54 protein-coding genes and 4 pseudogenes (1 of these 58 running past the window's edge) are annotated in these 56,387 nt (G+C 69.4%); 29 read left to right on the plus strand and 29 right to left on the minus strand.

Annotated features, from left to right (window positions below):
- The 4 genes from ACZ5K7_RS45230 to glgB all read left to right on the plus strand — a co-directional run.
- Positions 1-455: alpha-glucosidase C-terminal domain-containing protein (locus ACZ5K7_RS45230; RefSeq protein ID WP_468923850.1), on the plus strand; the 455-nt coding region annotated here is incomplete at its 5' end.
- Entirely contained in the window at positions 452-2,149 is a 1,698-nt protein-coding gene (gene treS, locus ACZ5K7_RS45235) for a maltose alpha-D-glucosyltransferase (protein ID WP_453382468.1), read from the plus strand. The genes ACZ5K7_RS45230 and treS, both read left to right, overlap by 4 nt.
- A 104-nt stretch (positions 2,150-2,253) precedes the next feature.
- Complete coding sequence (locus ACZ5K7_RS45240; RefSeq protein ID WP_468923854.1) at positions 2,254-3,624, plus strand: maltokinase N-terminal cap-like domain-containing protein; 1,371 nt, start codon at positions 2,254-2,256, stop codon at positions 3,622-3,624.
- An 18-nt stretch (positions 3,625-3,642) separates the two neighbouring features.
- The gene (gene glgB / locus ACZ5K7_RS45245) at positions 3,643-5,829 is read left to right on the plus strand and encodes a 1,4-alpha-glucan branching enzyme (RefSeq protein WP_468923857.1); all 2,187 of its coding nucleotides are present in this window, start codon (positions 3,643-3,645) and stop codon (positions 5,827-5,829) included.
- On the opposite strand, the gene ACZ5K7_RS45250 is transcribed toward glgB, so the two are convergent.
- The 4 genes from ACZ5K7_RS45250 to ACZ5K7_RS45265 form a co-directional block, all read right to left on the minus strand.
- Positions 5,804-8,074: a HelD family protein gene (locus ACZ5K7_RS45250; RefSeq protein WP_468923860.1), complete on the minus strand. Its 2,271-nt coding sequence runs from the start codon at positions 8,072-8,074 to the stop codon at positions 5,804-5,806. The genes glgB and ACZ5K7_RS45250 overlap by 26 nt on opposite strands.
- 150 nt (positions 8,075-8,224) lie before the next feature.
- Positions 8,225-8,560 (minus strand): thioredoxin family protein, encoded by a 336-nt coding sequence (locus ACZ5K7_RS45255; protein WP_468923863.1) that lies wholly within the window; start codon positions 8,558-8,560, stop codon positions 8,225-8,227.
- On the minus strand, positions 8,557-8,985 hold the full coding sequence (locus tag ACZ5K7_RS45260; RefSeq protein ID WP_351710623.1) for a MerR family transcriptional regulator: 429 nt from the start codon (positions 8,983-8,985) through the stop codon (positions 8,557-8,559). Before ACZ5K7_RS45260 ends, ACZ5K7_RS45255 begins: the two co-directional genes overlap by 4 nt.
- 29 nt (positions 8,986-9,014) lie before the next feature.
- Complete coding sequence (locus ACZ5K7_RS45265; RefSeq protein WP_351710621.1) at positions 9,015-9,788, minus strand: DUF2127 domain-containing protein; 774 nt, start codon at positions 9,786-9,788, stop codon at positions 9,015-9,017.
- 499 nt (positions 9,789-10,287) lie between these two features.
- Between ACZ5K7_RS45265 and ACZ5K7_RS45270 the strand changes: the two genes are divergently transcribed.
- Positions 10,288-11,124 (plus strand): helix-turn-helix domain-containing protein, encoded by an 837-nt coding sequence (locus ACZ5K7_RS45270; RefSeq protein WP_351710619.1) that lies wholly within the window; start codon positions 10,288-10,290, stop codon positions 11,122-11,124.
- Positions 11,125-11,141: 17 nt separating this feature from the next.
- Here ACZ5K7_RS45270 and ACZ5K7_RS45275 read toward each other — a convergent pair whose 3' ends face one another.
- Complete coding sequence (locus tag ACZ5K7_RS45275) at positions 11,142-11,345, minus strand: DUF397 domain-containing protein (RefSeq protein WP_468923868.1); 204 nt, start codon at positions 11,343-11,345, stop codon at positions 11,142-11,144.
- Between the two features lie 238 nt (positions 11,346-11,583).
- Here ACZ5K7_RS45275 and ACZ5K7_RS45280 point away from each other — a divergent pair, with 238 nt between their 5' ends.
- The gene (locus ACZ5K7_RS45280) at positions 11,584-11,733 is read left to right on the plus strand and encodes a hypothetical protein (RefSeq protein WP_450973605.1); all 150 of its coding nucleotides are present in this window, start codon (positions 11,584-11,586) and stop codon (positions 11,731-11,733) included.
- 20 nt (positions 11,734-11,753) lie between these two features.
- Here the strand turns inward: ACZ5K7_RS45280 and ACZ5K7_RS45285 are convergent, their stop codons facing one another.
- Complete coding sequence (locus ACZ5K7_RS45285) at positions 11,754-13,448, minus strand: MFS transporter (RefSeq protein WP_468923872.1); 1,695 nt, start codon at positions 13,446-13,448, stop codon at positions 11,754-11,756.
- A 174-nt stretch (positions 13,449-13,622) separates the two neighbouring features.
- Here ACZ5K7_RS45285 and ACZ5K7_RS45290 point away from each other — a divergent pair, with 174 nt between their 5' ends.
- Positions 13,623-14,240 (plus strand): TetR/AcrR family transcriptional regulator, encoded by a 618-nt coding sequence (locus ACZ5K7_RS45290; RefSeq protein ID WP_351710615.1) that lies wholly within the window; start codon positions 13,623-13,625, stop codon positions 14,238-14,240.
- Between the two features lie 212 nt (positions 14,241-14,452).
- On the opposite strand, the gene ACZ5K7_RS45295 is transcribed toward ACZ5K7_RS45290, so the two are convergent.
- Positions 14,453-15,832, minus strand: a complete 1,380-nt coding sequence (locus ACZ5K7_RS45295; RefSeq protein ID WP_351710613.1) for a cation:dicarboxylate symporter family transporter — start codon at positions 15,830-15,832, stop codon at positions 14,453-14,455.
- 151 nt (positions 15,833-15,983) lie between these two features.
- Between ACZ5K7_RS45295 and ACZ5K7_RS45300 the strand changes: the two genes are divergently transcribed.
- Together ACZ5K7_RS45300 and ACZ5K7_RS45305 are read left to right on the plus strand one after the other, a co-directional pair.
- Positions 15,984-17,609 (plus strand): sensor histidine kinase, encoded by a 1,626-nt coding sequence (locus ACZ5K7_RS45300; protein ID WP_468923876.1) that lies wholly within the window; start codon positions 15,984-15,986, stop codon positions 17,607-17,609.
- Positions 17,606-18,286 (plus strand): response regulator, encoded by a 681-nt coding sequence (locus ACZ5K7_RS45305; RefSeq protein WP_468923879.1) that lies wholly within the window; start codon positions 17,606-17,608, stop codon positions 18,284-18,286. The genes ACZ5K7_RS45300 and ACZ5K7_RS45305 overlap by 4 nt, the downstream gene beginning before the upstream one ends.
- Here the strand turns inward: ACZ5K7_RS45305 and ACZ5K7_RS45310 are convergent.
- A complete protein-coding gene (locus ACZ5K7_RS45310; protein ID WP_468923882.1) occupies positions 18,174-20,453 on the minus strand; it encodes a tetratricopeptide repeat protein in 2,280 nt (759 codons plus the stop codon). The two genes, ACZ5K7_RS45305 and ACZ5K7_RS45310, sit on opposite strands and share 113 nt — an antisense overlap.
- A 53-nt stretch (positions 20,454-20,506) precedes the next feature.
- On the minus strand, positions 20,507-21,067 hold the full coding sequence (locus tag ACZ5K7_RS45315) for a hypothetical protein (protein ID WP_468923885.1): 561 nt from the start codon (positions 21,065-21,067) through the stop codon (positions 20,507-20,509).
- 121 nt (positions 21,068-21,188) lie between these two features.
- Between ACZ5K7_RS45315 and ACZ5K7_RS45320 the strand changes: the two genes are divergently transcribed.
- The 4 genes from ACZ5K7_RS45320 to ACZ5K7_RS45335 all read left to right on the plus strand — a co-directional run bounded on the left by ACZ5K7_RS45320 (position 21,189) and on the right by ACZ5K7_RS45335 (position 25,621).
- The gene (locus tag ACZ5K7_RS45320; RefSeq protein WP_468923888.1) at positions 21,189-22,037 is read left to right on the plus strand and encodes a 5'-methylthioadenosine/S-adenosylhomocysteine nucleosidase; all 849 of its coding nucleotides are present in this window, start codon (positions 21,189-21,191) and stop codon (positions 22,035-22,037) included.
- A 109-nt stretch (positions 22,038-22,146) separates the two neighbouring features.
- Positions 22,147-24,117 (plus strand): tetratricopeptide repeat protein, encoded by a 1,971-nt coding sequence (locus ACZ5K7_RS45325; protein WP_468923979.1) that lies wholly within the window; start codon positions 22,147-22,149, stop codon positions 24,115-24,117.
- A gap of 510 nt (positions 24,118-24,627) precedes the next feature.
- Entirely contained in the window at positions 24,628-25,419 is a 792-nt protein-coding gene (locus ACZ5K7_RS45330; protein WP_468923891.1) for a DUF5753 domain-containing protein, read from the plus strand.
- 10 nt (positions 25,420-25,429) lie between these two features.
- Positions 25,430-25,621, plus strand: coding sequence for a hypothetical protein (locus ACZ5K7_RS45335; RefSeq protein ID WP_217554459.1), 192 nt, complete (start codon positions 25,430-25,432; stop codon positions 25,619-25,621).
- On the opposite strand, the gene ACZ5K7_RS45340 is transcribed toward ACZ5K7_RS45335, so the two are convergent.
- Positions 25,618-26,079 carry a PPOX class F420-dependent oxidoreductase gene (locus tag ACZ5K7_RS45340; RefSeq protein WP_351710597.1) on the minus strand — a complete coding sequence of 154 codons (462 nt, stop codon included), beginning with the start codon at positions 26,077-26,079 and terminating at the stop codon, positions 25,618-25,620. The genes ACZ5K7_RS45335 and ACZ5K7_RS45340 overlap by 4 nt on opposite strands.
- A 142-nt stretch (positions 26,080-26,221) precedes the next feature.
- On the opposite strand from ACZ5K7_RS45340, the gene ACZ5K7_RS45345 reads away from it, so the two are divergent.
- From ACZ5K7_RS45345 to ACZ5K7_RS45360, 4 genes are all read left to right on the plus strand, one after another.
- Entirely contained in the window at positions 26,222-27,595 is a 1,374-nt protein-coding gene (locus ACZ5K7_RS45345) for an extracellular solute-binding protein (protein WP_450973600.1), read from the plus strand.
- Complete coding sequence (locus tag ACZ5K7_RS45350; protein WP_351710593.1) at positions 27,592-28,452, plus strand: carbohydrate ABC transporter permease; 861 nt, start codon at positions 27,592-27,594, stop codon at positions 28,450-28,452. Before ACZ5K7_RS45345 ends, ACZ5K7_RS45350 begins: the two co-directional genes overlap by 4 nt.
- An 8-nt stretch (positions 28,453-28,460) precedes the next feature.
- Complete coding sequence (locus tag ACZ5K7_RS45355) at positions 28,461-29,291, plus strand: carbohydrate ABC transporter permease (protein ID WP_468923897.1); 831 nt, start codon at positions 28,461-28,463, stop codon at positions 29,289-29,291.
- A 91-nt stretch (positions 29,292-29,382) separates the two neighbouring features.
- Complete coding sequence (locus ACZ5K7_RS45360; RefSeq protein WP_468923900.1) at positions 29,383-30,108, plus strand: XRE family transcriptional regulator; 726 nt, start codon at positions 29,383-29,385, stop codon at positions 30,106-30,108.
- Between the two features lie 86 nt (positions 30,109-30,194).
- Here ACZ5K7_RS45360 and ACZ5K7_RS45365 read toward each other — a convergent pair whose 3' ends face one another.
- Positions 30,195-31,220, minus strand: coding sequence for an ATP-dependent 6-phosphofructokinase (locus ACZ5K7_RS45365; RefSeq protein ID WP_351710587.1), 1,026 nt, complete (start codon positions 31,218-31,220; stop codon positions 30,195-30,197).
- A gap of 175 nt (positions 31,221-31,395) precedes the next feature.
- Here ACZ5K7_RS45365 and pta point away from each other — a divergent pair, with 175 nt between their 5' ends.
- The 3 genes from pta (at position 31,396) to pyk (ending at position 36,201) form a co-directional block, all read left to right on the plus strand.
- Positions 31,396-33,486 carry a phosphate acetyltransferase gene (gene pta / locus ACZ5K7_RS45370; RefSeq protein ID WP_468923903.1) on the plus strand — a complete coding sequence of 697 codons (2,091 nt, stop codon included), beginning with the start codon at positions 31,396-31,398 and terminating at the stop codon, positions 33,484-33,486.
- Positions 33,483-34,700 carry an acetate kinase gene (locus ACZ5K7_RS45375; RefSeq protein WP_468923906.1) on the plus strand — a complete coding sequence of 406 codons (1,218 nt, stop codon included), beginning with the start codon at positions 33,483-33,485 and terminating at the stop codon, positions 34,698-34,700. Before pta ends, ACZ5K7_RS45375 begins: the two co-directional genes overlap by 4 nt.
- 73 nt (positions 34,701-34,773) lie before the next feature.
- Positions 34,774-36,201: a pyruvate kinase gene (pyk, locus tag ACZ5K7_RS45380; RefSeq protein WP_351710581.1), complete on the plus strand. Its 1,428-nt coding sequence runs from the start codon at positions 34,774-34,776 to the stop codon at positions 36,199-36,201.
- Positions 36,202-36,392: 191 nt separating this feature from the next.
- Here the strand turns inward: pyk and ACZ5K7_RS45385 are convergent, their stop codons facing one another.
- The 4 genes from ACZ5K7_RS45385 to ACZ5K7_RS45400 form a co-directional block, all read right to left on the minus strand.
- Positions 36,393-37,757, minus strand: a complete 1,365-nt coding sequence (locus ACZ5K7_RS45385; RefSeq protein WP_468923910.1) for a hypothetical protein — start codon at positions 37,755-37,757, stop codon at positions 36,393-36,395.
- Complete coding sequence (locus tag ACZ5K7_RS45390) at positions 37,747-38,325, minus strand: DUF6114 domain-containing protein (RefSeq protein WP_351710578.1); 579 nt, start codon at positions 38,323-38,325, stop codon at positions 37,747-37,749. Before ACZ5K7_RS45390 ends, ACZ5K7_RS45385 begins: the two co-directional genes overlap by 11 nt.
- Positions 38,326-38,468: 143 nt before the next feature.
- Positions 38,469-39,110 carry a DUF6230 family protein gene (locus ACZ5K7_RS45395; RefSeq protein ID WP_468923914.1) on the minus strand — a complete coding sequence of 214 codons (642 nt, stop codon included), beginning with the start codon at positions 39,108-39,110 and terminating at the stop codon, positions 38,469-38,471.
- 646 nt (positions 39,111-39,756) lie between these two features.
- The gene (locus ACZ5K7_RS45400) at positions 39,757-40,737 is read right to left on the minus strand and encodes a tetratricopeptide repeat protein (RefSeq protein WP_468923917.1); all 981 of its coding nucleotides are present in this window, start codon (positions 40,735-40,737) and stop codon (positions 39,757-39,759) included.
- 232 nt (positions 40,738-40,969) lie between these two features.
- On the opposite strand from ACZ5K7_RS45400, the gene ACZ5K7_RS45405 reads away from it, so the two are divergent.
- Positions 40,970-41,602 (plus strand): TetR/AcrR family transcriptional regulator, encoded by a 633-nt coding sequence (locus ACZ5K7_RS45405; protein ID WP_468923920.1) that lies wholly within the window; start codon positions 40,970-40,972, stop codon positions 41,600-41,602.
- Positions 41,603-41,636: 34 nt separating this feature from the next.
- Here the strand turns inward: ACZ5K7_RS45405 and ACZ5K7_RS45410 are convergent, their stop codons facing one another.
- The 9 genes from ACZ5K7_RS45410 to ACZ5K7_RS45450 all read right to left on the minus strand — a co-directional run bounded on the left by ACZ5K7_RS45410 (position 41,637) and on the right by ACZ5K7_RS45450 (position 47,936).
- Complete coding sequence (locus ACZ5K7_RS45410; protein ID WP_468923923.1) at positions 41,637-42,044, minus strand: DUF6086 family protein; 408 nt, start codon at positions 42,042-42,044, stop codon at positions 41,637-41,639.
- A gap of 67 nt (positions 42,045-42,111) precedes the next feature.
- Entirely contained in the window at positions 42,112-43,812 is a 1,701-nt protein-coding gene (locus ACZ5K7_RS45415; RefSeq protein WP_351710571.1) for an acyl-CoA mutase large subunit family protein, read from the minus strand.
- 75 nt (positions 43,813-43,887) lie between these two features.
- Positions 43,888-44,226 (minus strand): DUF3817 domain-containing protein, encoded by a 339-nt coding sequence (locus ACZ5K7_RS45420; protein ID WP_351710569.1) that lies wholly within the window; start codon positions 44,224-44,226, stop codon positions 43,888-43,890.
- A gap of 76 nt (positions 44,227-44,302) precedes the next feature.
- A complete protein-coding gene (locus ACZ5K7_RS45425) occupies positions 44,303-44,812 on the minus strand; it encodes a MarR family winged helix-turn-helix transcriptional regulator (protein ID WP_351710567.1) in 510 nt (169 codons plus the stop codon).
- Positions 44,813-45,077: 265 nt separating this feature from the next.
- On the minus strand, positions 45,078-45,725 hold the full coding sequence (locus tag ACZ5K7_RS45430) for a TetR/AcrR family transcriptional regulator (RefSeq protein WP_468923929.1): 648 nt from the start codon (positions 45,723-45,725) through the stop codon (positions 45,078-45,080).
- Entirely contained in the window at positions 45,722-46,402 is a 681-nt protein-coding gene (locus ACZ5K7_RS45435) for a DUF4166 domain-containing protein (protein WP_468923932.1), read from the minus strand. The genes ACZ5K7_RS45430 and ACZ5K7_RS45435 overlap by 4 nt, the downstream gene beginning before the upstream one ends.
- A complete protein-coding gene (locus ACZ5K7_RS45440; protein WP_351710561.1) occupies positions 46,399-47,142 on the minus strand; it encodes a hypothetical protein in 744 nt (247 codons plus the stop codon). The genes ACZ5K7_RS45435 and ACZ5K7_RS45440 overlap by 4 nt, the downstream gene beginning before the upstream one ends.
- Before the next feature lie 159 nt (positions 47,143-47,301).
- A complete protein-coding gene (locus ACZ5K7_RS45445) occupies positions 47,302-47,595 on the minus strand; it encodes an MTH1187 family thiamine-binding protein (RefSeq protein WP_351710559.1) in 294 nt (97 codons plus the stop codon).
- Complete coding sequence (locus ACZ5K7_RS45450; protein ID WP_351710557.1) at positions 47,592-47,936, minus strand: DUF3817 domain-containing protein; 345 nt, start codon at positions 47,934-47,936, stop codon at positions 47,592-47,594. The genes ACZ5K7_RS45445 and ACZ5K7_RS45450 overlap by 4 nt, the downstream gene beginning before the upstream one ends.
- Before the next feature lie 407 nt (positions 47,937-48,343).
- Here ACZ5K7_RS45450 and ACZ5K7_RS45455 point away from each other — a divergent pair, with 407 nt between their 5' ends.
- From ACZ5K7_RS45455 to ACZ5K7_RS45480, 6 genes and pseudogenes are all read left to right on the plus strand, one after another.
- A complete protein-coding gene (locus ACZ5K7_RS45455; protein WP_351710635.1) occupies positions 48,344-48,976 on the plus strand; it encodes an AIM24 family protein in 633 nt (210 codons plus the stop codon).
- 1 nt (position 48,977) lies between these two features.
- On the plus strand, positions 48,978-49,628 hold the full coding sequence (locus tag ACZ5K7_RS45460) for an AIM24 family protein (RefSeq protein WP_351710633.1): 651 nt from the start codon (positions 48,978-48,980) through the stop codon (positions 49,626-49,628).
- Positions 49,625-50,422 (plus strand): AIM24 family protein, encoded by a 798-nt coding sequence (locus ACZ5K7_RS45465; protein WP_468923938.1) that lies wholly within the window; start codon positions 49,625-49,627, stop codon positions 50,420-50,422. The genes ACZ5K7_RS45460 and ACZ5K7_RS45465 overlap by 4 nt, the downstream gene beginning before the upstream one ends.
- A gap of 92 nt (positions 50,423-50,514) precedes the next feature.
- Positions 50,515-50,991, plus strand: coding sequence for a MarR family winged helix-turn-helix transcriptional regulator (locus ACZ5K7_RS45470; protein ID WP_351710553.1), 477 nt, complete (start codon positions 50,515-50,517; stop codon positions 50,989-50,991).
- A gap of 289 nt (positions 50,992-51,280) precedes the next feature.
- A pseudogene (locus ACZ5K7_RS45475) lies at positions 51,281-51,547 on the plus strand (MerR family transcriptional regulator); the annotation flags it as partial.
- A gap of 5 nt (positions 51,548-51,552) precedes the next feature.
- Positions 51,553-52,152, plus strand: a pseudogene (locus tag ACZ5K7_RS45480) (hypothetical protein); the annotation flags it as partial.
- 16 nt (positions 52,153-52,168) lie between these two features.
- Here the strand turns inward: ACZ5K7_RS45480 and ACZ5K7_RS45485 are convergent.
- The 3 genes and pseudogenes from ACZ5K7_RS45485 to ACZ5K7_RS45495 all read right to left on the minus strand — a co-directional run.
- On the minus strand, positions 52,169-52,864 hold the full coding sequence (locus tag ACZ5K7_RS45485) for a hypothetical protein (protein WP_468923941.1): 696 nt from the start codon (positions 52,862-52,864) through the stop codon (positions 52,169-52,171).
- Positions 52,865-53,490: 626 nt separating this feature from the next.
- Positions 53,491-53,757 carry a hypothetical protein gene (locus tag ACZ5K7_RS45490; RefSeq protein WP_468923944.1) on the minus strand — a complete coding sequence of 89 codons (267 nt, stop codon included), beginning with the start codon at positions 53,755-53,757 and terminating at the stop codon, positions 53,491-53,493.
- A 166-nt stretch (positions 53,758-53,923) separates the two neighbouring features.
- Positions 53,924-54,202, minus strand: a pseudogene (locus tag ACZ5K7_RS45495) (transposase); the annotation flags it as partial.
- A 134-nt stretch (positions 54,203-54,336) separates the two neighbouring features.
- Here ACZ5K7_RS45495 and ACZ5K7_RS45500 point away from each other — a divergent pair.
- Together ACZ5K7_RS45500 and ACZ5K7_RS45505 are read left to right on the plus strand one after the other, a co-directional pair.
- Positions 54,337-54,750 carry a hypothetical protein gene (locus ACZ5K7_RS45500; protein ID WP_468923947.1) on the plus strand — a complete coding sequence of 138 codons (414 nt, stop codon included), beginning with the start codon at positions 54,337-54,339 and terminating at the stop codon, positions 54,748-54,750.
- A 21-nt stretch (positions 54,751-54,771) separates the two neighbouring features.
- On the plus strand, positions 54,772-55,266 hold the full coding sequence (locus ACZ5K7_RS45505) for a hypothetical protein (RefSeq protein WP_468923987.1): 495 nt from the start codon (positions 54,772-54,774) through the stop codon (positions 55,264-55,266).
- Between the two features lie 121 nt (positions 55,267-55,387).
- Here the strand turns inward: ACZ5K7_RS45505 and ACZ5K7_RS45510 are convergent.
- Positions 55,388-55,498: pseudogene (locus tag ACZ5K7_RS45510) on the minus strand (IS5-like element IS4811 family transposase); the annotation flags it as partial.
- Between the two features lie 146 nt (positions 55,499-55,644).
- Positions 55,645-56,387 carry the 3' portion of a methylmalonyl Co-A mutase-associated GTPase MeaB gene (gene meaB, locus ACZ5K7_RS45515; RefSeq protein ID WP_351710543.1) on the minus strand. It continues 214 nt past the right edge of the window, so 743 of the gene's 957 nt are visible here — the last part of the coding sequence; its start codon lies beyond the right edge, outside the window; the stop codon is at positions 55,645-55,647.

The raw sequence follows: 56,387 nt of genomic DNA on the forward strand, positions 1-56,387 counted from the left end.
TCAAAGAGGGCGGCGAGGAATACCTCGACTCCGAGAAGTACCAGCTCAAACCCCGCGACTGGACCCGCGCCGACACCGAGGGCATCGCCCCCCTCGTCACCCGCCTCAACACCGTCCGGCGCAGCAGTCCGGCCCTGCGGCAGCTGCGCGATCTCCACTTCCACCACGCCGACCAGGAAGCGGTGATCGTCTACAGCAAGCGGAGCGGATCGAACACGGTTCTGGTGGTCGCCAACCTCGACCCCCACCACACCCAGGAGGCCACGGTCTCGTTGGACATGCCGCAACTCGGCCTGAACTGGCACGAGTCGGTGCCGGTGCGCGACGAGCTCACCGGTGAAACCTTCAACTGGGGCAGGGCCAACTATGTGCGCCTGGAACCGGGTCGACGACCCGCGCATATCTTCACGGTTCTGCGACCGTCCCCGCGGATCGGAGGGTCACCCACAACATGATCGTCAACGAACCCGTCCAGGACACCTTCGAGGACACGCCGGCCAAGGACCGCGACCCCGACTGGTTCAAACGGGCCGTCTTCTACGAGGTCCTCGTCCGTTCCTTCCAGGACAGCAACGGTGACGGCATCGGCGACCTCAAGGGTCTGACCGCGAAGCTCGACTATCTGCAGTGGCTCGGCGTCGACTGCCTCTGGCTGCCGCCCTTCTTCAAGTCCCCGCTGCGGGACGGCGGTTACGACGTCTCCGACTACACCGCGGTACTCCCCGAGTTCGGTGACCTCGCCGACTTCGTGGACTTCGTCGACGCCGCCCACCAGCGCGGCATGCGCGTGATCATCGACTTCGTCATGAACCACACCAGCGACCAGCACCCGTGGTTCCAGGAGTCGCGCAAGGACCCGGACGGGCCGTACGGCGACTACTACGTCTGGGCGGACGACGACAAGCAGTACCAGGACGCGCGGATCATCTTCGTCGACACCGAGGCGTCCAACTGGACCTACGACCCGGTCCGCAAGCAGTACTTCTGGCACCGCTTCTTCTCCCACCAGCCGGACCTCAACTACGAGAACCCGGCCGTCCAGGAGGAGATCCTCTCCGCGCTGAAGTTCTGGCTGGATCTGGGCATCGACGGCTTCCGGCTGGACGCGGTGCCGTATCTCTACCAGCGCGAGGGCACCAACTGCGAGAACCTGCCCGCCACCCACGACTTCCTGAAGCGGGTGCGCAAGGAGATCGACACCCAGTACCCGGACACCGTGCTGCTGGCGGAGGCCAACCAGTGGCCGGAGGACGTCGTCGACTACTTCGGCGACTACCGCAGCGGCGGCGACGAATGCCACATGGCGTTCCACTTCCCGGTGATGCCCCGCATCTTCATGGCGGTCCGCCGGGAATCCCGCTACCCCGTCTCGGAGATCCTCGCCAAGACCCCCGCCATCCCCTCCGGCTGCCAGTGGGGCATCTTCCTGCGCAACCACGACGAGCTGACCCTCGAAATGGTCACCGACGAGGAACGCGACTACATGTGGGCCGAGTACGCGAAGGACCCGCGGATGCGCGCCAACATCGGCATCCGCAGGCGGCTCGCCACGCTCCTGGACAACGACCGCAACCAGATCGAGCTGTTCACCGCCCTGCTGCTCTCCCTCCCCGGCTCGCCGATCCTCTACTACGGCGACGAGATCGGCATGGGCGACAACATCTGGCTCGGCGACCGGGACGCGGTCCGCACCCCCATGCAGTGGACCCCCGACCGCAACGCCGGCTTCTCCTCCTGCGACCCGGGACGGCTCTACCTGCCGACCATCATGGATCCGGTCTACGGCTACCAGGTCACCAACGTCGAGGCGTCCATGTCCTCGCCCTCCTCGCTGCTGCACTGGACGCGCCGGATGATCGAGATCCGCAAGCAGAATCCTGCCTTCGGACTGGGGTCCTATACCGAACTCCAGTCGTCGAACCCGGCGGTGATCGCCTTCCTGCGCGAGTACGAGGACGACCTGGTCCTGTGCGTCCACAACTTCTCCCGGTTCGCCCAGCCCACCGAGCTGGACCTGCGGCGCTTCAACGGCCGGCATCCGGTGGAGCTGTTCGGCGGAGTGCGGTTCCCGGCCGTCGGCGAGCTGCCGTACCTGCTGACCCTGGCGGGACACGGCTTCTACTGGTTCCGGCTGCGCGCGGACGGGTAACCGGAACCCGGCATAGTCCACCCCGGGCGGCGGCGGTTTCCTCCGGCCCGCCCGGGGCACGCATCACTAACGCCCCCGACGACCGGGGAAAGGACGTACCCGCCATGGCGGAAACGGTCACTCCCTCCACGCCCCCTCTCCTCGCCTCGCTCGATCCCCTCCTGCGCGAATGGCTGCCCCGGCAGCGCTGGTTCGCGGGCAAGGGCAGTCCGGTCACCGGCTTCGCCACGGTGGCCGAGACCGAACTCCTGCCGTCGGACAACAGGCTGGGCCTGCACCATCTGCTGGTCCGCGCCGAACAACCGCCCGCCCCCGCCGAGGCAGGCGACTGCTACCAGCTCCTCATAGGCGTACGCGAGGCGCTGCCGCCCCGGCTGGCGCCCGCGCTGATCGGCCACCTGCCCGACGGCCCGCTGGCCGGACACACGGTGTACGACGCCCTGTACGACCCCCGGCCCGCCGAGGTGCTCCTGGAGGCCCTGCGCACCCGGGCCCGCATCGGCGGGCTGTTCTTCGAACGCGACCCCGGTCCGGAGATACGCGACGGGCTGGTGGCCCGGCTCCTGACCGCCGAGCAGTCCAACTCCTCGGTCGTCTACGGAGATACGTTCATCCTGAAGCTCCTGCGGCGGGTCGTGGCCGGCGTCAACCCCGACCTGGAGATACCCCTGGCCCTGGCCCGCGAGGGCTGCGCCCGGGTGCCCGCCCCGACGGCATGGCTGCGGGCGGAACTGGCCGGGGAGTCGTACGTCCTGGCCGTCCTCCAGCCCTTCATACGCGGCGCGACCGACGGCTGGGAGCTGGCCCTGCGCGAGCTGGCCAAGGGCGAGGACTTCGCGGCGGACGCTCGGGCGCTGGGGCGGGCCACCGCCGAGGTGCACACGGCGCTGGCCCGGGCGCTGCCGACCGTCACCCTCGGCCACAGCCAGCTGGAGTCGATGGTCGCGGGCATGACCGAACGGCTGGCGGCGGCCGCCCAGGCGGTGCCGGCGCTGCGACCGTACGAGGACGGGCTGCACTCGGCCTACGAGGCGCTGGCCGCCCTGGCCGCCGAGGGCCGCACCTGGACCGCCCAGCGGGTGCACGGCGATCTGCACCTGGGGCAGTGTCTGCGCTCGCCGTCCGGGGAGTGGTCCCTGATCGACTTCGAGGGCGAGCCGGCCCGTCCGCTGGCCGAGCGCCGGATGCCGCAGCCGCCGGTGCGCGACATCGCCGGCATGCTGCGCTCCTTCGACTACGCGGCCCACTCGGTGACCCCGCCGGCCCGTGCCTGGGCGCAGCTGTGCCGGGCGGCCTACTGCTCCGGGTACGCCGAGATCACCGGCGTCGACCCCCGCACCGACCCCGTGCTGCTGCGGGCCTACGAGACCGACAAGGCCGTCTACGAGGTCCTCTACGAGGCCCGGCACCGCCCCGACTGGCTTTCCGTGCCCCTGTCGGCCGTCCACCGCCTCGCCACCTCCGACTCGCCCTGATCCCCGGGAGACCCGTCCGTGACCTCCAAGAAGTCCGTATCCGTAGCCGCCGACGATCGCGATCGGCTGCTGCTCGGCACTCACCACGACCCGCACTCCGTCCTGGGCGCCCATCCGGTGCCGGGCGGCGGGATAGCCGTGCGGGTGTTCCGCCCGTACGCCCGCGCGGTGACGGTGGTCGCCGGCCGGGATCTGCGGGCCGACCTGCACGACGACGGCGACGGCTTCTTCTCCGTCCTGCTCCCCCTCCCCGACGTGCCGGTCTACCGGCTGCTGGTGGAGTACGACGGGACGGTCCAGGAGACCGAGGACGCGTACCGCTTCCTACCCACCCTGGGCGAGCTGGACCTGCACCTGCTGGGCGAGGGCCGGCACGAGCGGCTGTGGGAGGTGCTCGGCGCGCACCCCACCACCCACCAGGGCGTCTCCGGCACCCGTTTCTCGGTGTGGGCGCCGAACGCGCAAGGCGTCCGGCTGGCCGGCGGTTTCAACTTCTGGGACGGCACCGGGTATCCGATGCGCTCGCTCGGCTCCTCCGGGATCTGGGAGCTGTTCGTGCCGGGCATCGGCGCGGGCGAGCTGTACAAGTTCGACATCACCCGCCCGGACGGCTCGCACACCCTGCGCGCCGACCCGCTGGCCCGGCGTACCGAGGTGCCGCCCAGCACGTCGTCCATCGTCCACGCGTCCCGGCACGAGTGGACCGACGAGGAGTGGATGAGCCACCGGGCCGACACCCCCGTGCACGAGGCCCCCTTCTCGGTCTACGAGGTGCACCTGCCGTCCTGGCGCCCCGGCCTGACCTACCGCGAACTGGCCGAGCAGCTCCCGCGCTACGTCGGCGACCTGGGCTTCACGCATGTCGAGCTGATGCCGGTCGCCGAGCACCCCTTCGGCGGCTCCTGGGGCTACCAGGTCACCGGCTTCTACGCGCCGACCGCCCGCCTCGGTACCCCCGACGACTTCAAGCACCTGGTCGACGCGCTGCACCGGGCCGGCATCGGGGTGCTGATGGACTGGGTGCCCGCGCACTTCCCGCGGGACGACTGGGCACTGGCGGAGTTCGACGGGCGGCCGCTGTACGAGCACTCCGACCCGCTGCGGGCCGCCCACCCCGACTGGGGCACCCTGGAGTTCGACTTCGGGCGCCGGGAGGTACGCAACTTCCTGGTGGCGAACGCGCTGTACTGGTGCGAGGAGTTCCACATAGACGGGCTGCGAGTGGACGCGGTCGCCTCGATGCTCTACCTGGACTACTCGCGCGAACCGGGCCAGTGGACGCCGAACGAGCACGGCGGCCGGGAGAACCTGGACGCGGTGGCGTTCCTCCAGGAGATGAACGCGACGGTCTACCGGCGGGTGCCGGGCGTGGTGACCATCGCCGAGGAGTCGACGGCCTGGGAGGGCGTGACCCGCCCCACCGACACCGGGGGGCTCGGCTTCGGCCTGAAGTGGAACATGGGCTGGATGCACGACTCGCTGGAGTACATGTCCCACGAGCCGGTCCACCGCAGGTACCACCACCACGAGATGACCTTCTCGATGGTGTACGCGTACAGCGAGAACTACGTGCTGCCCATCTCCCACGACGAAGTCGTGCACGGCAAGCGGTCGCTGGTCTCCAAGATGCCCGGCGACTGGTGGCAGCAGCGCGCCAACCTCCGCGCCTACCTGGCCTTCATGTGGGCCCACCCCGGCAAGCAGCTCCTCTTCATGGGCCAGGAGTTCGCCCAGGGCGCGGAGTGGTCGGAGGCCCACGGCCCCGACTGGTGGCTGCTCGACCCGGCCTACGGCGCCGAGGCCGACCACCGGGGCGTCCGCGACCTGGTCCGCGACCTCAACGCCGTCTACCGCGCCACCCCGGCCCTCTGGCAGCGGGACACCTCCGTCGCCGGCTTCCAGTGGATCGCGGGGGACGCGGCCGAGGACAACGTCTTCGCGTTCCTGAGGTACGACGCCGAGGGCACCCCGCTGCTCGCGGTCTCCAACCTCGCCCCCGTGATCCGCTCCGACTACCGCCTGGGCGTCCCGGACGAGATCCCCGCCTGGCACGAGACCGTCAACACGGACGCGGCCCCGTACGGCGGCAGCGGTGTCACCAACCCGGACCCGGTCAAGCCCGAGCCGCAGGGCAGCCATGGCCGCCCCGCGAGCATCCGCCTGACCCTGCCTCCGCTGGCTACGGTGTGGCTGCGGCCTGCCTGAGACCGGCCGGCAGGCCGCCGGTGTGCAGGACGCCCAGTCGTTGGGTGGCGCGGGTGAGGGCCACGTACAGGTCGCTGGTGCCGTAGCGGCCCGGTTCGACCACCAGGACCGAGTCGAACTCCAGGCCCTTGGCCTGGCGCGGGTCCAGGAGTACGACTGTCCGCGTCAGGTCGGGTTCGGCGCCGGCCGTGACGCCGTCCAGGCGGCCGGCGAGGGCGCGGTGGAGGTCGCGTGGGGCGATCACCGCCAGGCGGCCCTCGGTGGGGGTGAGTTCGGCCACCGCCTTCTCCACGGCGCCGGGGAGGTCGTCGTAGGCCTGCCGGATCCACGGGCGTACGCCCGTGGAGCGGACCGAGCTCGGGGGCTCGAAGTCCGGGTCACCGGCGCGGACCACGGCCGCGGCGAGGTCCATGATCTCGGACGGGGTGCGGTAGTTGACGCCGAGGCGGGTGTGGTCCCAGCGGTCCTCGACATACGGTTCGAGGATCTCCGACCAGGAGCCCACGCCCGCCGCCTCCGCGGTCTGGGCCGGGTCGCCGACCAGGGTCATGGAGCGGGTCGGGCTGCGCCGCATCAGCAGCCGCCAGGCCATCGGCGACAGCTCCTGCGCCTCGTCGACGATGATGTGCCCGAAGGCCCAGGTGCGGTCGGCCGCCGCGCGTTCGGCCGCGCTGCGGAAGTCCTCCTCCTCGTGGCGCTCGGCGAAGCGTTCGGCGTCGATGATGTCGTGCGCGGACAGGACCTCCGAGGCGTCGGGGTCGCTGTCCTCCTTGTCGTCGAACTCGTAGGTCCGGGAGGCGTAGGAGACGTCGAGGACGCCCTGCGCGTAGGCGATCTGGGTCTCGCGCTCGCGTTCGGCACGGGCCCGGGCGACGCGCTCGTCGACGCCCAGCAGCTCGGCCGCCTCGTCGAGGAGGGGGACGTCCGAGACCGTCCAGGACCGGGTGACCGGGCGGCGGATCGCGGCCGCGTCCTCGGCGCCGAGATACCCCTCGGGGGCGGCCAGGAAGTCGGCGACCAGGCGCTGCGGGGTCAGTCGCGGCCACAGCTGGTCGACGGCGGACCAGACCTCGGGGTTCTCGGCGAGTTCGTCGCGGATCTGGGTGATGTCGGAGGCGTCCAGCAGGCTGCTGCCGTCGAAGGGGTCGGTGCCGACCCGTTCGGCGTACAGCTCGGTGAGGGTGTTGAGGATGTGGCCCTCGAAGTACTCACGGGCCACGTTGTGCGGGAGTTCGGCGGCGCGGGTGCGCTCGCGGGCCATGTTGACCAGGCCGTCGTCGAGCATCAGCACCTCGCGGTCGTGCTCGACGGTGATGACCGGGTCGGGCAGCGCCTGCCGGTCGCGCACGGCGGCGGCGAGCACGTCGGCCATGTCGGCGCGGCCCTTCACGGCGGCCGCCTCCGGGGTGTCGGCGGCCGTGGCCTTCACCCCGGGGTACAGCTCGCCGACGGTCGCCAGCAGCACGCCGGTCTCGCCGAGCGAGGGCAGCACCTCGCCGATGTAGCCGAGGAAGGCGGGGTTGGGGCCGACGATGAGCACGGCCCGCTTGGCGAGCAGCTCACGGTGTTCGTAGAGGAGATAGGCGGCCCGGTGCAGCGCGACCGCGGTCTTCCCCGTCCCCGGCCCGCCCTCGACCACCAGAACCCCCCGATGGGGGGCGCGGATGATCTCGTCCTGTTCCGCCTGGATGGTCTGCACGATGTCGTTCATCCGGCCGGTGCGGGCCGAGTTGAGGGCGGCGAGCAGCACCGCGTCGCCGGACGGGTCCTCGTGGCCGGTGCGCTCCTGGTCGCCCAGGTCGAGGATCTCGTCGTGCAGGGAGGCGACCGTGCGGCCGTCGACGGCGATGTGCCGGCGGCGGCGCAGGCCCATCGGGGTGTGGCCGGTGGCCAGGTAGAAGGGGCGGGCGACCGCGGCGCGCCAGTCGATGAGGACCGGGGTGCGCTCGGCGTCGTTCCGGCGCAGTCCGATCCGGCCGATGTGGTACTTCGTGCCGGAGACCTGGTCGATCCGGCCGAAGCAGAGGGAGCCGTCCACGGCGTTCAGCGCGGCGAGCAGCCCGGACCGCTCGGCGACCAGGATGTCCCGCTCCAGTCGGGCCTGCATCGGCTTGTCGCCGAGGGCGAGGGCGTCCGCGACCGAGTCCTCGGTGTCGCCGCGCAACGCGTCCACCCGTGCGTACAGTCCGTCGATGAATTCCTGTTCGTGCCGCAATTCATCGTCCGGAAATTCGGTGTTTGACAATTCCGCTCCCGCCCGGATATACTGTGCCCACTGAACTTCTTCGCGACCGGGTCGATATCATCGTCGACCTGAAGTCACGAACTCTTGAATATACGCAAAGAAATCCCCCGAGCGCAATTGCTCGGGGGATTCTTCGTGTGGCCGGCCGGTTCAGAGCAGCACGTCGGACAGCTCCTCCAGGAGCCGCCGCTTGGGCCGGGCACCCACCATCGACTTCACCGGCTCGCCGTCCATGAACACCATGAACGTCGGCATCGACAGCACCTTGTAGGCGTTCGTCGTCTCCGGGTTGTGGTCCACGTCCAGCTGGACCACCTTCAGCCGCTCGCCCTCCTCCGCCGCGAGGGCGGTGAGCACCGGCGCCATCTGCCGGCACGGCGGGCACCAGTCGGCGGTGAACTCCACCAGCACCGGCCCGTCCGCCCCGATCACCTCCGCCGCGAAGTCCGCGTCCGTCACCTCGGCCACACCCGCCGCCTTGGTCATCCGCCATCCCCTCCCAGCTCGCACACCGGTTCCGGACCACCCGGAACCTCAGCCTCGGCGGCCAGCTCGGCCCGCGCCCGCTCGGCCCGCGCCAGCTGGGCCCCGACCTCGGCCCGCACGGCCCGCAACTCGCCGATGAGCGAGTCCAGCTCCGCCAGCTTGCGCCGGTAGACCGCGAGCGACGCCGGACAGGTGTCGCCCTCCGGGTGGCCGGCCCGCAGGCACTCGACGAACGGCCGGGTCTCCTCCAGCTCGAACCCGAAGTCCTGGAGCGTCCGGATCTGCGTAAGGAGCTTCAGATCGCTCTCGTCGTAGGTCCGGTGGCCGTTGTCGGAACGCCGCGCGGGCAGCAGCCCGCGCGCCTCGTAGTACCGCAGGGTGCGCGTGGTGGTACCGGCCCGTGCGGCCAGCTCGCCGATTCGCATGTCCACGACGGTAGGACTTGACGCCGACGTCAAGGCAAGCTCGGCTGCACGCCCGCGGATTCCTCGACCTCCAGCAGGGAGGCGCTGTGCCGCTCCTCCTCGAAGGCCCGGCGCCCGCCGCGCAGCCCGAACAGCCGCTTGGCGAGGGCGATGTAGAGCACCGCGAGGATGTTCAGGACCAGAGTGGCGATCTTCAGATAACTGACCTTCTCGGTGAGTTCGTAGATCTCCAGCGGCAGGAAGGCGGCGGTGGCGACCACCGTCAGGTACTCCGCCCACCGCTTGGCGTACCAGAGGCCGACCGCCTCGACGAGTTCGATCAGCGCGTACGCCAGCAGCAGCGCGGCCACCAGCAGCAGCGTGGAGTGCTTGTAGCCGAAGGCCTTCTGTATGGAGCCGACCACCGGTGAATGGTCGAGGTCGTAGTGGAAGTGTTTGAAGACCGGCCGGAAGGTGTCCAGGTACTCGTTGAAGAGCCGGCGCACCGCGTCCTGGCTGTTGCTGAACTTCCACACCGCGACCGCGACCAGCACGATGAACACCCCGCGCACGGCCCGCTCGATCGCCAGGAAGCGCAGGATGAACAGATCCCGCAGCACCTTTCCGCGCGGCACCAGCGGGGCGTCCACCGCCGGGCCCGACCCGTGCGGCTCGCCGAGCGCGAAGTCGCCGCAGCGCAGACAGCGCCAGGCATCCCCGACCGCGGTCTGGGCGTGCAGCCGTACCCGCAGCCGCGGGTCGTCGGGGGCATAGGTCACATGCCCCTTGCGCGCGCAGTGCCGACGGTCCCAGTCGATCTTCATCCCCCGTGCCTCCATGCCAGGAATGCCAACGTGCCGATCCGGTTGGCCCGGAGCGGCACGTTAGTGGATGAGGCTGACAGCGGTCCCGGCGCCCGCCCCTGGCAGCGGTCTGCCTGCCGCGGAGCCGGCCCGGCGATGGCAAAGAACGGAAACAGTAGCGCCTTCCGACGTCTGAAATCACCTCGGCACCACCCATTTGAGGTGGTGTCACGTCGTGTCTTGCCAAGAGTTTTTGTGCAGTGGCACGGTGTGCTATGAAGCACGGTGGGTCAGGTCAGAATGCTGGACAGCGAAGCCTCACCAAACCTGACGGGACAGCACCTCCTGCCGTGTATCGCATGGGATGGTCAATCAACATGAGCATGCATGTCCGTTGGTCCTATCGGGTGATGAGTCATGGCGGCACCCTGCACCAGGCCCGGTTCGTAACGACCGTTACCACGCGTCGACGAGTGCGCCCGCGTGGCCACAGAGCCGGCGCGGGACCGAAGGAGCTGATGTGACCGTGGCAGAAAACCCCATGTACTCGAGGCAGCGTCTCGCCCAGCGGCTCAGGAAGGGCCGCGAGGATGCCGGATTCACTCAGCAACAGGTCGCCGAGGAGTTCACCTGGAGTCCGTCAAAGGTCATCAGGATCGAGAGTGGCTCAAAGCCGGTGAACGTGGCCGACGCCATGGTCCTGATGGCCCACTACAGGATCACCGGCGAGGAGGCGGACAGACTGACCGAGCTGGCCAAGGCGGCGCGCCAGCCCTCCTGGTACGCCGGCTACAAAGAGATCATGTCTCCGGAGTTCGAGGCGTTTCTGGCCTATGAGGAATCCGCCTCGGTCGTCCGGGACTTCGCCCGCAACGTGATTCCCGGCCTGCTGCAGACCGAGGAATACACGGACGCGCTTCTCGAGGCCTTCGGCGTGAGCGCGGATGTACGCGAAAAACGAGTGGAACTCCGTATGCGGCGCCAGAAGGTACTGGACACGGACGCCGAGTTCTTCTATCTCCTGGACGAGTCGACACTGCGCCGTCAGATCGGCTCGGAAAACCTGATGCGGCACCAGTACGAGGCACTCCTGGCCAGCAACGAGCGACCCAACATCAAGATCATGTTCGTGCCGTTCAAGGTCGGCATCTACCCGCTGTTCAGGAGCCCCTACACGATCTTCGAGTTCCCGGAGAGCGACGATCTCGTCGCCTACCTGGAGAAGCCGGAGACCGAGGAACTGCTGAGCGAGAAGACACCGCGGTCGGGCAGGCAGAGTCCGACCGACTACCTCGACGCGTTCTGGGAGGTCGAGCGTTCGCTGGCCTTGGACATCACCCAGGGGGACTGGCTGTGAGCACGTACACAGAGCACTCAGCCACGCGGAATCGGCGGTATGGACATCGAGGTCACGAACACGGTCCAGGCGCTCGCGTCGAACGATATATGACCCAACTCGGTGAACTTGGAATCCCTCACCTGTATCCGGAAACTCGCCAGCACCTCGACACAGCCTGCATCCTCGTTGCTGTGCGAACTCTTTCGCCAGCTCCCCTGTCTCCTGGGCTTCACGAGCACCCCCGAAAGCTCCGTCAAAACCCTCGACCGAAAACACTCGGCCTGCCGATTATGAGCAACCCCCCGGGGTGTGGCAAGGAGTGTTTTCCGACAGCTCGCCGGTACGTGCCGGTGGGAACAGATGATCAATACAGGAAATAGCGCAAGAGGAAGGGAGCCGTCAGGCCTTGCCGGCAAGCATCCGGCCTGCGGCTCCCCGCAGAGCGCTCCCTCATGATTGGGAAGGCAGCACCCTGAGATGGATTCTAATCACTCGACCAGCCGATTGATACGCGAACACTGGGGCAAGTGGGGCAGGACGGTCACCGTCAACTTCGTGCGCGGCGCGAGCACGGCGGCCGGCGGAGCCATCATCTCCTTCATAGTCTGGTGGCTCCGCAACAGGTAGACACAACTTCGGACAACCCGTCACAGCGCAGCAGACGACGCATGGGGCGCAACGGCGTCACCGTTGTCTGCTGTGGTGGGCCCGTCGGACACCCGTTCCTTCGGCCTGCCCGGCAGCAGCACCGCCACCAGCACGGTCCCGACGCCCAGGATCACCGCGCCGACCAGGCTGGTGTGGGCCACCGCGGCGGCGAACGAGGAGCCGACGGCGTCCGCCATCTGCTGGGCACCCTCGGCCAGTTGCTGCGCCTGTGCCTTCAGCTGGGCCGCCTGCTGCGGGTCGGTGGCCTGCGCGGCCTGGGCGGCCGTCCGCCTGGCCCGCTCACCGATGCCCTGGGCGACCGCGTATCCGGCGCCGACCGAGTCCTGGGCGGTGGCGAGGGCGCTCGCGGGCAGCTTGCCGCCGCTGGTGGCGTCGGTGAGGTGGCTGCTGTAGGACGTGGCGAGCAGCGAACCGAGGATGGCGATGCCGAGGGAGCCGCCGAGTTCCAGCGAGGTGTCGTTGACGGCGCCGCCGACGCCCAGTTCGGACTCCGGGAAGGCCCCCATGATCGCGTCCGTGCAGGGCGAGAGCGCGAGGCCGATGGCCAGCCCGAGGATGATCAGGGGCGCCACGAAGTCCCCGTACCCCGAGGCGGCGTCCACCCGGGTGAGCAGGGCGAGCGCGGTGGTCCCGCCGACCATCCCCGCCGTGACCGTCCACTTCATGCCGACGCGCGGGGTGAGCCAGCCGGTCAGGGCCGAGCCGGCGAAGACCGCACCGGCCAGCGGGAGCATGCGGACGCCGGTGCCGAGGGCGTCGTAGCCGAGGACGAACTGGAGGTGCTGGGTGAGGTAGTAGAAGGCGCCGAAGACGGCCAGGAAGAACAGGGCGACGGCGAGGTTGGAGCCGGCGAAGCGGCGGTGGGCGAAGCGCCGGACGTCCAGGACCGGGTGCGGGTGGCGCAGCTCCCACAGGACGAAGGCGACGAGGCCGGCGCCCGCGACCACGGCCGCGGTGACCGCCTTGACGCCCCAGCCGAAGTGCGGCCCCTCGATGATCATGTAGACCAGCGAGCCGATCCACAGGACGGAGAGCAGTCCGCCGACGTAGTCGATGCGGTCGTGGTGACCGGCCCTGGACGGCGGTACGAGGACGAGGGCGCCGACGATCGCGACGGCCACGATCGGCACGTTGATGAGGAAGGTCGAGGACCAGCCGTGGTCGCGCAGCAGGGCACCGGCGACCACTGGTCCGGCGGCGATGGCGAGCCCGGCGGTGGCGGTCCACAGGGTGATGGCCTTCGCCCGCTCGCGGCGCGGGAAGGTGGCGGCGAGCAGGGAGAGGGTGGCCGGCATGATCAGCGCGGCCCCGGTGCCCATCACCGCACGGGCCGCGATCACGGTCGCGGCGCTGTCGGCGAGATACCCGAAGACGGCCCCGCCCCCGAACACGACCAGGCCCAGGATCAGCGCTCCGCGGCGGCTGTACTTGTCGCCGATCGCGCCGAGCAGCAGCATCAGGGCGGCGTACGGCACGGTGTAGCCGTCGATGACCCACTGCAGGTCGGCGCTGCTGAGCCCCAGGTCGGCGGTCATGTCGGGCGCGGCCACCGTGAGCGCGGTGTTGGCCATCACGATGACCAACAGGCTCAGGCAGAGCACCAGCAGGGCCCACCAGCGGCGCGGATACGGCCGCTCCGTCGTGTCGACCGGTTCCTTCATGACGAGTCGCATGGCAGGGATCGCCTTCCTCACGCGTCTGATGCCGTCTGATGCGCACGACCGGACTTGCACAGCCGTGCGCAATTGCACAACCATGTGCAATGTAAGGTATCTGCACACCACTGTGCAAATGGAGGAGGTGAAGCCCTTGCGGAGAGAAGGTGAGCCTCGCCGCGGGCAGGCAGAATGACAGTCATGACCACGGGTAACCCCTCCCGCGCCGACCTGAACCGGCGCCGCATCCTCGACGTCGCCCTCGCCGAGCTGCTGCTTGACCCCGACGCCTCGATGGACCAGATCGCGCGCGCGGCAGGGGTCGTACGACGGACCGTGTACGGCCATTTCCCGAGCCGGGAGGCGCTGATCGGCACGCTGGTCGACGGCGCGGTGGAGGCGCTGGTGGCAGCCGACGCGGGGGCCCGCCGGGATACGGCGAACCCGGCGGAGGCGGTGGCCCGGTCGGTGCTCGCCATCTGGGAGATCGCCGACCGCTACCGGCTGCTGGTCGGCCTCGCCCAGCGCACGGTCACCATGCGGGGCATCCGCGACCGCCTGGCCCCCCTGCGCGAGCAGAAGGCGGAGCTGCTGCAACGCGGCTTCGACGAGGGCGACTTCAGCTCACCGCTGCCGGCGCCGGCCCTGGCGTACGTCCATGAGCAGCTGCTGTTCGCGGTGATGGAGGCGGTCAATGACGGTCTCGTCGACGCGAAGGAGGCGGGCCGCTCCGCCGCGGTCAGCGTACTGACGGCAGCGGGCGTGCCCGCCTCCAGGGCCACCGCGCTGGTGGCCGAGTTGAGCGAGTAGCCCGGGTACGGCTCCGGGCGGCTGAGCGGGGGGGGGGGGGGGAGTTGTCAGCCGCCCGGAGGTTTCGGCCGGACGCCCGGCCCCGGTTCAGGCGGGGCCGGGCGTCCGACGGTTCTGGAGCGCCCCGAAGGGGCGCGGGCCCTGTCGATGTGCGGCTCCGCCGCGTGGGCGCGACCAGCCCCCACCGGCCCGCAGCCGACGACGACGGCGTACTACGCCTTCGCCAACTCCTCCCGCTGCTCAGGAACCTCGGGCACACCCGGCTCCCCGTCGTCCAGCAGCGTCTTCTCGTCGAACGGCAGCTCACCCGCGAGCACCTGCTGCACGCGCCCCTTGTCGATCTCCTTGGTCCACGTGCCGATCAGCACCGTGGCGACCGCGTTGCCGGCGAAGTTCGTCAGCGCGCGGGCCTCGCTCATGAACCGGTCGATGCCGACGATCAGACCGACACCGTCCACCAGCGCGGGCTTGTGCGACTGCAGACCACCGGCCAGCGTGGCCAGACCGGCGCCGCTGACGCCCGCCGCGCCCTTGGAGGCCAGCAGCAGGAAGAGCAGCAGCGGGATCTGCTCACCGATCGACATCGGCGTACCGAGGGCGTCCGCGATGTACAGCGACGCCATGGTCATGTAGATCATCGTGCCGTCGAGGTTGAACGAGTACCCCGTCGGAACGGTGATGCCGACGACCGGCTTGCTGACGCCCAGGTGCTCCATCTTCGCGATGAGCCGCGGCAGCGCGGATTCGGACGAGGAGGTGGAAAGGATCAGCAGGAACTCGCGGGCGAGGTACTTGAACAGGCTGAGGATGTTCAGCCCGGTGACGACCCGGAGCATCGTGCCCAGCACCACGAAGACGAAGAGCACACAGGTGATGTAGAAGCCGAGCATCAGTACGGCGAGGCTCTTGAGCGCGTCGAGCCCGGCGGAGCCGACGACGGCCGCGATGGCGCCGAACGCACCGATCGGCGCGGCCCACATGATCATGCCCAGGATGCGGAAGACGAGCCGCTGGATGTGCTCGATACCGCGCAGCACCGGCTGCCCGGCCGATCCCATGGCCTGCAGGGCGAACCCGGCGAGCAGCGCGATGAGCAGCGTCTGCAGCACCTGGCCCTCGGTGAAGGCGGAGACGAAGGTGGTGGGAATGATCGACAGTACGAAATCGACGCCGCCGAGCGCCTCGGAGTCCACCTGGGCATGCCCGGAAGCCTTGAGGGCGTTGGTGATGTGCAGCCCGTCACCGGGGTGCAGGATGTTGCCGACGACCAGGCCGATGGTGAGCGCGACCAGCGACATCACCAGGAAGTAGCCGAGCGCGATACCGCCCACGGCACCGACCTTGGCGGCCTTCCGTACGGACCCGATCCCGAGCACGATCGTGCAGAAGATGATCGGCGAGATCATCATCTTGATCAGGTTGACGAATCCGGTCCCGAGGGGCTTGAGCTCGACGCCGGCGTCGGGCCAGATGAGCCCCACGGCGATACCGAGCCCCACCGCGACGATCACGGCGATGTACAGGTAATGGGTACGGTCCCGCTTCACTGCGGGTGCGGCAGGTGCCGTACTGGGGGTGCTTGCGGCGGCCACGGCTGCCCTCCTTGACGTCTTCGTCGGTATCACCGGCGTGCGGCTCACGTCCGGGGGATATGGGGGTTGTCGTGACTATCTCCTGGTCTGTGAGCCCGGTCACCCTTCCGTTCATTTCGTTCACGCTTCACCCGGGAGGCACACTGCTGACATGCGCCTCCCGCCCGTCCCCCGCCCCCGCAGCCTGGCCGGCCAGCTGTTCGCCATGCAGGCCGTGCTGATAGCGGTGCTGGTCGCCGGGTACGCGCTGTTCACCTACGTCAGCGACCGCCACCAGGCGCAGGAGGCGGCGACCCGGCAGGCGACGGCGGTGGCACGGTCGGTGGCGGACGCGCCCTCGGTACGCTCGGCGATCCACACGTCCGATCCGAGCGCCCTGCTGCAGCCGTACGCCCTCCTGGTCATGCGGGACACCGAGGTCGACTTCATCACGATCATGACCCCGGACGGCATCCGCTGGACGCACCCCGATAAGAAGCAGATCGGCAAGCACTACCTGGGCCATATCGAGGCGGCCCAGAACGGCCACACCTACAGCGAGACGTACAAGGGCACCCTCGGCGCGTCCGTGCGCACGGTGACGCCGGTCCTGGAGAACGGCCGTGTGATCGGCCTGGTGAGCGCCGGCATCAAGGTGGAGGCGATCAGCAAGCGGGTCCAGGAGCAGGTCACGGCCCTGCTGGGGACCGCGGCCGGAGCGCTGCTGCTGGGCGCGCTCGGCACCTACGTCGTCAACGCGCGCCTACGACGTCACACGCACGGCATGAACGCGGCCGAGCTGAGCCGGATGCACGACTACCACCAGGCGGCGCTGCACGCGGTCCGCGAGGGCCTGCTGATGCTGGACGGCCAGTTCCGGGTGGCGCTGATCAACGACGGGGGCCGGGAGCTGCTGGGGGTGGGCCCGGAGGGGGAGGTCGTGGGCCGCTCGGTGGCGGACCTGGGCTTGCCGGCCCCGCTGACCGGCGCGCTGCTGGCCTCGGAGCCGCGGGTGGACGAGGTGCATCTGACGGCGGACCGGGTGCTGGTGGTGAACACCTCGCCGGTGTCGGGCGGTGAGCGCCGCGGCACGGTGGTCACCCTCCGGGACGTCACCGAACTCCAGGCCCTGACAGGCGAGTTGGACTCGGAGCGGGGTTTCACGCAGGCACTGCGCTCGCAGGCGCACGAGGCGGCGAACCGACTGCACACGGTCGTCTCACTCATCGAGCTGGGGAGGGCCTCGGAGGCGGTGGACTTCGCGACGGCGGAGCTGGAGCTGGCGCAGGCGCTGACCGACCAGGTGGTGGCGGCGGTCAGCGAGCCGGTCCTGGCCGCGCTGCTGCTGGGCAAGACGGCCCAGGCGAACGAGCGGGGCGTGGAGCTGGTGGTCTCGGACGAGAGCCGGCTGGATGACGGTTTGCTACCGGAGAGCCTGTCGGCGCGCGATCTGGTCACCGTCCTCGGCAACCTGATCGACAACGCGGTGGACGCGGCCCAGGGGACGGTCCGGGCGCGCGTGACAGTGACCGCCTTCGCGGAGGATGCCGAGCTGGTGATGAAGGTCGCGGACACGGGTGCGGGGGTGGACCCCGCGCATGCGGAACTGGTCTTCCAGCGCGGCTTCTCGACGAAGCCGGCGGGACCGGGCGGCCGGGGGCTGGGGCTGGCACTGGTCCGGCAGGCGGTGACCCGGCTGGAGGGCACGCTGACCGTGACGGAGGCGCCGGAGGGCGGGGCGGTGTTCGAGGTGCGGTTGCCGTTGCGGGCGTCGCTGGCGGGGGGCGAGGTCCGATGACCGGGGAGCCGATCAGAGTCCTGGTCGTCGAGGACGATCCGGTGGCCGCGGACGCGCATGTCATGTACGTGGGGCGGGTGCCGGGGTTCGTGGCGGTGGGGAAGGCGCACACCGGGGCCGAGGCACGCCGGCTCCTCGACCGCACACCGGTGGACCTGCTCCTCCTGGACCTGCACCTGCCGGACGTGCACGGCCTGCAGTTCGCCCGCTCGCTGCGGGCGGCCGGCCATCAGGCCGACGTCATAGCGGTGACGTCGGCACGGGATCTGGCGGTGGTGCGGGAGGGCGTCTCGCTGGGGGTGGTCCAGTACGTCCTGAAGCCGTTCACCTTCGCCACGCTGCGCGACCGGCTGACCCGGTACGCGGAGTTCCGGGCGGCGGTGGGCGAGGCGAGCGGCCAGGACGAGGTGGACCGGGCGCTGGGTGCGCTGCGAGCACCGTCGCCCGCGGCGCTGCCGAAGGGGCTGAGCGCGCCGACGCTGGAGCGGGTGACGGTCGCGTTGCGGGAGTCGGAGGAGGGGCTGACGGCGGCGGCGCTGGCGGAGAGCGTGGGGATCTCCCGGATCACGGCACGGCGGTATCTGGAGCATCTGGTGGAGGCGGGGCGGGCGGGGCGGAATCCGTTGTACGGGCAGGTGGGGAGGCCGGAGTTGGTTTATCGGTGGGGGCGGCGGTGAGCCCATCGGCTTGGGCGCGGGCTCGGGCGGCTTCGGTGGGGGCGTTGGCGCGGGTGTAGGCGTCGGCAGCCTGGAGCCAGCAGGTGCGGGCGTCGGCCGGACGCTGGGCGGCCTCGTGAGCGATGGCCAGGCTGTGGAGGGTCCGGCCCGCCCGGTACCAGTCCTCGAACTCCTGATAGACACGCACAGCCTCGGCATGTGCCTCGATCGCCTCCCCCACCCGGCCCGCCACCCGCAGGGCGACGCCGAGATTGTTCCACGCACTGGCCTCACGGTGGCGATCGTCGGCATCCCGGTACAGGTCGCGGGCACGGGTATGCGCCTCGATCGCCTCCTCCACCCGGCCCGCCACCCGCAAGGCGAGGCCGAGATTGTTCCACCCACTGGCCTCGGCGGGGCGGTCGTGGGCATCTTGGTACAGGTCGCGGGTACGGGTATGGGCCTCGATCGCCTCCTCCACCCGGCCCGCCGCCCACAGGGCGACGCCGAGATAGGCCCACGCAATGGCCTCGCGGCGGCGGTCCCCGGCACCGTGTGCGGCCTCCCGCGCCGCACCAGCCACGGCGATCCAGTCATCGAAATACCGACGCCAGCCGAGATACTCCCCCAGACACTCGGCCAGCCGCACCGCCACGCCCGAGAACCGCTCCTCCCGCACCCACCCCACCGCCGCCACCAGCCCCGCCCGCTCACCGTCAAACCACGCCAACGCCGCACCCCGGTCCCCGAACCGCTCCGGCTCCACCATCCCCGGCAGCCACCGCAACCGGCCATCCGCCGCATGCGCCCACCGGCGGTAGAACACCAGCACCCGCTCCCGCGCCTCCTCCCCCTCCTCCCGCAGCCTCATGTTCCCCGCCACCAGCCCCGCCCCGAACATCCGCACCAGGTCATGCAACCGCCACCACCCACGCCCGTTCCCCCTCTCGACCAGGTGCGCACGAGCCAGCGCCCTCAGATCCCGCAGCGGAGGAGCATCAGCACCCACCAGCGCGGCGGCGACCTCGTCGCTCACCTCGGGCCCGGGCGCAAGAGCGAGCAGGCGCAGCAGCCGGGCCTGCTCATACGGCAGACGCCGGTACGACAGCTCAAAGGCTGCACGCACGCTGCGTTCCCCGTCATCAAGGTGAACGAGCCGGTCGTGCGAAGCCTCAAGCTCGCCGACGAGTTCCGCGACCGGCATACCCGGGTCTTCCGCCAGCAACGCGGCCGCGATCTGGAGAGCCAGCGGCAAATGTCCGCACAGATCGGCGAGTTGTCCGGTGGCCTCGGCGTCGTCCGCCACCCGGCTGTCCTCCGGATCGGCGATCCTCAGGGCCAGGTCGAGAACCCGCCGTGCCTCCTCAGGCGTGAGCTGATCCAACGGCACAAGCCGCGCCCCCAGTTGGGGCAGCCGGTCGCGTGACGTCACCAGCACCCGATGCCGCCCCTCCCCCGGCAGCAACGGCCGTACCTGATCCGGCGACGAGGCGTTGTCCGCCAGCACCAGCACCGCCCCTCGCCGGGCGAGCACCGACCGATAGAGAACCGCCCGGTCATCGGCCGTAGCCGGAATGTGCGCCGGCGCCACCCCGAGGGCCCGCAGCAGGGACTGGAGGGCCTGGTCGGCGGTGACCGGCTGCTCGTCGTACCCATGCAGGTCGAGGAAGAGCACCCCACCCGGGAACCACCCCTCCCCGCACGCCAGATGCGCGGTCTCGACAGCGAGCGCCGTCTTGCCAATACCCCCGAGCCCCGACACAGCGGTGACGAGGACCGCGGCGGAATCGTCGAGCGCCCGCAGCAGCTCAGCCGTCTCGCCCTCCCGCCCGGTGAACCCACCGGGCCGCGGCGGCAGCGAGGCCAACGCCTCCGGCGCCGCACCCCCGCCCTGCTGGATCACGACCTGGACCCCGACCACCTCACGCAGAAAGACCCCACCACGGAAGTCGGAGTGATCACCGCCGTACCAGGCGGCCGCGCTGCCCGGCGCATACCGCTCCATGGCATCCGCGACGGCACCCGCAACCCTCGGATCGCCGCCGAGCAGCTCCGCGACCCGGTCACCCCAGTCCCGTAACGCCTCCGGCCGCCCCGAACCGTCCGCCGCTGCGGCGAGCGCCTGCCCGGCATCCCCTCCCGCGCCCTCGGCCAGGGCCGCCAGCAAAGCCGACAAAGCCGCTCTCATGCGCCGTTCCGTCCCCCGATGCCCCCTGATGCGTGGGCATCAACGCTACGGCGTCAGCCCGCACTCCGTACTGCTCTCGCCGGCCTCATGTACAGCAGCACCTGCGCCCCGAGCCCCACCACCGCGAGCGCCTCCACCACCGACAGCCCGACCAGCAACCCGCCGCCGTCCCCACCGGCCCAGAACACCACCAGCGCCGCGAGCGGCACCGCGCAGAACGCCGTCAGATCGATCACGGCCTGGATCGTCTTACGGGTCCGGCGACGGACATCGGTCCGGTGATAGGCCTCCCAGCCGAAGGTTGCGAACTCCCCTTCAGCCAGAGCCAGTTGGCCGAGCCGGGGCCCCAGCTCGTCCCGCACGTAGTGCCCGATCGCCGAGATCTTCTCGTCGTTGACCAGGTACGTCCACCCGAGCACCACACACACCGGCGGCAGCGCCAGCAGCATCGACGCCTGCTTGGCCTGCGCGGCCGCCGCGATGACGGCCGCGACAACCGCGAGCGTCACGTACAGCAGGTTGTCCCGGAACCCGATGCGGGCCTTCTGCTCGTCCTTGATCGTCTGGTACTCGGCGAGCAGCAACTGCCCGACGGTGACCCCTTGCTCCGGCATACGGCTCTCCCCCGCCCGACGGGCCGACTCACGCCGGACGACCCTACCCCGCCGATCTGATCTTCTTACGGCAGTCACCAACAGGCCTGTGGGCCAGGCAGCTTGGCGCTACGGTTGACAAATGCCCGCGAAGCGACCGCGTCCCACCGCCGCAGCCGTCATCCTCACCGCTCTGCCGGAGGAGTACGACGCCGTGCGCGCCCATCTCGTCGACGCCGAGGAGATCGTCCACCCCAAGAACGGCACCCGGGCCGAACTCGGCCGGCTCGCGGACACCGCCTGGACCGTGGCGCTCGCCGAACTGGGCGTGGGTGCCCTGACCGCCGCCTCGCTCACCACACAGATCGTCGACTGGCTCGAACCCGAGGCGGTGCTCTTCGTCGGCGTCGCGGGCGGCCTCAAGGACGACATCGAGATCGGTGACGTCGTGGTCGGCACGAAGGTGTACGCCATCCACGGCGGCAAGCAGACCCCGGACGGCTTCCAGGCGCGCCCCGAGATGTGGGTCGGCTCGCACCGGTTGGTGCAGGCGGCACGCTCCGCACTGCGGGACATGCCGGACGTACGAGGTCACCGCAAGCCGATCGCCGTCGGCGATGTCGTCCTGGCCGACGACAGATCGGCCTTCGCCGCCCACATCCGCCACCACTACAACGACGCCTGTGCGATCGAGATGGAGGGCTCCGGTGCCGCGCACGCGGCCCACCTGAACGGCCAGTTGGACACCCTGGTGATCCGGGGCATCAGCGACCTCGCCAACGCCGACAAGCACACGGCCGACGCCTCGGGCTCGCAGACACTCGCCGCCGAACGGGCCGCGTCGGTGGCGGTGGAGGTCCTGCGCAAGCACCAGCCCCGGGAGTCCTCCGACTCCGAGGAGGATCCCCAAGAACGGTACGGCGGCGACCACATCGACTTCAGGGGCGGCATCTTTCACGGCCCCGTCATCGGCAAGCAGACCGGACGGTAGCGGCAAGGGCACGGCCCACGGCCCGGTCCCCCAGGCGACGGCCACCCTGCCGCCACGCCCGCTGGGCTTCACCGGCCGATCGGCGGAGCTGGACCGTCTACTCCCGCACCTGACTCCAGCTGAGGACGACACGACCTCGCTCCCACTTCTCATCTTCGCCGTCACCGGCATGGGCGGCATCGGCAAGACCGCGCTGGCCGTAGAGGCGGCACACCGGGCGCGTACGGAGGGCTGGTTCCCGGGCGGGACCCTCTTCGTGGATCTGCGCGGCTACGACGACGACCCGGTGACAGCCGATCAGGCGGTGCTGGCTCTCCTCGACGCGCTCGGCGTCCGAGACCGGGATCTACCGCCGACGACAGAACGCCAGTACGACGCGTACCGCACCCTCCTCGCCGAACAGCGGAACCGGATGCTGCTGATCCTGGACAACGCCTCGGATCCGTCCCAGTACCTGCCGCTACTGCCGGGCGCGAACCACCACCGCGTGCTGATCACCTCCCGGGACCGCCCCGACGCCCTGCCGGTACGCCTCATCGACCTTGAGACCCTCAGCCCGGCCGACTCCGTCGCCCTGGTCAGCCGCGCCCTGCACGACACCGACGAACGCGACGAACGTCCCGGTCGCGAAGCCGACGCCCTGCGCGAACTGACCGACCTCTGCGGCCACTTACCCCTGGCTCTCCAGATCGCGGCCGCCCTGCTGCGCCGACGCCGGCACCGGAGCATCGCCTCGCTGGTCGCCGAGATCAGGGAGTCCGGCAACGCGACCAGCGTCCTCGACTACGGCAGCCGTGGTACGGACATGTACGGCCGCTCGCTCGTGCTCCGGCCTGTGCTGGAGACGTCGTATCGCCGACTGCTACCTGATCAGGCTCGGTTGCTGCGGCTACTCGCTCTGGCGCCGGGTGCGGAGACCGGGGCTGAGGCGGTGGCCGCGCTGGCCGACGTCGACGAGTCGGCCGCGCTGTCCTTGCTGGAGGACTTGGCCGCCACCCATCTCGTCACACCGGTCCGGGAAGGCGAGAGGCCGGCTTCGGTGGTGCGGTTTCGGTTGCATGACCTGGTGCGTGCGTACGGGGCGGGTGTGGTAGCAGGGGATTTGGAGTTGCGGGAGGAGGGCGAGGCAGCCCGGGAGCGGGTGTTGGGGTTCTACTGCCGGTGGGCCATTGCGGCTGACGACCGGTTGCAGTGGCTGCCGGGGAGGGTGGAGCCGGAGCGATTCGGGGACCGAGCGCAAGCGTTGGCGTGGCTGGACGAGGAGCGGGCGGGTCTGGTGGCGGCGGTGGGGTGGGCGCGCGAGGAACGGTACGCGGACACTGCAGTGCAGCTGGCCGAGAGCCTGGCGGTGTACCTGGGCTGGCGACGCTATTTCGACGACTGGATCGCCGTTGCGGGGACCGCTGGAGAGGCCGCCCACCGAGCCGGGGAGAGTCGCCGCGAGGCCATGGCGAGGAACGACCTCGGTATAGCCCTACGGCAGACGGGCCGGGCAGGGGAGGCGATCGACACACACACCCGCGCCCGCGACCTCTGCCAGCACGTCGGAGACCGCCACAGCGAGGCCATCGTGTGGGACAGCCTTGGCAACGCCCTGCGGGAGGCGGGCCGGGCGGGGGAGGCAATCGACGCCCACCGCCGCGCCCGCGACCTGTTTCAGAGCACGGGAGACCGCAATAGCGAGGCCAGGGCGTGGAACAACCTCGGCGGCACCCTGATGGCGGTGGGCAAAGTGGAGGAGGCGGTCGACGCCCACACCCGCGCCCGCGACCTGTTTCAGACCACGGGAGACCGCCATCGCGAAGCCAGGACATGGAACAACCTCGGCAGCGCGCTACTGGCCGCAGGCCGTGCAGAGGAGGCGATCACGGCATACGGCAAGTCCCTTGACGGCCGCCGCGACTTCGAGGACTGGTACGGCGAGGGACACACCCTCGACAACCTGGCTCGCGCTCATCTGGCCGCCTACAGGCCCGCCGAAGCCCGCGCCTGCCTGCTCCAGGCCGCCGACGCCTACACCCGCGCCAACGCCCCCACCGAAGCCGCCCAGATCCGGGCCTGGGCCGCCGAACTCGACTAGGGCGCCCTCACCACCCCCGAGCCCCCCACCCCGGCAACACCGCCCACATCCGCGTCCCGCCCCCGGGCTCCCGCCCCTCCCCGAACCCCCACTCCCCCTCACACGCCCGCACCACGCATCCCAACACCCGCAGCGCGGCCCGCCTCCGCACCTCGCAAGCCGCGGCGACCCGAGGGTGACGGTGCCGGGGGTGCCCGTCGTAGAGGATCACCCGCAGCGCGTCCTCCCGGTACCGCAGCGACAGATACACCTCTTCCCCCGGCGTGAACCGACCCGCACACGCGGCCAGTTCACTCACCACCTGCACGGCCGCGTCCGTCATGTCCTCCAGTCCATGCACCTTCAACACGACCCGCGTGGCCGCCCGCGCGACCCGGCAACTGGCAGCGCCCGCAGGCAGCGTGAAGCTGTAGGCGAGCGTGTCCGGAGACGGCGCCGCAACCTCCGAGACGTCGTCCGTGACGATGGGACACGCCGAGACAGAAGCGACTGGGCGCCGAGTTGCGAAAGATGCGGATCGCGGCGGACGTGACCACCGACTACGCCGCCGGACTGCTCGGGCTTGACCGCACCAAGGTGTCCAACATGGAAGCGGGGGCCCGCGCCATCTCCCCCGAGCGCGTGCGGGTCCTCGCCTGCAACTACGCCTGCCATGACGAGGCGTACGTCGACGCACTGGCCGAGATGGCGAGCGATCGTAAGCGGACCTGGTGGGACGCGTACCGGGGTCAGCTCCCCGCAGGGCTCCTCGACATCGCGGAGCTGGAGTGGCACGCCAAGAGCGTGCGCGTCGGTTTGTCTCTGATCATGCCCGGTCTGCTCCAGACCGACGGTTACGCCCGCACGATGTTCTCCGCCGCGCTGCCACCCCTTTCGGCGGCAGAGGTCGAACTACGCGTGGCCCTGCGCATGCAGCGGCAGCAGGTCCTCTTCCGCGACGACCCCATCACGTACACGGGATATGTACACGAGGCCGCCCTGCGGATGGAGTTCGGCGGTGCCAAGGTGACGCGAGGACAGCTGGACCACCTGTGCGACGCGTCCGAGCGTGACAACATCAACGTGCGCGTGATCCCCTTCAAAGTCGGGGTGTTCCCCGGGGCCGGCCAGGCGGTGACCTACGCCGAGGGGCCGGTTCCCCAGCTCGACACCGTGGAACTGGACTCCGCCCACGGCCCCGAGTTCACCCACGGGCAGTCACAACTCGACAAGTACCGGGCCCACTTGGACTGGATGGAAGCCGCGTCCCTTTCCTCCGAGGCCTCACGCGACTTCATCCAGGCCATCGCCCACAACCTCTGAGGAGCCACCCGTGCCTGACATCACCTGGGAAGAGCCCTTCTGCGGCGAGGGCGCCAACTGCTTCCGCCTGGGCACCGACCCCCAAGGCAACGCCTACATAGCCGTAGCCGGTCAGGAGGACACGTACCTCACCGACACCCGCGAAGCCCTCCGCACGCTTATCCGCGACATCAAGGCCGGCAGAGCCGACCACCTTCTCTAACCGTTCTCCCCCTCCAGCACGCCCGGCCGGAACGGCTCCACCCCGACCACCCGCCGTACCTTCACCGGCTCGATCAGCAGCATCACCCGCCGCTCCCCGGGCAGCAGCCACGGGTACCGGTCCTCCCCGATGTACTTGCGGGTCAGCCGGTCCATGGAACGCTCCGCCTCCTCCCCCTCCACGAACCGCACCACCCGCCCCCGGATCTCCACCCGGTCGTAGGGGTTGTCCGGGTCGTGGTGCGAGAGCGAGACGGCGGGGTTGCGCCGCAGGTTCTCCTCCTTCACGCGGCCGATCGCCGTGTTGACCATGACGTGGTCGCCCTCGAGGTCGACCCACATGGGCGACACCTGCGGCGCTCCGTCCGGCCCGACGGTCGCGAGATGCCAGAAGTTCGGCGCCAGCAACCGCTCACGAACGTGCTCGTCCAACTTGCCTGTGCGGTCCACGGAATACATACGGGCATCCTCGCCTCGCCCCTGTCCCAGCAAACCAGCAAACCCCCGCACACTCATTGACCTGACTAGACCACTCCACTTACCTTCACACCGCAAGAGAGACGAACCCCCAGGCCACAGCGCAGTGGCCGCCGAGGAGGTCGTGCCCGTGCGCCCCACCGCCGTCAGCATCCTTGCCCTCTCCCTCGTCACCGCCGCCGCTTCCCTCACCGCGTGCGGCAGCGGGTCCGGGAGCAGTCCCGACACCGTGAAGGTCTCCTTCAAACAGTCCATGGACAACTCCATCAAGGTGACGGACACCTATCTCGCGGACATCAAGAAGCAGTTCGAGAAGGAGTACCCGGGGAAGAAGGTCGAACTCGTCCCCATCAAGGCCTCGGACGCGGATTACTACACCAAGCTCCAGCAGATGCTCCGGTCCCCGCGAACCGCCCCCGACCTGGTCTACGAGGACACCTTCCTCATCAACTCCGACATCACCAGCGGCTATCTGAAGCCCCTCGACTCCTACCTCGCCAAGTGGAAGGACTGGGGGCAGTTCATCGACACCGCGAAGTCGGCGGCCAGAGGTGAGGACGGGAAGACGTACGGCGTCCCGGACGGCACCGACACCCGCGGGCTCTGGTTCGACAAGCGGGTGTTCGAGAAAGCCGGGCTGCCCACCGACTGGCAGCCCAGGAACTGGGACGACGTGCTCGCCGCCGCGCGGACCATCAAGGCCAAGGTGCCCGGCGTCACGCCCCTCAACGTCTACACCGGCAAGGCCGCCGGTGAGACCGCCAGCATGCAGGGCTTCGAGATGCTGCTGTACGGCACCAACGACGGGACCGCCGACCCCCTGTACGACAAGACCGGCAAGAAGTGGATCGCCGGGAGTCAGGGGTTCAAGGACGCGTTGTCCTTCGTCGAGACCGTGTACAAGGACAAGCTGGGCCCGGACGTCTCCGACGCGCTCGACCCCAACTACCGCAACACCGTCTGGGGTGAACTCATGCCCCAGGGCAAGCTGGGCATCAACCTCGACGGGTCCTGGCTTCCCCAGAACTGGCTGAAGGGCAGCGGTCGTGAGTGGCCCGACTGGTCCAAGCAGCTCGGCCTCGCCTACATGCCGACCCAGCACGGCCAGGCACCCGGCAAGGTGAGCATGTCCGGCGGCTGGACCTGGGCCGTCCCCGCCAAGGCCGGCAACCCCGACCTCGCCTTCGACTTCATCAAGACCATGCAGACCAAGGCGAACGCCCAGAAGTGGTACATCGCCAACTCCGGGATCGCGGTGCGGAAGGACGTCGCGAGCGATCCGTCGTACACGTCCGCCCAGCCCGGCATCAAGTTCTTCACCGATCTCGTCGCCAGCACGCACTACCGGCCCGCCTACCTGGCCTACCCGAAGGTCTCCACCGCCATCCAGGAGGCCATGGAGAGCGTGACCACCGGTGACGCGTCGGTCGACAAGGCGGCGAGTACCTACGACTCGACGCTCAAGGACGTCACCGACAACCAAGTGGTCACCCAGTGATCACGCGTCGCATCGCCCGCACGCTCCCGCTCACCCCCGCCCTGGTCCTGCTCCTCCTCTTCCTGGGCGGGCCGATCGTCTACTGCGCCTGGATCGCCTTCACCGACCTCCAGCTCACCGGTCAGGCGCACTCCTCCTTCGTGGGTTTCGCCAACTTCCGTACGGCGTTCCACGACGACGCCTTCCTGAACGCCGTCTGGCTGACCCTCGTCTTCACCGTGGTGTCCGCGCTCGTCGGGCAGAACACCCTGGGGCTGGCGCTCGCCGCGCTGATGCGGCGGGCGTCCAAGCCGGTGCGGACGCTCACCGGCGGGATCGTGATCACGGCGTGGGTGCTGCCGGAGGTGGTCGCCGGGTTTCTGCTGTACGCCTTCTTCCGGCGGGAGGGGACCCTCAACGCGATCCTGGACTTCCTCCATCTCCCGTCCCAGAACTGGCTCTTCACGCTGCCGATCCTGGCCGTGTCGTTCGCCAACGTGTGGCGGGGCACCGCCTTCTCGATGCTCGTCTACTCCGCCGCCCTCGACGAGATACCGGACGAGATCGAGGAGTCCGCGGAGGTCGACGGCGCCGGGGGCTGGCGCCGGATGTGGCACATCACGCTGCCGATGATCCGCCGGTCCATCGGGACGAACCTGATGCTCAACACCCTGCAGACGCTCTCCGTCTTCGGGCTGATCTGGGTGATGACCCGGGGCGGCCCCGGCGACCGGAGCCAGACCCTGCCCCTCTTCATGTACGAACAGGCCTTCCAGAACAGCATGATCGGGTACGGGACGGCCGTCGCCCTGCTCCTTCTCCTGGTCGGCTCGCTCTTCTCCGTCGTCTACATGCGCCTGCTGCGCACGGAGGTGTGAGCCGGAAGATGCCTCGCAATCGCCGGCGCTCCCGCCGCCTCGCCGCCGACCTGGGACTTCTCGTCGTGGCCGCCGCCTTCGTGCTGCCGCTCGCCTGGGTGCTGCTCTCCGCCGTCGACCCGCACGCCGATCTCCGGGTGCGGATCCCGGACGGGTTCACCTTCGCCAACTTCGACGCGATCCTCACCCCCGACATCACCTACACCCCGCTCCTGAACAGTCTGATCCTCTGCGGCGGCGCCACCGCGCTCACCGTCGCCTGCGCCGCCCTCGCCGCCTACCCGCTCTCCCGCTACCGCTCCCGGCTCAACCGGCCGTTCCTGCTCTCCATCCTCTTCGCGACGAGCCTGCCGATCACCGCGATCATGGTGCCGGTGTACGCGCTGTTCGTACGGATCAACCTCATCGACACCATGCAGGGCACCATCCTGTTCTTCGCCGCCTCCCAGCTCCCCTTCGCCATCTGGCTGATGAAGAACTTCATGGACGGCGTGCCGAAGGAACTGGAGGAGGCCGCCTGGACGGACGGCGCCAATCCCTTCCAGTCGCTGGTGCGGATCGTGCTGCCGCTGATGGGGCCGGGGCTCGCCGTCGTCACCGTCTTCGCCTTCGTGATGATGTGGGGCAACTTCTTCGTCCCGTTCATGCTGCTGCTCTCGCCGGACCAGATGCCCGCCTCGGTCAGCATCAACGACTTCTTCGGCAACCGTGGCATGGTCGCCTACGGCCAGCTCGCCGCGTTCTCGGTCATCTACTCGACGCCGGTGATCCTGCTGTACGTCCTGGTGGCACGGCGGCTGGGCGGCGGGTTCGCGCTGGGCGGTGCCGTCAAGGGATGAACAGGTCGACCGTACGGTCGAATCCGTACGTTCCCACAATCCGTGTTCCTGGCCGAACGGACCGTAGTCAGTGCCCTCGCGCGCCCTTACCTTGTGCGCTGTGCGCCGACCCCCAGCTCTGCCGAACCAGCCAGGTCCCCCCTTCAACGCCCCCGCCGCCCGCAGACTCCGTGCCGCTCTCGGTATGGGCCCCGAGCACGTGGCCCACCATCTGCGGGCCTCGTACGGGCTGCCGTACGCCACCCCCGATCTCGTCCTCGCCTGGGAGCGCGGGGCGGTGATCCCGAGCAGCCCCGAACTCACCGCGCTCTCGGGCGTGTTGTGGTGCTCTCCGGGCGAACTGATCGACCGGCCGCGGACCCTGCGCGAGCATCGCGTCGCCCGCGGGCTGGCACCGGAGGACGTGGCGCTGGCCGTGGGCCTCGAACTCCTCGTCTACCTGGCCATGGAGGAGGACGGGCAGTGGCAGGGCACGGAACGCCAGTCCGCCGCCCTCGCCGACCTGCTCCACCTCTCCCTGCCCGACTACATCACCGTCACCGGCCGCGAGGAGAAGCTGGCCGAACTGCTGCGCAGCGCGGTCACCACCCGCTGGCAGGCCTACGTCCGCCCGGTGAGCAAGGTGGTCCCCCTGGACAAACGCCTGATCGAGAACGTCCTGCGAGGGTTGCACGAGGACTACCAGGGCCAGATGACAGCGACTCTGGCCTGGGGCAACACGACCACGACAGCGGAGGACGCCAGGGAAAAGGGCGAGGACTTCCTGACCGGGATAGTGCCCCGCTTCTGGAACAGGGCGGAGGACGGGCACCCCTGAAGGGACGCGGGACTGTTTCCATGTGCGGCTCCGCCGCGTGGGCGCGACCAGCCCCCCCACCCGCAGCCGGCATCGGGACGCCAGCCCTAGAAGACCGACTCCGCCTCGTCCATCCGATCCTTCGGCACCGTCTTCAACTCGGTCACCGCCTCCGCGAGCGGCACCATCACGATGTCCGTCCCCCGCAGCGCCGTCATCCTCCCGAACTGGCCCTGGTGCGCCGCCTCCACGGCGTGCCAGCCGAACCGGGTCGCGAGGACACGGTCGTAGGCCGTCGGCGTGCCGCCCCGCTGCACGTGCCCGAGGATGACCGGCTTGGCCTCCTTGCCGAGCCGCCGCTCCAGCTCGTACGCCAGTGCCGTACCGATGCCCTGGAAGCGCTCGTGGCCGTACAGGTCGATCTCGCCCTTGCCGTAGTCCATCGTGCCCTCGGCGGGATGCGCGCCCTCGGCCACGCACACCACGGCGAACTTCTTGCCGCGGGCGAACCGCTCCTCGACCATCTTGGCCAGGTCGGCCGGGTCGAAGGGCCGCTCGGGCAGGCAGATGCCGTGCGCACCGGCCGCCATCCCGGACTCCAGGGCGATCCACCCGGCGTGCCGGCCCATCACCTCGACGACCATCACCCGCTGGTGCGACTCGGCGGTGGTCTTCAGCCGGTCCATCGCCTCCGTGGCGACGCCCACCGCCGTGTCGAAGCCGAACGTGCGGTCGGTCGAGGAGATGTCGTTGTCGATGGTCTTCGGGACGCCCACGACCGGCAGGCCGGCGTCGGACAGCATGCGTGCCGCCGTCAGCGTGCCCTCGCCGCCGATCGGGATCAGCACGTCGATGCCGAACTCCTCCGCCATGTCGGTGGCCCGCTCGCAGGCTTCGCGGAGGCGGTCCCGCTCCAGCCGCGACGATCCCAGGATCGTGCCGCCGCGGGCCAGGATGCCGCCGACGGCGTCCAGGTCGAGGGGGCGGTAGTGGCCCTCGAGCAGGCCGCGGAAGCCGTCCTCGAAACCGATGACCTCGTCGTCGTACTGTGCGACTGCGCGGTGTACCACCGATCGGATGACGGCGTTCAGGCCGGGGCAGTCGCCGCCTGCGGTGAGAACTCCGATGCGCATGGTGGTGTGTCTCCTGCTCGCTGTCGTTACCGGTGAGCCGATCCGATTGTTTCATGCCGCGCAGGCGGGTGAAATCCTGACGGGCGCCTTATCCGGCGCCAAGGGTATTGTCAAGAGGGTTCCGCTCACCCCGGTGGGCGATTTTTGTGCGGCTACGCAGGGATGGAGTGCACACGTGACGCGCAGCGTGTACGTGACCGGGATCGACCGCGGCGACGGCCGTCAGGTCGTGGAGCTGGGCATGATGGAGCTCCTGACCCGGCAGGTCGACCGGGTCGGTGTCTTCCGCCCTCTCCTCCACGACGGGCCCGACCGTCTGTTCGAGCTGCTGCGTGCGCGATACCGGCTCTCCCAGGATCCGGCGACCGTCTACGGCATGGACTACCACGAGGCGTCCGCCCTCCAGGCGGAGCAGGGCGCCGACGAACTGGTCTCCACCCTCGTCGACCGCTTCCACCTGGTCGCCCGCGCCTACGACGTGGTCCTCGTCCTCGGCACGGACTTCGCCGACACCCAGTTCCCGGACGAGCTGTCCCTCAACGCCCGGCTCGCCAATGAGTTCGGCGCCTCCGTGATCCCGGTGGTCGGCGGCCGCGACCAGAGCGCCGAGTCGGTGCTCGCGGAGACCCGGAACGCGTTCCGGGCGTACGACGGCCTCGGCTGCGACGTGCTGGCGATGGTCGCCAACCGGGTCGCCCGCGAGGACCGCGACGAGATTGCCGAGCGGATCACCGACCGGCTGCCGGTACCGACGTACGTGCTGCCGGACGAGCCCGCGCTGTCCGCGCCGACGGTCGCCCAGATCAGCCACGCGCTCGGCGCGAAGGTGCTGCTCGGCGACGACTCGGGCCTGGCCCGGGACACGCTGGACTTCGTCTTCGGCGGCGCGATGCTGCCGAACTTCCTGCCCGCGCTGACCCCGGGCTGCCTGGTGGTGACCCCCGGCGACCGCGCCGACCTGGTCGTCGGCTCGCTCGCCGCGCACAGTGCCGGCACCCCGCCGATAGCCGGCGTGTTGCTCACCCTGAACGAGCGGCCCAGCGACGAGATCCTCACCCTCGCCGCCCGGCTCGCACCGGGCACCCCGGTCCTCTCGGTGCCGGGCAACAGCTTCCCGACCGCCGCCCAGCTGTTCTCCCTGGAGGGCAAGCTGAACGCGGCCACCCCGCGCAAGGCGGAGACCGCGCTCGGCCTGTTCGAGCGGTACGTGGACACCGCCGGCCTCGACAAGGAGGTCTCGGCGCCGAGCAGCGGCCGGGTCACCCCGATGATGTTCGAGCACAAGCTGCTCGAACAGGCACGTACGGACAAGCGGCGGGTGGTGCTGCCGGAGGGCACCGAGACGCGGGTGCTGCACGCGGCCGAGGTGCTGCTGCGCCGGGACGTCTGCGACCTGACCCTGCTCGGGCCCGTCGACCAGATCCGCAAGAAGGCCGCCGACCTCGGTATCGACCTCGCGGACGCCCAGCTGATCGACCCGGCCACCTCCGAACTGCGCGACACCTTCGCCGAGCAGTACGCCCTGCTCCGCGCCCACAAGGGCGTGACGGTGGAGCTGGCGTACGACGTGGTCACCGACGTCAACTACTTCGGCACCCTGATGGTCCAGGAGGGGCTGGCGGACGGCATGGTCTCCGGGTCCGTGCACTCCACGGCGGCGACCATCCGCCCGGCCTTCGAGATCATCAAGCCGAAGCCGGGCTCGTCGATCGTCTCGTCCGTGTTCTTCATGTGCCTCGCCGACAAGGTGCTGGTCTACGGCGACTGCGCGGTCAACCCGGATCCGGACGCCGAGCAGCTCGCCGACATCGCCATCCAGTCGGCCGCCACCGCCGCCCAGTTCGGGGTGGAGCCGCGGATCGCGATGCTGTCGTACTCCACGGGTACGTCCGGTTCGGGGGCGGACGTGGACAAGGTGCGGGAGGCGACCGAGCTGGCGCGCTCGCGCAGGCCCGATCTGAAGATCGAGGGGCCCATCCAGTACGACGCCGCCGTGGAGCCGAGTGTCGCGGCGACCAAGCTGCCGGGCTCGGAGGTCGCCGGACAGGCCAGCGTGCTGATCTTCCCGGACCTCAACACCGGCAACAACACCTACAAGGCCGTGCAGCGGTCGGCCGGCGCGATCGCCGTCGGACCGGTGCTCCAGGGGCTGCGCAAGCCCGTCAACGACCTGTCCCGGGGCGCCCTCGTCCAGGACATCGTCAACACCGTCGCCATCACGGCGATCCAGGCCCAGAACCCGAGCGAGAAGGCAGCCGTCCAGTGAGTCCGACCCGTGTCCTCGTCCTCAACTCCGGCTCCTCGTCGCTGAAGTACCAGCTGCTGGACATGCGGGACAGCAGCCGGCTCGCGGTGGGCCTCGTCGAGCGCATCGGCGAGCAGACCTCGCGGCTGAAGCACACCTGTGTCTCCACCGGGGACGTCCGGGAGCACACCGGGCCGATCGCCGACCACGACGCCGCCCTGAAGGCCGTGGCGGAGGAGCTGGCGAAGGACGGCGTCGGGCTCGACTCGCCGGAACTCGCCGCGATCGGGCACCGGGTGGTGCACGGCGGGATGTTCTTCACCGAGCCGACCGTCGTCGACGACGAGGTGCTCACCGAGATCGAGCGGCTGATCCCGGTCGCCCCCCTGCACAACCCGGCCAACCTGACCGGCATCCGTACCGCGCGGGCGCTGCGCCCGGATCTGCCGCAGGTCGCCGTCTTCGACACGGCGTTCCACACGAGCATGCCGGAGTCCGCGGCGCGCTACGCGATCGACCCGAAGATCGCCGACCGGTACCGGATCCGCCGCTACGGCTTCCACGGGACCTCGCACGCCTATGTCTCCCGGGCGACCGCGCGGCTGCTGGGGAAGACACCTGAAGAGGTGAACGTCATCGTGCTGCATCTCGGCAACGGGGCGTCCGCCTCGGCGGTCGAGGGCGGCCGGTGCGTGGACACCTCCATGGGCCTGACGCCCTTGGAGGGGCTGGTGATGGGTACGCGTTCCGGTGATCTGGATCCCGCCGTCATTTTCCATTTGGCGCGTGTTGGCGGAATGTCCATGGATGAGATCGACACTCTTCTCAACAAGGAGAGCGGTCTGTTCGGACTGTGCGGTGACAACGACATGCGGGAGATCCGGCGCCGGATCGACGAGGGCGACGAGCAGGCGAAGCTCGCCTTCGACATCTACATTCACCGTCTGAAGAAGTACATCGGCGCCTACTACGCGGTGCTCGGCCGGGTGGATGCCGTGGTGTTCACGGCGGGGGTCGGGGAGAACGCGGCGCCCGTGCGGGAGGCTGCCGTCGCCGGGCTGGAGGGGCTGGGACTGGCCGTCGACCCGGAGCTGAACGCCGTACGGGCGGACGGGCCGCGGCTGATATCGCCGGCGGACGCGCGTGTCGCCGTCGCGGTGGTGCCGACGGACGAGGAACTGGAGATCGCCACCCAGACGTACGCGCTGGTCGGTGCCGGCAGAAATAACAGCTGAGCATATCGGCGCCCATTTGTATCTTCCGCCAGACGGAATATTCCGCAGCGAAACAAACCGATAGGATCGCCCCATGCGCCGTTCGAAAATCGTCTGTACTCTCGGCCCCGCGGTCGACACCCACGAGATGCTCGTGGCCATGATCGAGGCCGGCATGAACGTGGCCCGCTTCAATTTCAGCCACGGCTCGCACGCCGAGCACCAGGGACGCTACGACCGCGTCCGCGCCGCCTCCAAGGAGACCGGCCGGGCCATCGGAGTCCTCGCCGACCTGCAGGGCCCGAAGATCCGTCTGGAGACCTTCGCCGAGGGCCCTGTCGAGCTGGAGCGCGGTGACGAGTTCGTCATCACGACCGAGGACGTCCCGGGCGACAAGCACATCTGCGGTACGACCTACAAGGGCCTGCCGGGCGATGTCTCGCGCGGCGACCAGATCCTCATCAACGACGGCAACGTCGAGCTGAAGGTCCTGGACGTCGAGGGCGCGCGGGTGAAGACGATCGTCATCGAGGGCGGTGTCGTCTCCGACCACAAGGGCATCAACCTGCCCGGCACGGCCGTCAACGTGCCCGCGCTGAGCGACAAGGACATCGAGGACCTGCGGTTCGCGCTGCGCATGGGCTGCGACCTGGTCGCCCTGTCCTTCGTCCGGGACGCCAAGGACGTCAACGACGTCCACCGGATCATGGACGAGGAGGGCCGCCGGGTCCCCGTCATCGCCAAGGTGGAGAAGCCGCAGGCGGTGCAGAACATGGAGGACGTCGTGATGGCGTTCGACGGTGTGATGGTCGCCCGTGGTGACCTCGCCGTCGAGTACCCGCTGGAGCGGGTCCCCATGGTGCAGAAGCGCCTGATCGAGCTGTGCCGGCGCAACGCCAAGCCGGTGATCGTGGCGACCCAGATGATGGAGTCGATGATCACCAACTCCCGGCCGACCCGCGCCGAGGCCTCCGACGTGGCCAACGCGATCCTGGACGGCGCGGACGCGGTCATGCTCTCGGCGGAGTCCTCCGTCGGCGCCTACCCGGTGGAGACCGTCAAGACGATGTCGAAGATCGTCTCGGCCGCCGAGCAGGAGCTGCTGAGCAAGGGCCTGCAGCCGCTCGTCCCGGGCAAGAAGCCCCGCACCCAGGGCGGTTCGGTCGCCCGTGCCGCATGCGAGATCGCCGACTTCCTCGGCGGCCGCGGCCTGGTCGCCTTCACCCAGTCCGGTGACACGGCGCGCCGCCTCTCCCGCTACCGCGCCCAGCAGCCGATCATCGCCTTCACCACCGACGAGAACACCCGCAACCAGCTCACTCTCAGCTGGGGCGTGGAGTCGCACGTGGTGCCGTTCGTGAACACCACGGACGAGATGGTCGACATGGTCGACCAGGAGCTCGCCAAGATCAACCGCTTCAACCCGGGCGACACCGTCATCATCACGGCGGGCTCGCCCCCCGGCGTCTCCGGCACCACCAACATGCTCCGCGTCCACCACATCGGCGGCATCAACAAGTGACGCACCCGTGAAGGGCTTTGTACGACACTGAGGGCGCCCCCCTGCGACGGGGGCGCCCAGTGGTCCGTCAACGTCAGGAGGGCCGCTGACGGCCCGAAGGGTCCGGACAGCACTGTGGCCCGGGGTCCGCGCGAGGCGGACGACCGGGCCACAGCTCTGTGCGCGGCTCCCGAACGGGTCTGTGGTGACGCTCAGCCGGTTCCGTCGGTGGTGTAGACGTGCATCCCGGGGACGTGCAGGGTGCCGCCGAACTGGGCGGCCTGGACGACCTTCACGTTGGTGAAGTAGATCAGCGGGATGTTCAGCGGCGGCGGGCTGTCCGGGGTGAACGTGATCGGGATCAGGCCGAACAGGTTGCCCGAGATCGACTCCGTGTACATCGTGGTGTCGCCGCCGGTGATGGTGGACTTCGAACCGGCCGCGGCCTGCACGTGGTAGGTCTTGTCGATGTTCGTGTCCTTGACCGTCTGGTGCAGGTCGCCGATCTCGGTGCCGCCGGAGATGACGTACTTCAGCACCTTCTTCGTCTTGCCGCCGGCCGTCTTCACCTCCACGACACCCTGGTAGTCGGCGCTCTTCAGCAGCAGCGAGCTGGCACTCAGGTACCAGGGGTCGTCCGCCACCGCCACCTTGTTGTCGACACCGCTCACGTCGTCGGTGGCGACCTTGCAGTCGTCGGCCGACGTGCTGGAGCTCGCGGACGGGCTCGGCGAGGCGGTGGCGGACGCGGCGGCGTCGTCGGCCGCCTTGGTGGCTTCCTTGGTGACCTCGTCGGCCGCCTTGGTCGCCGTGTCGGTGGTGTCCTTCACGGTGTCCGTGACCTTCTTGACGGTCTTGGACACGGTGTCGGAGCCGCTGTCCTTGCTCGACGAGGACGCCGAGTCGGAGGACGACGAGCCGGCGGACGCGGAGGCCGACGGCGAGGGGGTGGCGCTCGCGGTGGAATCCGACGAGGACGAACTGGTCGTGCTGCCGCCGCTGAGGATGCCGGTGATGGCGTCCCCGATGGAGTCCAGCAGGCCGCCGCCGCTGTTGCTCGCGGAGGCCGACGGCGAAGGGGTGGCCGTGCCGTCGGAGCCGGACGAACCCGAGGAGGAGCCCGAGTCGTCCGACGACGAGGACGACTTGGACGCGGACGGCGTCGGCTTGGCCGTGTCGTCGGAACCTGAATCCGACGCGGACGACTTGTCCGACGACGACGAGTCCTTGGCGTCGTCCGACGCCGTGGGGGACGGCGTGGCCGAGTCCGTGGCCTTGTCGCTCGCGCTCGCCGAAGCGGAGGGCGAGGCGGAGTCCAGGGCGGAGACGCAGTCCTTGTAGTCCTCGGCAAGGCTCTTCGACGAGGACGACGTGTTGTTGGTGTCGGCGATCGCGAGCGTCGAGGTGAACCCCATGCCCATGATCACGGCCGTCGGCATCGCCACGGAGGCTATCGCCTTGCCGGCCGGCATGTGGAACCTGGTGAACAGCGGCTTCTTGGGTGCCGCGTGGCGCGGCCCGGTTCTCACACGGGACTCGTCCACATCAGTCCCGTGGGTCACCTCGTCAGCCGGCACTGTGCCTCCCGTTCGCCCCGTTCAGCGGGCTCGTTCCTGACAGGTCATTCGCCTCGCCCACGCCGTCCGAGCCCTTGAAGAGGCCGCCCTCACCGGGGGTGTGGTCCCCGGTCGGCGGAACGTCGCCCTCCGGCTGCGGAGCACCCGGTGCCCAGGCGACCTCCGGCTGCGGCGGGGCGCCCGGCGCCCAGGCCACCGCCATCGCTCCGCCGATCAGAGCGAACAGGAAGCCCATGATGAAGCCGCCGAAGTTGGACACGGGGAGGGACACCAGCGCCAGCAGGATCGCGGCGACTCCCGCGAACGTGCGGATGTGCTTCTGGAACCAGACGCTGATGCCCAGGACGACGAGCAGCACGCCGATGATCAGGGACCCGGCACCCGCGGTGGTCGCCATCGCGATCGTGAGATGACCGACCTGGAGATGCGCGTACGGGAAGTACATGATCGGAAGGCCGGCGAGCAGTATGTACAGGCCGGCCCAGAACGGCCGCGTGCCCCGCCAGGAGCGGAACTGCAGCCTCCGGCGGCTGAACTGGCCGGGTGCGGCAGGAGTCTCGGCGCTCATGGAAAACAGCTCCCTGGTGCGGCGTTGCTGTGGTGGTGTTGCCGTGTTCGGGCGGTGATGTTGCGTTGCACCGCGTGTGAAGACCGTGGGCGGAAGGTGGACGGGCGGGGGTGCCTTCGGCTCCCCCGCCCCTCAGGGAGTGCTTAGTAGCACTCCTCACCCTTCGTCGAGATCGACATGTGCAGACCGCTGAGCTTGAAGGTCGCGGCGGTGGTGGCCCACGCCGTCTGCTTCACGTCGGTCAGCGAGGCGTGGTCCGCCTCCTGCGCGAACCCGTACGGGTTCGCCTGCTTGTTGGCGACCTCGCCCGACTTGATGCCCGGACCCTTGGTCGAGCTTCCCGCGGCAACACCGATGTTGATGTTGGTGAAGGTCGCGTCGGCGTTGAGGTCGTCGAGGTCGATGTACAGCTTGGTGGCCTCGACCGGCTTGTCCGCGCCCGCCCGCAGGATCAGGCTGACGTTCCCGAAGATCGGCACGTTCGGGGTGACGACGGACTGGCACAGGTTGGTGATCTCCGCGCTGTTGAACGCCGAGACCGCCACCGGGTGGATCGTCTTCTCACCGGTGAGGGTGTAACCCGAGTCGATGGCACCGTACTGAACGAAGCCTTCACCCTCGAGCGACGAGGCCCTGACCTTGAACTGCTGGCCGGACACGCTGAACGACGCGGCGAGAGCGCCCTGCGCGAGGGCGACACCTATACACGCCGTGGCGGCCACGCTGGGCACCATGACCACAGCGAACCGCTTCCATCTGGTCCCGCCACGCACCTGGGACTCCATATTTCCTCCTTCTCGGACGTACATCTCCTGGCCCGGAATCGCCCCCAACGGCGGCTCGGCCGGGCAGGGATGGGAGAAGTGCTACGTCCTCGGAAGGGGAGCGCCCGCACTCGGAGGCGCGAACCGCACCTCGATCACCGGCGATCACCCCCGAGCGACAACCACTGGTCGCGCCTGACACGCATCACGCACAACCCTGCTGGACAGGCTCCGCCTGGCGGCGAAGACCCCCCTGCCCAAGAGCCGGCTTCACTGCCGCCGACTCTGCTCGGTGGGGACCCAGATGAGCCCGCATGCCCGACCGGCTGTCGGGGTACGGCAATGGACCGAGCGTCGCCGATCGTGGTGCATTCTCGCCGCCCGCACAAGGGGCTTCGTTACTGGGTAGTAACGGCCGGATAACCGATGGACGACCCGCCGGTCTCGGAGAGCGACGCAGGGTGGCATTCGGGGGCAGAACAAAGCCGTTGAACCCTGGACGGAACCAGACAGATCAACGGCCCTGATTTACTGCGAGTAACAGCGACCGCGATTACCAAGATTTGGTAAAGAGCGGCCGCTGTGACCCCGCGTCGGCAAATCTTTCACTCCGGCATCACAGGACGTGACGTTTAGCGACTGGTCAGAACTGTGTTCAGACCACGACTCAGAACAGCGCCCGCGCCAGCGCCCGGCGCGCCCCCACGACCCGGGGGTCGTCGGTGCCGACGACCTCGAAGAGCTCAAGGAGCCGCCGCCGTACGGCGTCCCGGTCGTCCCCGGCCGTCCGCTGCACGGTCTGGATCAACCGTCCGAAGGCGTCCTCGACATGGCCGCCCACCAGATCCAGGTCGGCGGCCGCGATCTGCGCCTCGGCGTCGGCCGGCTTCCCGGCCGCCTCCTCGCGCACCCGCTGCGGGTCCATCCCCTGCACGCGCTTGAGCAACTCGGCCTGCGCCAGTCCCAGTTTGGCCTCGCTGTTGCCCGGGTCGTCGCTCAGCACGTTCTGGTACGCCTGGATCGCACCGCCCAGGTCACCCGCGTCCAGCGCCTGGACGGCGGCCTCGAGGAGCGCGTCGTGGGGACCGGCCGGCATCGCCGCGGGCCCGGCCGCCGGGGCGGCGCCCGGCTGCGCGTCGGGGTCGACGGTCAGGCCGGTCAGCCCGAAGCGCTCCTCGGCGACCTGGATCAACTGGTCGAGGGTGCCCCGGATCTGGTCCTCACCGGCGGCGCCCTGGAAGAGCGGCAGCGCCTGACCGGCGACCACCGCGAACACCGCCGGGATCCCCTGGATCCCGAACTGCTGCATCAGCATCTGGTTGGCGTCGACGTCGATCTTGGCCAGCAGGATGCGGCCGTTGTACTCGACGGCGAGTCGCTCCAGGACCGGGCTCAGCTGCTTGCAGGGCTGACACCACTCGGCCCAGAAGTCGATGACGACGGGGACTTCGGCGGATCGCTGGAGGACATCGCGCTCGAAGCCGGCTTCGTCGACGTCGATGACCAGATCGGCCGGAGCGACGGCGCCGGCACCACCCTGCCGGGCCGTTTCGGCGCGCGCCTGCTCGGCCTTGGTCTTGGCCTCCTGGGCCGCCTTGACCGCGGCGAGGTCGACGACGCCGCTCATGGACATGTTCCGTGGCTGCATGCGTCTATCCTCCCCCGTTCCCGCGCGTGTGTGAAAAACGTCGTGAAAGCTGGCCGAACAAGCGTCCGGTCGAAGGCGCCGGGTCCCCACCCCACGCCGTGGTCGTCGCCCGTGCGGTCACACACGAGCTTTCGCTACGACCCGTAGCGTAATGCCTCAGGGACCCCGCGCGACACCCCCCTCCGGTGATCTCCCTCACGACGTCACATGAACCGCCGGTTATGGTCGTGGGATGCAGAGCCGCACCCCCTCCAGCCGTACCGGGCGCCCGCGCAGCGCCGAAGCGGACGCCGCGATCCTGGCAGCCACGCGGCAGGCGCTGGTGGAACTGGGCTGGTCCAAGCTCACCCTGGGAGACGTGGCGACGCGGGCCGGGGTTGCGAAAACGACCCTCTATCGCCGCTGGGCCGGCAAGAACGAGTTGGTCGTGGACGCGGTCGCGGAACTGTTCGACGAACTCGAACTCCCCGACCGGGGCAGCCTCGCCGACGACATCGAGGGCGTGGTGCTCCAGTTCGCGGCGATCCTGGACCGCCCGGAGGCGAAGAGCGGGCTGATGGCGGCGGTGGCCGAGTCGACCCGGGACGAGGCGCTGCGGGAACGTATCCGCGCGTCCATCGTGGACCGTCAGAAGCGGCTGGTCCTGGAGGGCCGGGAGCGTGCCCAGCGGCGCGGGGAACTCCCCGCGCAGCCCGACCCGTGCGAGGCGGACCGCACCGCGGAGCTGATCTTCGACCTGGTGGCGGGTTCGGTGGTGCACCGCGCCCTGGTGAGCGGCAAGCCGGCGGACGAGGAGTGGGTGCACGGCCTGACCCGGATCCTGCTGCTGGGCCTGGCGGGCGCGGCGGACGACGCCAGGACGTGACCACGCCCCACCGCGAAGTCGGCGTCGAGCGCTGTCAGCGGACGACGACGGTGCCGTCACCCATTTCCACGACATGCCCTTGGAGGACACGGTCCTGGTCACGGGCCCATTCCAGGTAGACGCGCTCCGTCGGCGTGCTCGCGGTGACCGTGGCGCCGGCCTTGTCCGCCAGCATGACCATCACGGGCAGCAGGCCGTCCATCAGCTTGATCATCTCCGAGTGCCCCGTCCCGCCCCGCCTGCGCAGAGCGGCGGTGACGAACTCGCCGTAGAGCCGGGTGTCCATCTGGACCCAGTCGCCGGAGACGTCGTGAAGTCCGCTGGGCACCTTGAGGATCCGCGAGCTCAGCGCGTCGACACCGCCCATGAAGAGCTGACCGACGGCGAGCGCCGGTTCCCAGACGTCCTCGTCGGTCTCGGTGACCGTGAATATGTAGCTCATCACGGTCACCGTACGCGCCGTACGCGGGTGTCGGCGCCCGCTCCGCGACCCCGTGACCCGCGACCGGTCAGAACCCCGCCGGCTCCGTGTACACCCCCCACTCGTCCCGCAGCACCCCGCAGATCTCGCCCAGGGTCGCCTCGGCGCGTACGGCGTCGAGCATCGGCTCGATCATGTTGGCCCCGGAGCGGGCGGCGCCGAGCATCGCGTCCAGGGCGGTACGCACCGCGCCCTCGTCGCGTGCGGTCCTGCGCTCGTCCAGCACCCGCACCTGCTCCCGCTCCACCTCGTGCGAGACCCGCAGGATCTCCAGGTCCCCGGTGACGGAGCCGGTGTGCACGTTGACGCCGACGACCCGCTTGTCGCCCTTCTCCAGCGACCGCTGGTACTGGAAGGCGGACTCGGCGATCTCCCCGGTGAACCAGCCGTCCTCGATGCCCCGCAGGATCCCGGAGGTGACCGGCCCGATCGGGTGCCGTCCGTCCGGATGGGCGCGCAGCCCGCGCTCCTTGATCTGGTCGAAGATCTTCTCGGCGTCGGCCTCGATCCGGTCGGTCAGCTGCTCGATGTACCAGGAACCGCCCAGCGGATCCGCCACGTTGGCGACCCCGGTCTCCTCCATGAGCACCTGCTGGGTACGCAGCGCGATCTCGGCGGCCTGCTCGCTGGGCAGCGCGAGGGTCTCGTCGAGCGCGTTGGTGTGCAGCGAGTTGGTCCCGCCGAGCACGGCGGCGAGCGCCTCCACGGCCGTCCGCACCACGTTGTTGTACGGCTGCTGGGCGGTCAGCGAGACGCCCGCGGTCTGGGTGTGGAAGCGCAGCCACTGCGACTTCTCCGACCGGGACCCGTACACGTCCCGCATCCACCGCGCCCAGATCCGGCGGGCCGCGCGGAACTTGGCGATCTCCTCGAAGAAATCGACGTGCGCGTCGAAGAAGAAGGAGAGTCCGGGGGCGAAGACGTCGACGTCGAGGCCCCGGCTGAGCCCCAGCTCCACGTATCCGAAGCCGTCCGCGAGGGTGTACGCCAGCTCCTGGGCGGCCGTCGCCCCTGCCTCGCGGATGTGGTAGCCGGAGACGGACAGCGGCTTGTACGCGGGGATGCCGGCCGCGCAGTACTCCATCAGGTCGCCGATGAGCCGCAGATGGGGTTCGGGCTGGAAGAGCCACTCCTTCTGGGCGATGTACTCCTTGAAGATGTCGGTCTGGAGCGTGCCGTTGAGCACCGCCGGATCGACGCCCTGCCGCTCGGCGGCGACGAGGTACATGCAGAAGACCGGGACCGCCGGACCGCTGATCGTCATCGACGTCGTGACGTCGCCCAGCGGGATGTCCTTGAACAGGACCTCCATGTCGGCGGCGGAGTCGATGGCCACCCCGCAGTGCCCGACCTCGCCGAGCGAGCGCCGGTCGTCGGAGTCGCGGCCCATGAGGGTCGGCATGTCGAAGGCCACGGACAGACCCCCGCCGCCGTTGGCGAGGATCATCTTGTACCGCTCGTTGGTCTGCTCGGCGTTGCCGAACCCGGCGAACTGGCGGATGGTCCAGGTCCGCCCCCGGTAGCCGGTCGGGTACAGCCCGCGCGTGAAGGGGTACTCGCCCGGCCAGCCGATCCGCTCGAATCCCTCGTAGGTGTCCCCTGGGCGGGGCCCGTACACCGGCTCCACGGGGTCCCCGGAGAGCGTGGTGAAGTCGGCGTCCCGCTTGCGGGCCGCGTCGTAGCGGGCCTGCCAGCGTAGGCGGCCCTCCGTGATGGCGTCAGCGTCCATACCCTCGAATTTACTAGGACGTCCTAGTAAATGTCGATGGCGAACCGCCGTACGGGTGTCCGTACGGCGGTGGGATCAGACCTTCGCCGCCACCGGGGTGCCATCGGTGATCTTGTCGTCGAGTTCGCGGGTGACCTTGCGCTCCACGAAGAACGCGGCGGTCGGGATGGTGCCGGCGAGCAGCACCCACAGCTGCTTGCCGACCGGCCACTTCGCCTTGGAGCCCAGGTCGAAGGCGAAGACCAGGTAGACGACGTAGAGCCAGCCGTGCGCGATGGCGACGACCCGCGTGAAGTCGGCCGCACCGTCGATGTCCAGCCCGTACTTGGCGATCATGCTCAGGCACAGCAGCACCAGCAGCACACCGGTGACATAGGCCAGGACGCGGTAGCGGGTCAGCACGCTCTTTTTCATGGGGACGAGCGTAACCACCCGTTCCGGGAGATCTTGTCCCGGGTCGGTGCTCGGTCGGTGCTCGGTCGGTGCTCGGTCAGTCCTCGTCGAAGTCGTGCGCCGAGACCCGCAGCGGACGCAGCATCGCGAAGATCTCCGCGCACTCCTCGGAGTCGTACGCCCCGAGCCCGAAGTCCATCGCCATCAGGTCCCGGGTGGCCGCCTCGACGACCTCGCGGCCCTTCTCGGTGATCGTGGCGAGCGTGCCGCGCCCGTCGTTGGGGTTGGGCCGCTTGTCCACCAGACCGGACCTCACCAGCCGGTCGACGGTGTTCGTCACGGACGTCGGGTGCACCATCAGACGCTCGCCGATCTTCGACATCGGCAGCTCACCGGCCTTGGAGAAGGTGAGCAGCACCAGCGCCTCGTAGCGCGCGAACGTCAGCCCGTACGGCTTGACCACCGCGTCGACCTCGGCCAGCAGGATCTGCTGGGCCCGCATGATCGACGTGATCGCGGCCATCGACGGGACGTTTCCCCAGCGCTGCTTCCAGAGGTCGTCGGCACGGGCGATGGGGTCGAAGGGGAGACTGAGAGGCTTCGGCACGCCACCGACCCTACCGGCCGGTCATATACCGGTCAGCCGCGTCTCGGCTTTCGGTCACCTACGCCACGGGACCGCTGCCACGGCCGGCACCACACCGATGCGGGGGGGGCTGCCCACCGGGCACGGCCGACCCGCGCGCTGTCACGCATCCGGCCGAGGAGACCCGTCAGGGCCCCGGCGTGCAGCGGGCGGCTGCCGCGCCCATCGCCCGGGAGGCCGTACCGCAGTCCGGCGCTCGGCGGGCCGGCCGGCCGGCCGTCGGTGCCTAGCGGGTGTGGCGGCGCAGGTGGTGGCGGACCGCTCGTTGGGCGACCGGTCCCAGCGACTCCAGCGCGGCCACCAGCGCGCCGAGCTGTTCCAGGGCGTCCAGGGCCGCGTGGGCGCCGGACGCGTCGACGCCCTCGTAGAGCTCGATGCCCACGAAGGACGCGGCGACCGCGCGGGCGAGCCCGGCCGGGTCGGCGAACTCGCCGAACGGCGTCGCCACGAGGACCCGTACCAGCACCTTCTCGATCTCGGCGATCCACAGTTCGAGGCCGGCCGCGGTGGCGGGACGGAGCGCCTCCTGGGCCTGGGCGCCGGCCAGCAGCTGTCCGAGGAGGGCGACATGGCCGCCCGCGCGCTCCTCCTCGTGGATCTGCCGCCCCACGGCGAGGAGTTCGGAGAGTGAGCCGACCGCGGCCAGGCGGGGACGGAACCGGTCGACGGCCTGCCCCGCGCCGTACCGGCAGGCGGCCGCGAGGAGCTCGTCCACGGAGCCGAAGTGGTAGAAGACCAGCGCCTGGTTGACCCCGGCCGCCGCCGCCACGGTACGGGCCGACGTCTTGGCGATCCCCTGCTCGGTGAGCGTCCGCAGCGCGCCCTCCAGCAGCTTGTGCTTCGTCTCCAGGGACTTCGCGGTCTCCGGGCTCACGCGCGCGACTCCTCACGGACCGGCCGCAGCCCCGGCCGTACCCCACAGCGGCGGACGTCGGTGTACGACGCCTCGAAGGAGCCCTGGTAGCCGAAGAGCGGACCGAAGTACCGGTTCACGACCCGCACCTGGATATGGAAGCGGCCGGTCCGGTCGTCGTAGGACTCGCGCACCTCGGCGGTGGCCCCCGCGAGTTCGGGGACGCGGACGTCCACCGGGCCCTCCCTGAACCGGTGTTCGCCGGAGCGGATGAGCAGGGAGCCGTCGGGCTCGGCACGGAGGTGCAGCTCACTGGCGAGGTGCTGGTGGGTGCCGAGGTAGTCGAGGATGCGGTCGCCCTTGGGGCTGAGCACCATCTGGGCGTCGAAGCGGCGGGCCCGGCCGGGCAGGTCGAAGGTGCGCACGAAGGTCACCGTCTCACGGCCGTAGGTGTCGACGTACGGCACGTTCTCGATCACGAACGGAACGTTCCGGCCCGCCTTCGGGACCAGGATGTTCCGGGTGGCGCCCAGCGCGAGGAACGGCCTCACGAACGCCGGCCCGTGCCAGATCCGTTCCATCACACCCCGGCCGGTGCAGGCCTCACCGCTCGCCAGGCCGACCGAGAAGCGCCGCTGGAGCTGCGGGTGCAGCCGGTCGAAGCCGGCCCCCAGCACGGTACGGAACATGGAGGTCACGACTGCCTCCCCAGGGTGTGCAGGATCCGGGGCGCGGTCACCCGGGCCGGTGGGGTGCGCAGGCAGCGGCGGGCGGCCGGGGTGGTGGCGAGCGGGGGCGCGAAGAGGGCCAGCGAGAGGGCGACCACGAGGAGGAGCGGGACCAGGAAGGCGACGGCGGGCGAGAGGGCGTCGAGGACCGGCCCCTGGCTCAGGCCCGCGGTGCAGCCGACGACCGTCAGCGCGCGGGCCGTCATCTCGGCCAGCCAGTTCCACCGCGCCCGCTCCGGGGTGATCCCGCGCTCCAGCCACAGCCGCAGCCGGTCGAAGGACCAGGCGGTCGCCCACCCCATCAGCGGGCGCAGGACGAGCCGGTCGGCGAGCGCGCCGAGGCCGCCCCAGCGGGGCCGGTAGTCGTAGCCGGTGAGGAAGCGGACGCCGTCGGAGACCGGGACGTAGCGCCAGTAGCCGCTGCCCTCGGCGAGCAGCGAGAGCGGGTGCGGGGAGGCGAAGCGCAGGGCGGAGGTACGGGTGCCGTCGGGGCGCTCCTTCTCCCCCGCCGAGATCCCGGTGCCGGCGACCGTGAGGAACGGCAGCACCCGGGTGGCGTAACGGAAGCGCTGCGGCTCGCCCGGCACGCGCGGGAGGTAGTCGATCTCGGTGAACCTGAGGTCCCAGCGCTGGTGCCGGGCCGGGTCCTGGGTCCGTGCCCACAGTTCGTCGAGGTCGGCGCGGATGTGCGCCTCTATATAGAGCCCCATTGGTGTCGTACCCCTGTCACCTGGTCTTTTGAGTGACTTTTGAGCGAACGCTCAAACCCTTGGAAGGTGACGGTACTCGCTTTTGAGCGATCGCTCAATCGAAAGGGAGAAGAAAACCCCGGCCCAGAGAAGGGCCGGGGTTGTCCTGCGCGCTGTCGGTTACCGGGCGAGGTGCCTCTCGACCGTCTCCACCTTGCTGGTGAGGCCGTCGGTCACGCTGGGGCGGATGTCCGCCTTGAGAACCAGGGAGACGCGCGGGGCACGCGCCTCGACGGCGGCGACGGCGCGCTTGACGACGTCCATGACCTCGTCCCACTCGCCCTCGATCGAGGTGAACATGGCATCGGTGCGGTTGGGCAGCCCGGACTCGCGGACCACCCGGACGGCGTCGGCGACGTACTCCCCGACGTCCTCGCCGACGCCCAGCGGCGTCACGGAGAAAGCGACGATCATGCCTTCACGGCCCCTTCCTGGCGGGCGCGGGCCGCGATGACCGCGTCCTCGGCCTCACGGCGCAGCTTGCGCTCGGCGAAGAAGCCGCCGGTCGGCAGGACGGAGAGGACGAAGTACAAGGCGGCGGTCCCCAGCGGCCACTTGGCGCGGCTCCAGGCGTCGGCCCAGAAGATCACGTACAGGATGAACAGGACACCGTGGATCGCGCCCATGACGGGCACCGCGTTGAAGTCCGTGGTCCGCTTCAGCACCGAGCAGAGGAGGAGGATCAGGAAGGAGACGGCCTCCGGGGCGGAGACCAGGCGGAGGCGGCGGATGGCGGTGGCGGTCTTGATGTCCACGAGTCACCTTCGGTGGGAGAGACGTCCACTCTTTGTGAACGCAAGCACAAACGTTCACCCATTGTGGCAAAGAAGCCTCGCGGTCCCCGCGCGGGGGTGGAGGCGGGGCCCGTTGACGGAGCCCAGCGTGCCGGCCGAGGAGGACGGGGGCGACCCGCCTCCTGGAGGGCCGGCCCTGCTTCCCGGCGGCCGGGCCTCGCTTCCCGGAGCCGGAGCCGTGACCGTTGCCGAGGCCGGAGCCGAAGCCGTGACCGTTGCCGAAGCCGCGACCGTTGCCGAGGCCGGAGCCGTGGCCGTGGCCGTTGCTGTGACGGTTGGCGTGGCCCCCTAAGGGTCGGATCCGGGATGACGTCCACCCCTGGGACCTGTTGGTGGCGTCGACCTGCGGCTACCTTCGCAGCGTGGCGATGTTTCGACTTCAAGGCAGCAAGGTGCTCGCCGTCGAGATGACCGGGGACGCCGTGAAGGCGAAGAACGGCTCGATGGTCGCGTACGACGGGCAGATGGCGTTCAAGAAACTGAGCGGCGGCGGTGAGGGGATACGGGGGATGGTGACCCGGCGGCTCACCGGCGAGCAGATGACGGTGATGGAGGTGAAGGGGCACGGGACCTGCTGGTTCGCGGACCGGGCGTCCGAGATCAACCTGGTCGGCCTCCAGGGCGACAAGCTGTACGTCGAGTCGAGCAACCTGCTCGCGACCGACGCCGGCCTGCGCACCGGCACGACCTTCACGGGCCTGCGCGGCGCCTCCCAGGGCAACGGCCTGTTCACGACCACGGTCGAGGGCCACGGCCAGGCGGCGATCATGTCGGACGGACCGGCGGTGGTGCTGCGGGTGAGCGCGCAGTACCCGCTGACCGTGGACCCGGGCGCCTACATCGCCCACCAGGGCAACCTCCGCCAGTCCTTCCAGTCGGGTGTGACATTCCGCACGCTCCTCGGGGAGGGCGGCGGCGAGGCCTTCCAGATCCGGTTCGAGGGGGACGGCTTGGTGTACGTGCAGCCGAGCGAGCGGAACACGATCGCGGGGGATGTGTGAGATGGCCCTGCGCGAGGTGAACTCCAAGATGGTCGAGGCGACCGTCATGCCCGGACAGCGGCTCTACAGCCAGCGCGGGGCGATGCTCGCCTACAAGGGCGAGGTGTCCTTCACACCCAACATCCAGGGCGGCCAGGGCGGGCTGATGTCGATGCTCGGCCGCCGGGTCGCGGGCGAGGCCACCCCGCTGATGACCGTCGAGGGCAGCGGCACGGTGTTCTTCGGGCACGGCGGCCATCACGTCCAGGTCATCACCCTTACCGGCGACACCCTCTACGTCGAGGCGGACCGGCTGCTCGCCTTCGAGGGCACGCTCCAGCAGGGCACGATGTTCATGGGCTCCCAGGGCGGCGTGATGGGCATGGTGCGCGGCCAGGTCACCGGCCAGGGCCTGTTCACCACCACCCTCAAGGGCCAAGGCGCGGTCGCCGTGATGGCTCACGGCGGCGTGTTCGAGATCCCGATCACCCCGCAGCGCCCGGTCCATGTCGACCCGCAGGCCTACGTCGCCCACCACGGCGACGTCCGCAACAAGCTGTCGACCGCGCTCGGCTGGCGGGACATGGTGGGCCGCGGCTCCGGCGAGGCGTTCCAGCTGGAGCTCAGCGGAAACGGTGTGGTGTACGTCCAGGCGTCGGAGGAGAAGCTGTGAGCGCGTACGGTGCCGCCGGGCCGGTCGTCCACGACCCCATGACCCTCTCCGTCGACGACAACGTCAACAAGTACACCTTCTGCGTGGAGCTCAAGAGCGGCCAGTGGTTCCTGCAGAAGGGGAAGATGATCGCCTACTACGGCTCGATCGACTTCAACGGCGTCGGACACGGCCGCCTGGACCGTCTGGTCCGCACTTCGTTCCATTCGCCTCTGCACGCGAGCGACTGGGTGGTGGCGGAGGGCTCGGGCAAGATGCTCCTCGCCGACCGGGCCTTCGACGTCAATTCTTACGATCTGGAAGAGGGCAACCTGACCATTCGCTCTGGCAACCTGCTCGCTTTTCAGCCAAGTCTCGCGCTCAAGCAGTCGATCGTGCCGGGTTTTCTGACCCTTATCGGAACCGGAAAGTTTGTGGCCGCGTCCAACGGTCCGGTGGTGTTCATGGAACCCCCGATCCGGGTGGACCCGCAGGCGCTCGTGGGGTGGGCCGACTGCCCCTCCCCGTGCCACCACTACGACCACGGTTACATGACCGGGGTCATGGGCGGTCTACGTGCGATGACGGGCCTCGGCGGGGCCTCCGGGGAGGAGCACCAGTTCGAGTTCGTGGGGGCCGGCACGGTGCTGCTCCAGTCGACCGAGACCCTGATGGCGGAGCAGGCGACAGGAGCGGTTCCACACGAGCCCGGAGTGCCCGGCGGAAGCGGGCCTTTCACAGGTCATTCACAGCAATCCGGCACACCGCGCCTTCCCGGACAGCTGGGGGACCTGCAACGTCGCTTCGGGCTGTGAGCGGTAGTCTGCGGAGTGTGACATCGAACGCGTGCGCGCAGTCACACCACCCTCACTAGTTCGCCTTTCAACATTTTAGGTAGACTTCATACATGGAGACCGAGACGGCCACGCGCTGGCTGACCGATGCGGAGCAGTGCGCCTGGCGCACCCACCTGGAGGTCAACAGGCTGTTGACGTACCAGCTCGAAAAGGATCTGCAACCGTTCGGCCTGACAATGAACGACTACGAGATCCTGGTGAATCTGTCCGAGTCCGAGGACTACCGGCTGCGGATGAGCGACCTCGCGGCCGCGACGCTCCAGTCCAAGAGCCGGCTCTCGCACCAGATCACCCGTATGGAGAACGCGAACCTGGTCCGCCGGGAGAACTGCGAGTCCGACCGCCGTGGGCTGTTCGCCGTCCTCACCGAGCACGGCATGGAGACGATGAAGAAGGTGGCGCCACATCATGTCGCCTCCGTGCGACGGCACTTCATCGACCTGCTGTCGCCGGAGGCACTCATAGAGCTCGACAAGGGCCTCAAGCCGATCGCCGAACACCTGCGGGGGCAGCGGGGGCGCCCGTGACGACGAACGGCAACTGAAAGCGGCGGACGAGGGTTCAGGTCTCGTCCGCCGCTTGCTGCGTGTCGGGCCGGGGGGGGCGCTTACCGGCGCTTGCAGGGTGCCGCTCCGCCCACCCGTGCCGCCTGGGGGCCCTCCCAGGCCCTTAAGAGGATGTCTCATGTGGTGACTCTTCCTGATTGACGAGCACATCACATGACCGGTGCCTGGGCTACCGTCGGCGTGGTTGCTGCGTGCCGACGAGGTGCTTGTCGACCCTGACACCGTGTCAGGCGTTGAACTCGGAGACACCATGTTCACCATCGGAGACTTCGCCCGACACGGCCGCGTTTCGGTCCGGATGCTGCGCCACTACGACGCAACCGGCCTGCTGCGGCCGGCCTATGTCGACCCCGCCACCGGCTACCGCTCCTACACGGCCGCCCAGCTCACCCGCCTCAACCGCGTCATCGCGCCCAAGGATCTCGGCCTCCCCCTCCAGCAGGTCCGGCAGATCCTGGACGAGGAGGTCAGCACTGAGGAACTGCGCGCCATGCTGCGGCTGCGGCGGGCCGAGCTGGTCACTCCGCGTGGATCGACCATACCGGCGAACTTCCCATCATCGAGGGCACGCTGATCCGCCTCCAGGTCGACCGCCTGCCCGGCGGAGGCGACCCGCTCCCGCTCTGGCTCTGGTCGTCCGCCACCGGCCTGAACAGCGAGGACGTCGACGTGCGCTGGCAGGCGTTCTTGAGACGGTTCGACCTGGAACACGCCTTCAGGCTGATGAAACAGACCCTCGGGTGGACGCGTCCGAAGCTGCGAACCCCCCAAGCCGACGAGCGCTGGACCTGGCTGATCATCACCGCGCACACCCAGGCCCGCCTTCTGTGCGAGGCCGCATCCGACCTGCGGCGGCCATGGGAGAAGCCCGCCGAGCCCGGCCGGCTCACCCCGGCCCGAGTCCGCTGCGGGTTTCGGAACCTCCGCCCGTACCTGCACTGTCCTGCCCGTGCACCGAAACCATCAACTCCAGGCCCAGGACGCCCACTCGGCTCGAAGAACCGGCGTCCCGCCATCCGCCACGATGTGGGCAAATCGGCTAGAGATCTTCAACGGTGTGGGTTACGTCGGGGCGGGACGGCTTTCGTGCATGCCGTGAGGAGCTGCCCGCTCGAGTTTTAGGCGATCCGTTCCCGCATCAGTGGCTGACTGTTCGGTCGTCTTTGTACACGATGAAGTAGTCCCTGGTGGGGAAGGTGAGCTTGAACACCATGCCGTACTTGCGTCGCAGGTTCGTGACGCTGGTGGAGGCTGGCTCACGCAGGCACCGATGGACAGGTGGATCGCTGGGGGAGCATGCAGGTAGTTCCTCGATCAGCTCACGCTTTCCGTTCTGGCGGACCTGGTCCCAGTTGAGCGTGACCGTAGCCGCGCTGAATAGTTCGTTCGGCTCACCAGTGCCTGGACCCTGCGGGTCACCTGTCTTGCCCCGGTAGTAGTCAACGACCTTGGTCGCGTAGATGAAGTCGTGGCCGAAGGGAATCGGGGAGCCGTCGGGGTCGCCTGCGGTGAGGATGCTGTCGATCGTGTCTGACACATGCTGTGGGCTGGCGCCGAAGTAGGCGTTGACGTACATCATGCAGCGGATTTTGTACCGGTCGTCCCCGTCTTGGAAGAACAACTCCTTCGCCCGACCACCCATGCATAAGTCGTCAACGGTGACCAGCCCGAGCGTGAGCGCGGTGTGGGCATCCCAGTCGATGATGGTCTTCCGGATCTCCTGCTCCACCTGCTCTCGGGCCTTGACCGCCTCGGCGCTTCCAGCGAGTTTGCGGACAGTCTTCGGGCTGGTGGCGCCGTCCTGCGAACAGGCGGATACGGCCAGCAGCGCCACGCTGCACACCATGCCCAGAATGGCTCTGGTACGACGTCGATGCCCCACCGCTGTTCGCCCCCTCCCGTGTCCATGACCACTGTGGACGGCGGGAGGGAGAGGTCGCATGAGTATGCGTACTCAGATCAAATCAGAGCTCACAAACCATAGAAGGAATGGTCACCGGAATGCTCCTACTCGTGGTTCCCACTGAGTAGGAGCGCTCATGTGGAATGCAATCTGGCGGAGGACGCTGAGCGCATGAGTGAGCCTTCTACCCTTCGGCAAGCCGCGGTCGCCGTGCTTCTCCTCATTGGCGATCTGGCGGTGATCGCTTGGTTGATCTGGACCTACGCGTGGACCGGGTGGAGGGACGGCTGGAACCCGCAGGACGTATCGACGGCGCCGGGAGTTGCATGGCGTGCAGTGTGGATCCTGGCTGCGGGAGCGGTAGTGACAGGCGTCGGCCTTCTCGCTCTACGGTGGCGCATTCCAGGAGTCACCCAATTCTTCGTCCTGGGTGTCGGCGCGGTGCTTTTCGCCTACTGGGCCGTCCGCAAGTAGCAGCGGGATCGAGCGCCCCGCAGAAATCTGCCACCTCAGCCCACCCCACGGGCGAAGGTTAAAACTCAAGCTAAGCTCGTCGTTTAACCTCGGCGCTCGCTGAGGCGGGCGAGTGATTCTGTGGGCCAGCAGAGCCACTGCAGGAATGGGCCGGTGACCACGAAGTAGTGGGCGCTGACCCAACCTCGCTCCTTGTCCAGGATTTGCGAGGCCTCATCGCGGCAGACGTAGTGGAGATAGCGGCGGCGGATCGGCGCTCCTGCTATCAGCAGCACTGGTGAGGCGACAAGGAAGGCCAGCCGGACCAGGACTTTCACGACCGTGAGCTTGGCTCTCTCCTCATAGCGCATGCGCCCAGTGTGCTGGTCCTCTGTGTCGCTCGTCAGCCTGCTCTGCGGGGTTTGGTGCCCACCTTGTGGTGGGCGGGACGGCTGTATGCCTCGCCGGTGGCGGGGACGCGTCCGTGTTGGCATCCGGTCGCAGCCACGGCGAGACATCGACGGCCAATACGAGCTAGCCGTCCGCCGCCCTCGGCAGGGGCACCCCGGTCAGGGCCCGGCGTAGCCGGGCGACGTCAATCCGTCCCTGGTTGAGTCCGCCGTACAGAGCTCCGTGACCACGGCGGTGTTCGGGCGCGAGCTCGAGATCGACCAGCGTCTGTACCGGCCCGTCCGCGCACAGCAGCGCGTCGCACAACTCGAACAAGGCGTCGCCCCGCGCGGTCAGACACGCGTACAGCTCCGACCGGAAGTGTGACACCTCCGCTTGAGCGTTCCTCGATCGGAAGCAGGGCAGGGCGGCCACGACCGGCTTGTTACTGCAAGCGGTGGAAAGGCGGTGGTGGCGGCGGCGGTATGTGCATGTGGCGTGGGTGGGATCTGCATCCTTCTAGGTGTCATTCAAGGTCAGGGACACGCGGAAGGGTGCCTGTGCAGTTCACGAAGAGGATCAAGGCAATCGGTGCGATGGCGGCGCTCGCGGTCGGACTCAGCGCCGGGAGCGCCCGCGCAGACGACGATTCACTCCTGTCGCTCCTCGGCACACCGTCGATCACCCTTGTGTGTTTCCCCTCGGGGCAGGTCGGCCAGGGCAATTCCTTCACCGGCACCCAGACCGTCAACTGCAGCCAGTCCGCGACCACCAGCTCCCCTGCAGGGAACGGCATCACCGCAGCGCGCCCAGCGCCCAGCACCCAGACCGGTCCCCTCAGCCTCGACAACCTCATCTCGCTCCGCTCCGTGACCCCGACCGTGCGGGACGTGAAGCGCCAGGTCACCGGCATCGTTACGGGGCTCTCGCCGGCGCCCGCCCACGCCGCCGGTCTCGGCAGCCTGCTCAAGTAGACGACGAAAAGGACGGTTCGGATGAAACTCGCCAGGGCACTTGCCACCGTGTGCACGACGGCCGCTGCTGCGGTCGCCCTCTCCGCCGGCGGAGCCACCGCAGACGACGAGCTGCTCTCGGCCCTCAACAACCCGGCGATCGGAGCGGCCTGCCTGCCGTCCGGGCAAGTGGGGGTCGGTAACACCGTCAACGGCACACAGAATGTCAGTTGCAGCCAGAGTGCGTCGCAGACGATCCCCACGCCTCCCGCCAACGGCGGTGTCACAGGGGCTGAGCGCGTCATGGGTTCAGCGAACGCCAACGCGAACTCTGCCTTCTTTGTAGACGTTCCTTGTCCCTCGGGAAAGATCGCCACGGGAGGCGGGTATCTCGGATCCATTAACGCAAGCATCACCGTAACGGGATCAGCCCCAGTGGGTGACCCTCCGACCTCGTGGCGGGTCTACGGCATCAACTATGGGGGATTCGCCACTGTGGTGGATGCTTATGCGGTCTGCGTTGACTCGGCCGAGTAAATTCCTCCGCTGGCATGGAGGCCCAGGTAGGTCTCCGATGCGCCGACCTACCACGCATTGCCTGAAGAAGTAGCACCGAGAAGAAGTGCAGGCCCTGCTCGCCGCCGCCGCGGCGCCCCGCCACGAGCACTGCACCCGGGTGCATCGGCCGTAGCCGGAACAGCACTTCCTTGGCCGCGTCGCGGTCGGTGGTGTCGGCCGGAGTGACCATTACGAACAGCGGCAGGCCCTCGAGGCACTGAGGGAGGCACGACTGCCCGCAGCTACGACGGGCACCGTAAGGGGCGCGGGGCTGCATCGATGTGCGGCTACCGCCGCGCGGTCGCGACCAGCCACCACCGGCCCGCAGCCGGGGGACGGCCCGCGCGCCTACGGCGGCTAGCCTTCCGTCAGCCCCGCCACCAGTTCGTCCGCCGCGCGGTACGGGTCCAGCTCTCCCGCCACGATGCGGTCCGCGAGTGCGTCGACGTGTCGGTCTCCGTGGAGGTCTCCGATGCGTGCGCGCAGCGCCGTCACCGCGATGGTCTCGACCTCGCGGGCGGCGCGGGCCAGCCGGCGTTCCGCCAGGACGCCCCGCTCCTCCATCCACGCGCGGTGCTTCTCCAGGGCCTCGACCAGCTCGTCGATGCCCTCGGCGCGGGCGGCGACCGTCCTGACGATCGGGGGCCGCCAGTCGCCGGGGCCCCGGGACTCGCCCAGGCCCAGCATGTGGTTCAGTTCACGGGCGGTGGCGTCCGCTCCGTCCCGGTCGGCCTTGTTGACCACGTACACGTCGCCGATCTCCAGGATTCCGGCCTTGGCCGCCTGGATGCCGTCGCCCATGCCGGGGGCCAGCAGGACGACGGAGGTGTCCGCCTGGGAGGCGATCTCCACCTCCGACTGGCCCACGCCGACCGTCTCGACGATGATCACGTCGCAGCCCGCCGCGTCCAGGACCCGGATGGCCTGCGGGGCCGCCCAGGCCAGGCCGCCGAGGTGGCCCCGCGTGGCCATCGAGCGGATGTAGACGCCGGGGTCCGAGGCGTGGTCGGACATCCGGACGCGGTCGCCAAGCAGGGCGCCTCCGGAGAAGGGCGAGGACGGGTCGACGGCCAGCACACCGACACGTTTGCCCTGTTTGC

This window comes from Streptomyces sp. NPDC031497 (genome assembly GCF_055580905.1).

Coding starts and splice junctions, on each gene's coding strand:
- ACZ5K7_RS45445 (WP_351710559.1), bottom strand. CDS start 47,595: ATGATCGTCGCTTTCTCCGTGACGCCGCTGGGCGTCGGCGAGGACGTC.
- ACZ5K7_RS45400 (WP_468923917.1), bottom strand. CDS start 40,737: ATGCAGCCACGGAACATGTCCATGAGCGGCGTCGTCGACCTCGCCGCG.
- ACZ5K7_RS45505 (WP_468923987.1), top strand. CDS start 54,772: ATGAAACTCGCCAGGGCACTTGCCACCGTGTGCACGACGGCCGCTGCT.
- treS (WP_453382468.1), top strand. CDS start 452: ATGATCGTCAACGAACCCGTCCAGGACACCTTCGAGGACACGCCGGCC.
- ACZ5K7_RS45305 (WP_468923879.1), top strand. CDS start 17,606: ATGACCGGGGAGCCGATCAGAGTCCTGGTCGTCGAGGACGATCCGGTG.
- ACZ5K7_RS45340 (WP_351710597.1), bottom strand. CDS start 26,079: ATGTATTCCGTGGACCGCACAGGCAAGTTGGACGAGCACGTTCGTGAG.
- ACZ5K7_RS45365 (WP_351710587.1), bottom strand. CDS start 31,220: ATGCGCATCGGAGTTCTCACCGCAGGCGGCGACTGCCCCGGCCTGAAC.
- ACZ5K7_RS45395 (WP_468923914.1), bottom strand. CDS start 39,110: ATGGAGTCCCAGGTGCGTGGCGGGACCAGATGGAAGCGGTTCGCTGTG.
- ACZ5K7_RS45320 (WP_468923888.1), top strand. CDS start 21,189: ATGCCCGCGAAGCGACCGCGTCCCACCGCCGCAGCCGTCATCCTCACC.
- ACZ5K7_RS45405 (WP_468923920.1), top strand. CDS start 40,970: ATGCAGAGCCGCACCCCCTCCAGCCGTACCGGGCGCCCGCGCAGCGCC.
- pyk (WP_351710581.1), top strand. CDS start 34,774: ATGCGCCGTTCGAAAATCGTCTGTACTCTCGGCCCCGCGGTCGACACC.
- ACZ5K7_RS45440 (WP_351710561.1), bottom strand. CDS start 47,142: ATGGGGCTCTATATAGAGGCGCACATCCGCGCCGACCTCGACGAACTG.
- ACZ5K7_RS45420 (WP_351710569.1), bottom strand. CDS start 44,226: ATGAAAAAGAGCGTGCTGACCCGCTACCGCGTCCTGGCCTATGTCACC.
- ACZ5K7_RS45410 (WP_468923923.1), bottom strand. CDS start 42,044: ATGAGCTACATATTCACGGTCACCGAGACCGACGAGGACGTCTGGGAA.
- ACZ5K7_RS45255 (WP_468923863.1), bottom strand. CDS start 8,560: ATGACCAAGGCGGCGGGTGTGGCCGAGGTGACGGACGCGGACTTCGCG.
- ACZ5K7_RS45240 (WP_468923854.1), top strand. CDS start 2,254: ATGGCGGAAACGGTCACTCCCTCCACGCCCCCTCTCCTCGCCTCGCTC.
- ACZ5K7_RS45310 (WP_468923882.1), bottom strand. CDS start 20,453: ATGAGAGCGGCTTTGTCGGCTTTGCTGGCGGCCCTGGCCGAGGGCGCG.
- ACZ5K7_RS45300 (WP_468923876.1), top strand. CDS start 15,984: ATGCGCCTCCCGCCCGTCCCCCGCCCCCGCAGCCTGGCCGGCCAGCTG.
- ACZ5K7_RS45390 (WP_351710578.1), bottom strand. CDS start 38,325: ATGAGCGCCGAGACTCCTGCCGCACCCGGCCAGTTCAGCCGCCGGAGG.
- ACZ5K7_RS45460 (WP_351710633.1), top strand. CDS start 48,978: ATGGCCCTGCGCGAGGTGAACTCCAAGATGGTCGAGGCGACCGTCATG.
- ACZ5K7_RS45285 (WP_468923872.1), bottom strand. CDS start 13,448: ATGCGACTCGTCATGAAGGAACCGGTCGACACGACGGAGCGGCCGTAT.
- ACZ5K7_RS45330 (WP_468923891.1), top strand. CDS start 24,628: ATGCGGATCGCGGCGGACGTGACCACCGACTACGCCGCCGGACTGCTC.
- ACZ5K7_RS45290 (WP_351710615.1), top strand. CDS start 13,623: ATGACAGTCATGACCACGGGTAACCCCTCCCGCGCCGACCTGAACCGG.
- ACZ5K7_RS45355 (WP_468923897.1), top strand. CDS start 28,461: ATGCCTCGCAATCGCCGGCGCTCCCGCCGCCTCGCCGCCGACCTGGGA.
- ACZ5K7_RS45260 (WP_351710623.1), bottom strand. CDS start 8,985: ATGCGAATCGGCGAGCTGGCCGCACGGGCCGGTACCACCACGCGCACC.
- ACZ5K7_RS45490 (WP_468923944.1), bottom strand. CDS start 53,757: ATGCGCTATGAGGAGAGAGCCAAGCTCACGGTCGTGAAAGTCCTGGTC.
- ACZ5K7_RS45455 (WP_351710635.1), top strand. CDS start 48,344: ATGTTTCGACTTCAAGGCAGCAAGGTGCTCGCCGTCGAGATGACCGGG.
- ACZ5K7_RS45415 (WP_351710571.1), bottom strand. CDS start 43,812: ATGGACGCTGACGCCATCACGGAGGGCCGCCTACGCTGGCAGGCCCGC.
- ACZ5K7_RS45470 (WP_351710553.1), top strand. CDS start 50,515: ATGGAGACCGAGACGGCCACGCGCTGGCTGACCGATGCGGAGCAGTGC.
- ACZ5K7_RS45265 (WP_351710621.1), bottom strand. CDS start 9,788: ATGAAGATCGACTGGGACCGTCGGCACTGCGCGCGCAAGGGGCATGTG.
- ACZ5K7_RS45280 (WP_450973605.1), top strand. CDS start 11,584: ATGGATTCTAATCACTCGACCAGCCGATTGATACGCGAACACTGGGGC.
- ACZ5K7_RS45315 (WP_468923885.1), bottom strand. CDS start 21,067: ATGCCGGAGCAAGGGGTCACCGTCGGGCAGTTGCTGCTCGCCGAGTAC.